The 57184-nt window shown below is 42.5% G+C and carries 59 protein-coding genes and 2 tRNA genes (1 of these 61 cut by a window edge); 21 read left to right on the top strand and 40 right to left on the bottom strand.

Annotation, left to right across the window (positions count from 1 at the left end; all coding sequences use genetic code 11):
• A protein-coding gene (locus tag CWC18_RS00510) for a DEAD/DEAH box helicase (protein ID WP_138674468.1) crosses the window boundary here: on the top strand, positions 1-644 show its 3' portion. The gene continues 643 nt to the left of window position 1, outside the view; 644 of the gene's 1287 nt are visible here — the last part of the coding sequence; its start codon lies off the left edge, out of view; the stop codon is at positions 642-644.
• Between the two features lie 551 nt (positions 645-1195).
• On the opposite strand, the gene CWC18_RS00500 is transcribed toward CWC18_RS00510, so the two are convergent.
• From CWC18_RS00500 to CWC18_RS00480, 5 genes are all read right to left on the bottom strand, one after another.
• Positions 1196-1567, bottom strand: coding sequence for a hypothetical protein (locus CWC18_RS00500; protein ID WP_138591396.1), 372 nt, complete (start codon positions 1565-1567; stop codon positions 1196-1198).
• A 9-nt stretch (positions 1568-1576) separates the two neighbouring features.
• Positions 1577-2074, bottom strand: a complete 498-nt coding sequence (locus CWC18_RS00495) for a hypothetical protein (protein WP_138674467.1) — start codon at positions 2072-2074, stop codon at positions 1577-1579.
• 101 nt (positions 2075-2175) lie between these two features.
• Positions 2176-3552 carry a class II fumarate hydratase gene (locus CWC18_RS00490; RefSeq protein ID WP_138591398.1) on the bottom strand — a complete coding sequence of 459 codons (1377 nt, stop codon included), beginning with the start codon at positions 3550-3552 and terminating at the stop codon, positions 2176-2178.
• 8 nt (positions 3553-3560) lie between these two features.
• Positions 3561-3932 carry a hypothetical protein gene (locus CWC18_RS00485; protein WP_138591399.1) on the bottom strand — a complete coding sequence of 124 codons (372 nt, stop codon included), beginning with the start codon at positions 3930-3932 and terminating at the stop codon, positions 3561-3563.
• Between the two features lie 103 nt (positions 3933-4035).
• A complete protein-coding gene (locus CWC18_RS00480) occupies positions 4036-4215 on the bottom strand; it encodes a hypothetical protein (protein WP_138674466.1) in 180 nt (59 codons plus the stop codon).
• A 174-nt stretch (positions 4216-4389) separates the two neighbouring features.
• Here CWC18_RS00480 and CWC18_RS00475 point away from each other — a divergent pair, with 174 nt between their 5' ends.
• Positions 4390-4983, top strand: a complete 594-nt coding sequence (locus CWC18_RS00475) for a DUF938 domain-containing protein (protein ID WP_138591459.1) — start codon at positions 4390-4392, stop codon at positions 4981-4983.
• Here the strand turns inward: CWC18_RS00475 and CWC18_RS00470 are convergent.
• The 5 genes from CWC18_RS00470 to CWC18_RS21680 all read right to left on the bottom strand — a co-directional run bounded on the left by CWC18_RS00470 (position 4963) and on the right by CWC18_RS21680 (position 9614).
• Positions 4963-6090: a GNAT family N-acetyltransferase gene (locus CWC18_RS00470; RefSeq protein WP_434063440.1), complete on the bottom strand. Its 1128-nt coding sequence runs from the start codon at positions 6088-6090 to the stop codon at positions 4963-4965. The genes CWC18_RS00475 and CWC18_RS00470 overlap by 21 nt on opposite strands.
• Positions 6091-6166: 76 nt before the next feature.
• Complete coding sequence (locus CWC18_RS00465; RefSeq protein WP_138674464.1) at positions 6167-8872, bottom strand: ATP-binding protein; 2706 nt, start codon at positions 8870-8872, stop codon at positions 6167-6169.
• A gap of 220 nt (positions 8873-9092) precedes the next feature.
• Positions 9093-9185: transfer RNA gene (locus CWC18_RS00460), tRNA-Ser, on the bottom strand.
• Between the two features lie 19 nt (positions 9186-9204).
• Positions 9205-9295: transfer RNA gene (locus CWC18_RS00455), tRNA-Ser, on the bottom strand.
• A 187-nt stretch (positions 9296-9482) separates the two neighbouring features.
• Positions 9483-9614 carry a hypothetical protein gene (locus CWC18_RS21680; protein ID WP_283235287.1) on the bottom strand — a complete coding sequence of 44 codons (132 nt, stop codon included), beginning with the start codon at positions 9612-9614 and terminating at the stop codon, positions 9483-9485.
• 292 nt (positions 9615-9906) lie between these two features.
• On the opposite strand from CWC18_RS21680, the gene CWC18_RS00450 reads away from it, so the two are divergent.
• Positions 9907-10785 carry a diacylglycerol/lipid kinase family protein gene (locus tag CWC18_RS00450; RefSeq protein WP_138674463.1) on the top strand — a complete coding sequence of 293 codons (879 nt, stop codon included), beginning with the start codon at positions 9907-9909 and terminating at the stop codon, positions 10783-10785.
• A 38-nt stretch (positions 10786-10823) separates the two neighbouring features.
• Here the strand turns inward: CWC18_RS00450 and CWC18_RS00445 are convergent, their stop codons facing one another.
• A complete protein-coding gene (locus tag CWC18_RS00445) occupies positions 10824-11735 on the bottom strand; it encodes a DMT family transporter (protein WP_138591404.1) in 912 nt (303 codons plus the stop codon).
• A 132-nt stretch (positions 11736-11867) separates the two neighbouring features.
• On the opposite strand from CWC18_RS00445, the gene CWC18_RS00440 reads away from it, so the two are divergent.
• On the top strand, positions 11868-13310 hold the full coding sequence (locus CWC18_RS00440) for a PLP-dependent aminotransferase family protein (protein WP_138674462.1): 1443 nt from the start codon (positions 11868-11870) through the stop codon (positions 13308-13310).
• A 55-nt stretch (positions 13311-13365) separates the two neighbouring features.
• Here CWC18_RS00440 and CWC18_RS00435 read toward each other — a convergent pair whose 3' ends face one another.
• A complete protein-coding gene (locus CWC18_RS00435; RefSeq protein WP_138674461.1) occupies positions 13366-14154 on the bottom strand; it encodes a YggN family protein in 789 nt (262 codons plus the stop codon).
• A 303-nt stretch (positions 14155-14457) separates the two neighbouring features.
• Between CWC18_RS00435 and CWC18_RS00430 the strand changes: the two genes are divergently transcribed.
• Positions 14458-14640, top strand: a complete 183-nt coding sequence (locus CWC18_RS00430) for a PA3496 family putative envelope integrity protein (protein ID WP_138591407.1) — start codon at positions 14458-14460, stop codon at positions 14638-14640.
• A 62-nt stretch (positions 14641-14702) separates the two neighbouring features.
• Here the strand turns inward: CWC18_RS00430 and CWC18_RS00425 are convergent, their stop codons facing one another.
• Both CWC18_RS00425 and CWC18_RS00420 read right to left on the bottom strand, forming a co-directional pair.
• A complete protein-coding gene (locus CWC18_RS00425; RefSeq protein ID WP_138591408.1) occupies positions 14703-15188 on the bottom strand; it encodes a glutathione peroxidase in 486 nt (161 codons plus the stop codon).
• A gap of 52 nt (positions 15189-15240) precedes the next feature.
• Positions 15241-16104, bottom strand: coding sequence for a LysR family transcriptional regulator (locus CWC18_RS00420; protein ID WP_138674460.1), 864 nt, complete (start codon positions 16102-16104; stop codon positions 15241-15243).
• A gap of 169 nt (positions 16105-16273) precedes the next feature.
• Between CWC18_RS00420 and CWC18_RS00415 the strand changes: the two genes are divergently transcribed.
• Positions 16274-17428, top strand: a complete 1155-nt coding sequence (locus tag CWC18_RS00415) for an iron-containing alcohol dehydrogenase (RefSeq protein ID WP_138674459.1) — start codon at positions 16274-16276, stop codon at positions 17426-17428.
• Positions 17429-17625: 197 nt separating this feature from the next.
• Positions 17626-18273: a cytochrome b/b6 domain-containing protein gene (locus CWC18_RS00410; RefSeq protein ID WP_138674458.1), complete on the top strand. Its 648-nt coding sequence runs from the start codon at positions 17626-17628 to the stop codon at positions 18271-18273.
• A gap of 57 nt (positions 18274-18330) precedes the next feature.
• Here CWC18_RS00410 and CWC18_RS00405 read toward each other — a convergent pair whose 3' ends face one another.
• A complete protein-coding gene (locus tag CWC18_RS00405) occupies positions 18331-18780 on the bottom strand; it encodes a c-type cytochrome (protein ID WP_138591412.1) in 450 nt (149 codons plus the stop codon).
• 379 nt (positions 18781-19159) lie between these two features.
• Here CWC18_RS00405 and CWC18_RS00400 point away from each other — a divergent pair, with 379 nt between their 5' ends.
• Positions 19160-22816, top strand: coding sequence for a S8 family serine peptidase (locus CWC18_RS00400; protein WP_171040998.1), 3657 nt, complete (start codon positions 19160-19162; stop codon positions 22814-22816).
• Positions 22817-22914: 98 nt separating this feature from the next.
• On the opposite strand, the gene CWC18_RS00395 is transcribed toward CWC18_RS00400, so the two are convergent.
• Together CWC18_RS00395 and CWC18_RS00390 are read right to left on the bottom strand one after the other, a co-directional pair.
• On the bottom strand, positions 22915-23376 hold the full coding sequence (locus CWC18_RS00395) for a DUF2721 domain-containing protein (protein WP_138591414.1): 462 nt from the start codon (positions 23374-23376) through the stop codon (positions 22915-22917).
• A gap of 23 nt (positions 23377-23399) precedes the next feature.
• Entirely contained in the window at positions 23400-23909 is a 510-nt protein-coding gene (locus tag CWC18_RS00390) for a TlpA family protein disulfide reductase (protein ID WP_138591415.1), read from the bottom strand.
• Between the two features lie 179 nt (positions 23910-24088).
• Here CWC18_RS00390 and CWC18_RS00385 point away from each other — a divergent pair, with 179 nt between their 5' ends.
• Positions 24089-24523 (top strand): YqaA family protein, encoded by a 435-nt coding sequence (locus tag CWC18_RS00385; RefSeq protein ID WP_138674479.1) that lies wholly within the window; start codon positions 24089-24091, stop codon positions 24521-24523.
• 17 nt (positions 24524-24540) lie between these two features.
• Here the strand turns inward: CWC18_RS00385 and folX are convergent, their stop codons facing one another.
• The 8 genes from folX to CWC18_RS00345 all read right to left on the bottom strand — a co-directional run bounded on the left by folX (position 24541) and on the right by CWC18_RS00345 (position 32185).
• A complete protein-coding gene (folX, locus tag CWC18_RS00380; RefSeq protein ID WP_138591416.1) occupies positions 24541-24900 on the bottom strand; it encodes a dihydroneopterin triphosphate 2'-epimerase in 360 nt (119 codons plus the stop codon).
• Between the two features lie 9 nt (positions 24901-24909).
• On the bottom strand, positions 24910-25464 hold the full coding sequence (gene folE, locus CWC18_RS00375; RefSeq protein WP_119860453.1) for a GTP cyclohydrolase I FolE: 555 nt from the start codon (positions 25462-25464) through the stop codon (positions 24910-24912).
• A gap of 14 nt (positions 25465-25478) precedes the next feature.
• Positions 25479-26186 (bottom strand): dihydromonapterin reductase, encoded by a 708-nt coding sequence (folM, locus tag CWC18_RS00370; RefSeq protein ID WP_138591417.1) that lies wholly within the window; start codon positions 26184-26186, stop codon positions 25479-25481.
• A gap of 201 nt (positions 26187-26387) precedes the next feature.
• The gene (locus CWC18_RS00365; RefSeq protein ID WP_138674457.1) at positions 26388-28337 is read right to left on the bottom strand and encodes an alpha/beta hydrolase family protein; all 1950 of its coding nucleotides are present in this window, start codon (positions 28335-28337) and stop codon (positions 26388-26390) included.
• 77 nt (positions 28338-28414) lie between these two features.
• A complete protein-coding gene (gene nadE / locus CWC18_RS00360) occupies positions 28415-29245 on the bottom strand; it encodes an ammonia-dependent NAD(+) synthetase (protein WP_138591419.1) in 831 nt (276 codons plus the stop codon).
• 60 nt (positions 29246-29305) lie between these two features.
• The gene (locus tag CWC18_RS00355) at positions 29306-29932 is read right to left on the bottom strand and encodes a YceH family protein (protein WP_138591420.1); all 627 of its coding nucleotides are present in this window, start codon (positions 29930-29932) and stop codon (positions 29306-29308) included.
• Between the two features lie 15 nt (positions 29933-29947).
• The gene (locus CWC18_RS00350) at positions 29948-31060 is read right to left on the bottom strand and encodes a response regulator (protein ID WP_138674456.1); all 1113 of its coding nucleotides are present in this window, start codon (positions 31058-31060) and stop codon (positions 29948-29950) included.
• Between the two features lie 57 nt (positions 31061-31117).
• Positions 31118-32185: a GAF domain-containing protein gene (locus CWC18_RS00345; RefSeq protein WP_138674455.1), complete on the bottom strand. Its 1068-nt coding sequence runs from the start codon at positions 32183-32185 to the stop codon at positions 31118-31120.
• Between the two features lie 491 nt (positions 32186-32676).
• Between CWC18_RS00345 and CWC18_RS00335 the strand changes: the two genes are divergently transcribed.
• Positions 32677-34986, top strand: a complete 2310-nt coding sequence (locus CWC18_RS00335; protein ID WP_138674453.1) for a penicillin acylase family protein — start codon at positions 32677-32679, stop codon at positions 34984-34986.
• A gap of 28 nt (positions 34987-35014) precedes the next feature.
• Here CWC18_RS00335 and CWC18_RS00330 read toward each other — a convergent pair whose 3' ends face one another.
• Positions 35015-35377: a GGDEF domain-containing protein gene (locus tag CWC18_RS00330; RefSeq protein ID WP_138591424.1), complete on the bottom strand. Its 363-nt coding sequence runs from the start codon at positions 35375-35377 to the stop codon at positions 35015-35017.
• A 373-nt stretch (positions 35378-35750) separates the two neighbouring features.
• On the opposite strand from CWC18_RS00330, the gene CWC18_RS00325 reads away from it, so the two are divergent.
• Positions 35751-35942, top strand: coding sequence for a hypothetical protein (locus CWC18_RS00325; RefSeq protein WP_138674452.1), 192 nt, complete (start codon positions 35751-35753; stop codon positions 35940-35942).
• Here CWC18_RS00325 and CWC18_RS00320 read toward each other — a convergent pair.
• Positions 35939-36811: a DMT family transporter gene (locus CWC18_RS00320; protein ID WP_138674451.1), complete on the bottom strand. Its 873-nt coding sequence runs from the start codon at positions 36809-36811 to the stop codon at positions 35939-35941. The genes CWC18_RS00325 and CWC18_RS00320 overlap by 4 nt on opposite strands.
• 250 nt (positions 36812-37061) lie before the next feature.
• On the opposite strand from CWC18_RS00320, the gene CWC18_RS00315 reads away from it, so the two are divergent.
• Complete coding sequence (locus tag CWC18_RS00315; RefSeq protein ID WP_138591427.1) at positions 37062-37445, top strand: MAPEG family protein; 384 nt, start codon at positions 37062-37064, stop codon at positions 37443-37445.
• A gap of 43 nt (positions 37446-37488) precedes the next feature.
• Here the strand turns inward: CWC18_RS00315 and CWC18_RS00310 are convergent, their stop codons facing one another.
• From CWC18_RS00310 to CWC18_RS00300, 3 genes are all read right to left on the bottom strand, one after another.
• On the bottom strand, positions 37489-38703 hold the full coding sequence (locus tag CWC18_RS00310; protein WP_138674450.1) for a M56 family metallopeptidase: 1215 nt from the start codon (positions 38701-38703) through the stop codon (positions 37489-37491).
• A 1-nt stretch (position 38704) separates the two neighbouring features.
• Positions 38705-39082, bottom strand: a complete 378-nt coding sequence (locus tag CWC18_RS00305; protein ID WP_119860465.1) for a BlaI/MecI/CopY family transcriptional regulator — start codon at positions 39080-39082, stop codon at positions 38705-38707.
• A gap of 61 nt (positions 39083-39143) precedes the next feature.
• Positions 39144-39842, bottom strand: coding sequence for a pseudouridine synthase (locus tag CWC18_RS00300; RefSeq protein WP_138674449.1), 699 nt, complete (start codon positions 39840-39842; stop codon positions 39144-39146).
• Positions 39843-40022: 180 nt separating this feature from the next.
• On the opposite strand from CWC18_RS00300, the gene CWC18_RS21345 reads away from it, so the two are divergent.
• Together CWC18_RS21345 and CWC18_RS00290 are read left to right on the top strand one after the other, a co-directional pair.
• Complete coding sequence (locus CWC18_RS21345; protein ID WP_249348059.1) at positions 40023-40247, top strand: hypothetical protein; 225 nt, start codon at positions 40023-40025, stop codon at positions 40245-40247.
• 164 nt (positions 40248-40411) lie between these two features.
• Complete coding sequence (locus CWC18_RS00290; RefSeq protein WP_138591431.1) at positions 40412-41224, top strand: hypothetical protein; 813 nt, start codon at positions 40412-40414, stop codon at positions 41222-41224.
• Between the two features lie 302 nt (positions 41225-41526).
• Here the strand turns inward: CWC18_RS00290 and CWC18_RS00285 are convergent, their stop codons facing one another.
• A complete protein-coding gene (locus tag CWC18_RS00285) occupies positions 41527-41721 on the bottom strand; it encodes a hypothetical protein (RefSeq protein ID WP_432760749.1) in 195 nt (64 codons plus the stop codon).
• 179 nt (positions 41722-41900) lie between these two features.
• Between CWC18_RS00285 and CWC18_RS00280 the strand changes: the two genes are divergently transcribed.
• The gene (locus tag CWC18_RS00280) at positions 41901-42740 is read left to right on the top strand and encodes a glycosyltransferase (RefSeq protein ID WP_138674448.1); all 840 of its coding nucleotides are present in this window, start codon (positions 41901-41903) and stop codon (positions 42738-42740) included.
• Between the two features lie 27 nt (positions 42741-42767).
• Here CWC18_RS00280 and CWC18_RS00275 read toward each other — a convergent pair whose 3' ends face one another.
• The 9 genes from CWC18_RS00275 to lptM all read right to left on the bottom strand — a co-directional run bounded on the left by CWC18_RS00275 (position 42768) and on the right by lptM (position 51298).
• Positions 42768-43895, bottom strand: a complete 1128-nt coding sequence (locus CWC18_RS00275; RefSeq protein ID WP_138674447.1) for an MBL fold metallo-hydrolase — start codon at positions 43893-43895, stop codon at positions 42768-42770.
• A 61-nt stretch (positions 43896-43956) separates the two neighbouring features.
• Complete coding sequence (locus tag CWC18_RS00270) at positions 43957-44826, bottom strand: dTDP-4-dehydrorhamnose reductase family protein (protein ID WP_138674446.1); 870 nt, start codon at positions 44824-44826, stop codon at positions 43957-43959.
• A 187-nt stretch (positions 44827-45013) separates the two neighbouring features.
• Positions 45014-46495, bottom strand: a complete 1482-nt coding sequence (locus tag CWC18_RS00265; protein ID WP_138674445.1) for a peptide MFS transporter — start codon at positions 46493-46495, stop codon at positions 45014-45016.
• Between the two features lie 100 nt (positions 46496-46595).
• Positions 46596-47303, bottom strand: a complete 708-nt coding sequence (locus CWC18_RS00260) for an HAD-IA family hydrolase (protein ID WP_138674444.1) — start codon at positions 47301-47303, stop codon at positions 46596-46598.
• Positions 47304-47347: 44 nt separating this feature from the next.
• Positions 47348-48283, bottom strand: coding sequence for a tyrosine recombinase XerC (gene xerC, locus CWC18_RS00255; protein WP_138674443.1), 936 nt, complete (start codon positions 48281-48283; stop codon positions 47348-47350).
• Between the two features lie 3 nt (positions 48284-48286).
• On the bottom strand, positions 48287-48922 hold the full coding sequence (locus CWC18_RS00250; protein WP_138674442.1) for a DUF484 family protein: 636 nt from the start codon (positions 48920-48922) through the stop codon (positions 48287-48289).
• A gap of 20 nt (positions 48923-48942) precedes the next feature.
• Positions 48943-49773 carry a diaminopimelate epimerase gene (gene dapF, locus CWC18_RS00245; RefSeq protein WP_138674441.1) on the bottom strand — a complete coding sequence of 277 codons (831 nt, stop codon included), beginning with the start codon at positions 49771-49773 and terminating at the stop codon, positions 48943-48945.
• Positions 49774-49839: 66 nt separating this feature from the next.
• Positions 49840-51093: a diaminopimelate decarboxylase gene (gene lysA / locus CWC18_RS00240; RefSeq protein ID WP_138674440.1), complete on the bottom strand. Its 1254-nt coding sequence runs from the start codon at positions 51091-51093 to the stop codon at positions 49840-49842.
• 1 nt (position 51094) lies between these two features.
• Entirely contained in the window at positions 51095-51298 is a 204-nt protein-coding gene (lptM, locus tag CWC18_RS00235) for an LPS translocon maturation chaperone LptM (protein ID WP_138674439.1), read from the bottom strand.
• A gap of 121 nt (positions 51299-51419) precedes the next feature.
• On the opposite strand from lptM, the gene cyaY reads away from it, so the two are divergent.
• From cyaY to CWC18_RS00205, 6 genes are read left to right on the top strand one after another with little or no spacing between them, the layout of a single operon-like run.
• The gene (gene cyaY, locus CWC18_RS00230; protein ID WP_010366970.1) at positions 51420-51740 is read left to right on the top strand and encodes an iron donor protein CyaY; all 321 of its coding nucleotides are present in this window, start codon (positions 51420-51422) and stop codon (positions 51738-51740) included.
• A complete protein-coding gene (locus tag CWC18_RS00225) occupies positions 51740-52393 on the top strand; it encodes an alpha/beta hydrolase (RefSeq protein WP_138591461.1) in 654 nt (217 codons plus the stop codon). The genes cyaY and CWC18_RS00225 overlap by 1 nt, the downstream gene beginning before the upstream one ends.
• Positions 52394-52409: 16 nt before the next feature.
• Positions 52410-53288, top strand: a complete 879-nt coding sequence (locus CWC18_RS00220) for a DUF2914 domain-containing protein (RefSeq protein WP_138591440.1) — start codon at positions 52410-52412, stop codon at positions 53286-53288.
• Positions 53289-53308: 20 nt separating this feature from the next.
• Positions 53309-54247 carry a hydroxymethylbilane synthase gene (gene hemC, locus CWC18_RS00215; RefSeq protein ID WP_138591441.1) on the top strand — a complete coding sequence of 313 codons (939 nt, stop codon included), beginning with the start codon at positions 53309-53311 and terminating at the stop codon, positions 54245-54247.
• Position 54248: 1 nt separating this feature from the next.
• Entirely contained in the window at positions 54249-56036 is a 1788-nt protein-coding gene (locus tag CWC18_RS00210) for a uroporphyrinogen-III C-methyltransferase (RefSeq protein ID WP_138674438.1), read from the top strand.
• Positions 56033-57139 (top strand): heme biosynthesis HemY N-terminal domain-containing protein, encoded by a 1107-nt coding sequence (locus CWC18_RS00205; protein ID WP_138674437.1) that lies wholly within the window; start codon positions 56033-56035, stop codon positions 57137-57139. Before CWC18_RS00210 ends, CWC18_RS00205 begins: the two co-directional genes overlap by 4 nt.
• The last annotated feature ends 45 nt before the right edge of the window (positions 57140-57184 follow it).

The following is a 57184-nucleotide window of genomic DNA, read 5'->3' as shown; positions in this document are numbered from 1 at the left end:
CCGTTGACATACAAGTACAGAGCCGTGATACCAGTACGGTGATACAGCGCGTATTTACCGTCAACCCTGGGCAAAAAACCGCGTTATTAGCGCATTTAATTGAGCAACATCAATGGCGACAGGCGCTGATTTTTGTTAATGCTAAAAACCACTGTGAGCATTTGGCGCAAAAGCTTGAAAAGCGCGGTATTAGTGCGCAAGTCTTTCACGGTGATAAAGGTCAAGCGGCACGCACACGCACCATGGACGCATTTAAATCAGGTAAAATAGATGTACTGATCGCCACCGATATTGCGGCGCGAGGCATTGATATTGCCAAACTGCCTGTGGTGATTAACTTTAATTTACCCAGAAGCCCAGCCGATTATATGCACCGCATTGGTCGAAGTGGTCGAGCTGGTGAAGTGGGGTTAGCCTTATCTTTGATTGATCATGATGATTATCATCACTTTAAAATCATTGAAAAGAAAAACAAAATTCGTCTTGAACGTGAACAAGTCGCGGGCTTTGAGGCGGATGATGTGAATCCTGAACTGGCGGCAGAAAAGCCGATGGCTAAGCCTGAAGGCACGGGTAAGAAAAAACGCAAGAAGCAAGCTGACCCAGATTATGAGGTATGGACAGGGTGGAAAACACGCTCTTAAAGCAAGTGGCGCGCATTGGTTTTTGCCTCCGTGTCGCCAATGACATCAATGGTAGCGACATGATTGCGCTCACTTTTAGCGCATAATTTTCTGTATATCAGTGCTTTTGATACATGTACTAGAAGCTTGATTGTGATTTTACTTCCGCAGTTTACCTAAGTTATTGCTAAACTTAGCTTGTGAAGGTTAAGGTTAATAAGATAGGGTATTAAGTTCCTTGTGAGAAACTATTAAGATGTCTTTCGAGCCTTATGTGACCGATGTGTTCGCTAACTTGCTATAGAGCACATGCCTGAGGGGTCATGGCTGTGTTTTCAGAGAAATTTGCACTATGATATTTTCTCATTTTTCCGAAGGGGACTAGTGTGTCGTATTATATGTTGGTTCTACTTTTTACCTTTGCTTTATTTGGCATGTCGGCAACTTACTTTGCGCGTTTTATTTATTGTTACTGGATTAAACGAGAAGTGAAGCCAGCCTATATTTGGCGAGCTGGTGGATGCGCCCTACTGATAGTTTTATTATCATTTGTAGGGCAACTTTTTGTATAGCTATTTAATCGTAAACGCTTTGCATTGGTTATTAATACAGAGCGCTTGAATTGGTAAAACTTGCTTACAAACATCAACTTGAGCTTGTTGCTGGTTGACTATTTTTTCTTTTATAGTGACTTGCTCTGCGAGCTTTTCTACCTGCTCTTCATCTACGTTTTTGTTTGAGTACACGAGGTACTGACTAGGCCCACCACATGCGGCTCTTTCTCCCACATTGAGTACTTTACATTGAAAACTGGCACTGCACGAGGTGTCTTCTATGAGCTTAGACAAGCTTTGAGTCGGTGTATTATTAGATGATGTGAGCATTGGTGTACTGATACAACCACCCAGTAATAAAATAGTAATTGAGCAAACAATGCCTCTCATTATGACTCCTTAGTATGTGGCTTGCGCATTACCCTGTATTTTAACACACTTATTTTCAACACATTGTGTACTGGGCTGTGTTAGGTGCTGACAAATACTGACCATGCGGTTTTCAGCATTATATTGGCTTTCTAATACAGTAATAGAATCAGCTAACTTTTTAACGACTTGCAAATCGGCTGCTTGAGTTGAAAATGTCACATAGCTGCTTGGACCACCACAAGCTCGGCTTCCTACAGCGATGACTTGACACTGCATTGTGGAGTCACATCGTTTATCTTTGGTCATGTCTTTTAGTTTTTTTCTGGCCGCACTGAGCGTGTTTTTCGGTTCGTGTGGTACAGCGTCGACAGGGTTGCTGTATTTTGCTTGAGTATCAAGCTTTGCAGGTACTTTGGTATCAACCTTTGCAGGTGTTTGGTTCACATCTGGTGTGGACAGAGAAGCGCTAGGAGCGCATCCAGCGATCATGAATGGTATTATTGCAGAGATAAGAAATTGATGCATAGATGAAACGTCCTGAGTTGTTTTTACCCAGTGTGCCCGTGTTTGAATGAGGATACAAGTCCATTGGCTCAGCTGCCAGCTAAGCCAATGGTTGGCTGGTGTTACAAACCGCCTTGTGTGAGTTTATTTGGGTCGAGTAATTGCGTCAATTCTGCAATTGATAGGTCAGTATGTTCACTGGCAACATCGATGATTGGACGGCCTTCTTTGTATGCGAGTTTGGCGATTTGTGCGGCTTTCTCATAACCGATCACCGGATTAAGTGCTGTAACCAATATTGGGTTTTTGGCGAGTGCTTTTTGAATATTTTGTTCACTGACATTAAAGCTGGCAATGGCTTTATCTGCTAACAATCGGCTGACATTCGATAAGATTTCGATACTTTCTAAAATGTTGTGTGCAATAACCGGCAGCATAACGTTCAGTTCAAAGTTACCCGATTGGCCAGCTACGGTAATGGTGGCATCATTTCCAATGACTTGCGCACTGACCATGGCTGTGGCTTCAGGGATCACAGGGTTTACTTTACCAGGCATAATAGAGGAGCCTGGTTGCAGCGCTTCAAGTTCTATTTCGCCAAGGCCAGCTAGAGGGCCTGAGTTCATCCAGCGTAAATCATTGGCGATTTTCATATTTGCTACGGCCAATGTTTTTAACTGGCCTGACAAAGTAACAATGGCATCTTGCGAGCCTATGGTATAGAAAAAGTTCTGGCTAGCTGAAAAGCGGATCCCCACGTTGCTGCTCAGGAATTGATTAAATAAATTAGCAAATTTTGGATCCGCATTCACACCAGTCCCTACTGCTGTGCCACCCTGTGCAAGTTCAAAGACTTTTTCGACACTGTGTAAGATACTTTGGTATGCACTATCAATCTGGTGCTGCCATCCACTGAGACTTTGTGCAAATGTCACCGGCATAGCGTCCATTAGGTGGGTTCTACCTGTTTTTACATGATGGCCGACGCTTGCTGACTTTTGCTCGATAGTTTGTGATAAATGTTTTAACGCAGGTAGTAAATCGTAAATGACTGCTATAGCACTGCTAACGTGAATGGCTGTTGGAATAACGTCGTTGGAGCTTTGACCCATATTGACGTGATCATTGGGGTGCACTTGCAGACCGCTTTCTTTAGAAGCCAGTGTCGCAATGACTTCGTTTGCATTCATGTTCGAGCTGGTACCTGAGCCGGTTTGGAATACGTCGACAGGAAAATGCTCCAGGTGCTCTCCATCAATAATACGCTGCGCAGCACTAATAATTGCTTTGGCAATATTGGGATCTAAATGACCGAGTTCAGCATTTGCTTCCGCTGCTGCTTGTTTGATGTATGCCAATGAACGAATAAATGCTTCTGGCATCGTTAGTTTACTTACCGTGAAGTTGTTTACCGCTCTTTGTGTTTGCGCTTGATATAACGCAGTTTCAGGTACATCAAGTGTACCCATGCTATCGGAAGCGTGGCGAAAAGTGGTCATTGGGACTCCTATGAATATGGGTTAAAGGCATGGCTAATAACACGGGCTTCATGTTCTATTTTTAGAAAGCGTGCTTTACCATGTGGGATCGATTTATAAAAACGTTTTAATGCCAATAAAGGCTTATATAATTGATCTTGGCATTGCTGGCGCAAGGCATTGTGCACTAATGGGTCTGCAATATTGTGAAGCAATTCATCAAAGGTACGTTTGAGGTAAAGCTCTTGTAATAAAACGCATTTATTGCAGCCATACCATTTTGCAAGTGTGATCCCTGCATCAATAAACTGGGCTACCACCATAGGGGCCTCTAGTTGCGGGCGTTTACAATTTGTAGCGAGTTTTGGGGAGTAAGCGCTGACGGCTTGATGAGGATGCATGGCAAAACCCTTTTAGTGTAACGATAACTATTATCATTACACTAAAAGAGTTTAAGCGCAATAGTTGCGTGTTGATAGGCATACTTTAGTGGCCTTGCTTGGGTTAGTTATATCCCAATATAAATGTGTAAGCGGTATTTTGTGCGTCTTCTTGTTCAGTCGGTGTGAGCATGTCTTGCACTTCTTTGCGATATTCTTCGCTGGTAGTGAATAAGTTATCTTCATGCGTGCCGACTAAGGTGGTGTCAGTTATTGGCATATGGGTAATGGTTGAAATAAACATAGTGTGTGTCCTGTTGGTTTTCTATTAACAATACATAATAGATAAAGCAGTGACTGTGCCAATAATAAATAGTTATATAAAACAAGTTATTATGATTTTTATATGGTGTGAACTTGCAATTTGCGAAACAGATTGCATCAATATAAAGCAGTCGTGGATTAAAAAGGTGCAATGATGATAGTAGATAAACCGTTTTCTCAAGCGTGCGAGAATAATAAAGGCCCAATATTAACGGTGTTAGCACCTTTACTACGGGATTATGATCAAGTATTGGAAATTGGTTCTGGTACGGGTCAGCACGGCGTGTACTTTGCGCAAGCTTTACCTCATGTGCAATGGTTGGCAAGTGATCGTTGTATTAACCATGCGGGAATATTAAGTTGGCAACACGAAGCTCAGTTAGACAATTTACACCCTCCTTTGTCGTTGGACTTAAATGATGCATGGCCGGTAGACGATGTGCCGGTGATCTATAGTGCGAATACATTGCATATTGTGAGTAAAGCATTAGTAGAGCGCTTTTTTTCAGGCGTCAAAAAGCACTTAAGAAAGAATGGTTTATTGGTGATTTATGGACCATTTAATTACGCAGGGCAATTCACCAGTGACAGTAATGCTGCGTTTCATCAGCGTTTATTGCAGCGAGATCCGCTGAGTGGGATCAGGGACAGTGAGTGGATCATTGAATTGGCTCGTGATAGCGAGCTAAGCCTACAGGCCGATCACGCTATGCCAGCAAATAACCGGCTACTCATTTTTAAACGGTAGTTGTGCTTTACATTGCAAGGCATATTGGGCGATATGTATACGCTCCCTGGCTATAAAGTCTGTAATGGCCCTAGCAAACATAGGATCGGCAATTTGGTGTGCTGAATATGTGGTTTTGGGCTCAAACCCTCTTGCTAATTTATGTTCACCTTGCGCGCCAGCATCAAATCGTAGCAATTGATTTTTGATAGCAAAGTCAATGCCTCGGTAATAACACAACTCAAAATGCAGATGTTGGTATTCCGCCAGAGATCCCCAATATCGTCCATAAAGTGTATCGCCGTCGCTCAAGTACAGACTGGCAGCAACGAGGGTTTCAGTATCGTAGGCGATGCATAAATGTATGCTTTTTTGCATGGTGCGCTGTATTTCGTCAAAAAATGCCCAATTGAGATATCCATGGTGACCGGAGCGTTTTAAATAGGTCTGCTGATAGCAGCTAAAAAAACCTTGCATATGTTCTGTTGTGATCTCACCACCACTTAACCAAATAATATTGAGCGAAGTCGCTGCAACTTGGCTGCGTTCTTTTTTGATCATTTTTCGCTTTCGTGCCGTCATGGTTGCTAAAAAATCATCAAAGCACTGAAAGCCTTTATTCTGCCAATGAAATTGCACCGCGTGGCGAATCATCATTGTGTCATTGAAGTGTTCTGCTTGGGTGAGAAAGTTAATATGAGTGCTCGACCATTGCTTATTTAACATTTCTTGTTGTAATACATGTTGGATATAAGCTGAAAGTTCTGTCGTAAGCGTTTTTGTCAGTATGCGTTTGCCAGTGATAGGAGTGAAGGGAACGCCAGATAACCATTTTGGGTAATAGGTCAAACTGTGGGCTTCATAGGCTTCGGCCCAAGACCAATCAAAGACATATTCACCGTATGAGTGAGATTTGATATAGCCTGGTAATATGGCTATCAAGGTGTCTTGTTGATAAACCGCCAAATGATGTGGCTGCCACCCAGTATGTGCGCTGGCACAATGGCTGTTTTCCAATGCCACTAACCACTCGTATTGGCAAAACAAATTCTGTTGTGCAAGTATATTCCACTGGGTACGCCCAATGATGGAAATCTGACTAATAAATTGATAGCTAAGCATAATTATAAGCGATTACGGTCTTTAAATGGCTTCATTTGATATTGGGCACTATCGTACGCGAGATAGCTTTTAAGTCCAAGTATCAACAGTATTGCGCCAAGCATATGGCCAATTTGTTTCGCTCTAGGGGCTTTGCAAGATGTTGGTTAAACCCTACAGCGAGTGCATGAGCTTTATCTTGCGGCATCACATCGGCTGTGAGCGCAATAATGGGTAGCGTGTCAGCATCTTTGTGTTGGCGGATCAATGTTGTTGCTTGATAGCCATCCATTACGGGCATCTGACAATCCATCAACACCAAATCATACTCATCTAACTCTACGGCATTAACAGCTTGTTGGCCGTTTTCTACGATGGTATACGTGATGTGAAATGAATCTAACATTGCTTTAATAACTAGCTTGTTGACTGCATTATCCTCAGCAACCAAAACATGCAGCCGCTTTAGCTTTTCGGTATCCATGTCTCGTTTAGATGCGGTTGGAGCTTGGGCTGTTTGGCATTGAATTTCAAGCGTAAAGCAACTGCCAGTGTGCAATTGACTTTTGAGAGTGAGTGAACCATGCATTAGTTCAGCGAGCTCTTTAGCAATGGCTAGTCCTAGGCCCGTTCCCCCAAATTCACGCGATGTAGAGCTATCACCTTGGCTAAATGCGTTAAAAATAGTGTGAGATTGCGATTCGTCAATGCCAATACCGGTATCCACAATACTCAATCGCAGTTGTACATGTGGTATGGCTTCGTTCACTTCTAACTGGACGGTGACACCACCATGTTGAGTAAATTTTACTGCATTGCTACATAGATTGAGTAGGATCTGTTCAATCCGCATCTCATCGCCTTGCAACCAATATTCGCCGTGTAAATCGTGATTAACTTCCCATGAGATCCCTTTTTTACTGGCTGATGCGGCAAACATAGCATCTAGTCGTTTTAATAACGCATTTAATTCAAAGGTGTGGCAGTCCAGTTGTAAGCGGTTCGACTCAATTTTAGCAATGTCTAATATGTCATTGACGAGATTGAGTAGTGTTTTGGACGCGGTACCAATGCGATTGATATAGGTATGTAGTTGCGTTGTATTTTGATTATCGGCAGCTAACGACGCAAACCCTATTACGGCATTGAGAGGTGTACGTATTTCATGACTCATATTGGCTACAAAGCGACTTTTTGCCTGATTAGCTTTATCCGACGCTTGTTTTGCTTGCGCCAGTGAGCGAGTGCGTTTGGCAACTAATTCATTTAACGCATGGTGTTGGTAGTTAAAGAGTAAAACGATAAAAACAATCAGTGTGGTGATAGTGAGCTGTAAGATAAGCAAAAACAGTGTTTGTAATTTATTTTGATGGGTCGTGTGTCTTTCTTTTACGGCAAGTTTCATTTGCCATTTTTGGCCTGAAATATACAACGGAATTGTCCAACGAGCGCCATGGCTAGTCTTCGTGTGTTCAAAGTTCTTATAAAACGGGCTGGTGTTCTTACCATCATAAAATGAAATATCAAAGCGTTCTACATTGACTTGTTTGAGTACTTCCCCGAGTAACGTGTCGACTTGTATCACCCCAGTGGCATAGCCGAGTAAGGTTTGTGCTTGCAGCCCTGTATCTTGATAAACAGGTGAGGCCAGCAGGTAAGCAGGAGATGGCCGCGTTTCTTGTACTAAAAAGATGATGTGACTGGCTTGTGGCTGTAAGGAGTTCAGTGCGTTGTTTAAAGCCGCCTGCCGTGCTTTTGTGGCGTACACATTGAGCCCAAGTGCGCCTAAATTACTCGGCTGTGGAGAAATATATTTAACCACCACCAATGGATCATCAGGTGCTAGAGGTGCGCCTTTTATACTGACTTGTGAGCCATAAAGGTCGTTTAGTTGTTTATTTAACGTCATGGCTTGAGGCTGTTGAATATAAACATTCCATGAGAGTGCTCTAATAAAAGTATATTCAGCGCGTATGGCGTTACTGATCTCCATAAAGTCATGATGGGTAAAATTAGGGGTTGATTGTAGTTTATTAGCTAGCCCTTGGATGGCAAGCATACTGCGGTTTACATATCGGTAAATAATATGCTCGATGATTTTTACTTCTCGCTCAGCTGCAATGTTGGCATTTTTATTGTTGTTCTGATTGTATAAATAGGTGGTCATTGCCACAGAGCTAAATAAGACAGTACATGCTGCAAACGTACCCAGCGCATTATGGTTGGGTACTGGGTTGTTGAGCCATGGATTGATCAAAATAAGACAGATAGGTGAAAAAATCAGCACGCCGAGTGAATCACCTAACCACCATGCCAGCATGTTTTGCCAATGGTTCGAGAAACTATAATCAGGGTGATAAAAGCTCAGCGATAAAACCCCAATATTAGCAGAGATCAGGTTGACGGTTATCCCTAATATTAAGACGAAATACAGTATATGTTTGCGGCTCATCAGATAGAGGGGGTGCCCTAACCAGTAGCGTAAAATATATCCGCCTACCATTGCTTGAATAACAACACCTCCGCCAATTATTAGTGTTTGGCAGGCTTTTATAAGCGTCAGCGTTTGCAACTGCCACCCATAAGCGGTAGTCCAATTAAACATAAAAGAAGCAAGTAATAGACCTGGAATAAAGCGCCACCCCCAGACATATGTTGCGACTAACGCAGCGCCTGCGGGTACCCAGATAGGCAAGACTTGATCTTGAAATGCAAATACCGCGAGGGCTTTACCTGAAGTAAAGTAGCCAATTACAAATAAGAGGTAACATAGCCAATTTTGCCAGCGATGCTTAAACGTTAAAGTCATACAGTTTACAAAGTGATGATAGCGCTCATGAAGTATAGCTTTGTTCTAAAGGGAAGGCACGGATGCAAGTAGATGTTTTCAGACAATTTTTAACGCAATTGCATGAAAAAAATAGCAATTACAATAAGGCAGAATAAAAAAATTGCCTAATATAAATGAAGTTATACTGAAAAAGTGGCATAAAAAAACCGTTCAATAGGAACGGTTTTTTTATAAGAAATGGCGGAGAAGGAGGGATTCGAACCCTCGATAGGGCTACAAACCCTATACTCCCTTAGCAGGGGAGCGCCTTCAGCCACTCGGCCACCTCTCCAGCGCAAAACTTTAAAATATGGCGGAGAGATAGGGATTTGAACCCTAGAAGGGCTACAAACCCTTGCCGGTTTTCAAGACCGGTGCTTTCGACCACTCAGCCATCTCTCCAGAGCCAACGATAATACTCAGCGAACGTGCTGCTGTAAACCACTTTTGAACTGTTTGGACGAAATTTAAACTGTTTTTGGGGTTTTATTTCAAAAAACAAGAAAAATGTCGTAAATTTATAGGCTTGGAGTAGGTTATTAAGCCGTTATCACGTATTTTCGGATAGCCCTACTGTGCTTTGTATTGGTTACTTGTAACGAGAAACAGCACTTAGCGCATAGAGCTTTCCAATCCGGTTAAAAAAAGCCATCCAATTAAAAGGCGTTTTTGTTGGTGCGGTGGTTTCTGGATTGGTGTACGCAGTTGCAGAATTAAACATGGTCAGTTCCTGTCAAATTAATAGGTGTTTACATAATATGGCTATTTTGCGCGCATTCAGCTTAAATTTAAAGCAATAAAAATTACCTTTTTTGACCTAAAAAAACTAATGGGTTTGGTGTTTTTTTTGTTTTTATAATTGCTCTATCTTGTGTTTTTATGCATCGTTGAAAGTTGTTTGTTTTAGTTTTTATTGTTATTTATTATGTGTTTGGTTGTTTTTTGTTGGCTTTAGTTAGTTGTGTTTTGACTAATTATTCATATAAATTAATTTTATTATTTTTTGGTGTTTTATGTTGGTGGTTGTTAAACCGTGTAGTTCAAAGAGTACCCAATCACATGTGAAGTGGTTAAAAGTACAATTTGCTAAGAAAAATAGTGAGCATGAGTGGTTTTTTACCTCAGGTCGGTTTGCAGAAGATGTGGCTCAGATACGCAGTAAATGCGTTGGGCAAGCGACTGTTGTGGTCATCGGAGGAGACGGTACGTTGCATTTGGTGATTAATGCAACGGTGGGGCAACCATGTAACTTAGCTTTGTTGCCAGCAGGTACAGGTAATGACTTTGCGCGTCAGTTTAAGCTGTCGATGGCACAGTGGCGAGCGTGTGTGTTTACCGGCACGGAACAAGCCATTGATGTGGGTATGGTGAATGGCCGGTATTTTGTAAATATGCTGGGCATAGGTTTTAGTGCGCATGTGGTGAGAACAATGCAAAGTCAGCAAAAGCGGGGACAGTTTAGCTATATTTGGGCTGGGTTATTAAATCTATTTAATTACCGTAATGTGCGCCTTGCAACGTCGAGCGCACCGTCAAGATCAATGATGATGCTGCTTATCGCCAATGGACAATACTTTGCTGCGGGCTTAAAGTGTGCGCCAACGGCGCGGTATCAGAGCGGTGAACTGGTCGGTATGCACTTTTATGGTAAGTCGTTTCTAGCAAGGGTGAAAACATTTACTTATATGCTGTTTGCTCAGCACATGCGTCTATCGAGTGTTATAAAAACCGCAGGGGTGCATTTTATGATACATACCGATGGCTTAGATATTGAGGCCGATGGCGAGATCATAGGTCAAACACCTGCAAAAGTAAGCTGTTGCCCTGATGCAATACGCTTAAAACAGCCTGCTAATTGTCGTGTTGATATGCATGAAGTAAGTGAAAAATAAATGCCGCCATGCGCTGGCGGCATTTGCGCGAGAGCTTATTAAGTTCTCACTGGGGAAGCGGCGAAATGGGCTTTTAGCTTATCAAAAGGTGTTAATACAATGGCATTGCCAAGCAAGACCAAACTGAACCCGACAAAGGTGTTGGCTTGCCATGTAAAACCTTCAAAGTAAGTACTCAAAAGTACAGCGACTAAAGGAAATAGTACAATGATGTAACTGGCTCTTTCTGGGCCAATATTTTTTAGTAAAGAGAAGTAGCTGGCGAACGCGATAACGGTGCCAAATACAGCTAAATAGATCAGTGAGCTCCAATATTGCCAAGACGCATTGATGACGAATGTTTCTCCATTGAGGAGCGCGAAGACAGCGAGTAATACACTACTATATAACATGCCCCAAGCGTTGCCTTGTAATACACCTATGCCTTTATTGGAATTACGAACACTTACCATATTGCCAAATGATGCGATAAGGGTACCCAATAGAGCAAGTCCTAGGCCGACGATTGCACCGTTGCTCAGGTCAAACTGACTTAAATCATGCCAAAAAAGGGCGACAATACCCGCGACTCCGAACAGGGCGCCGCTATAAATTCTTTTTGCGATAGGCTTACCAAAAAATAGCCGTGTATTGATGATATTAAATATGAGCAATAGTGAAAACGCGATAGATGCCATTGCTGAATTTAAATACCCTTGTGCGTAATACAGCATTAAGTAGTTTAAGCCAAAATTACCCATGGCAAGTAAAATGAAAAAACCATGCGTTTTGAGATCAAAGTACATGGGCAGACGTTTAAATAATACATACCCCCACATGCATAGAGCGGCTAGAGAAAATCGTAAGCATAGAGAGACGATCTCATTGACAGTACCTAGCTGAAACTCAATGGCTAACCATGTAGAACCCCAAATTAATACCGTCATGATATAGAGCAGCACGCTTTGCATTGTAATATCCTTGAAGTTTGTAAGTGTATACTAACTTTAAATTGAGTGCGGAATATGTAGCATTGTAGTTATTTATTCTGTATATGCTATATACAGAATAAATGAAAATTGACCTATACAGATGAATGCATTATGAGTTTTGTTATTTCGAAGCAGCACAAATCGTTTTTGTATGAACAAGTGATCGCTCTGATTGATGATATGGTGTGTCAGGGCATGATATGCCCGGGTGATAAACTGCCTTCGTTACGAGCGATGGCGGGTAAGCTTAATGTCAGTATTCCGACTGTGAAGCAAGCTTATCAAGTATTAGAAGCGCAAGGGAAAGTGCGAGCGCAAGAGAAATCGGGCTATTTTTTGCAGGCTGTTAATGCCAGTAACCCAATGCCTAAACGAGTCAAATTACCAAGCCAGCCGATTGTGGTAAACAAACAGCAGCTTATTGAACAAGTATATGATGCCATTCATCAACCGAGTATTATGCCATTTGGCATTGCTAACCCAGTGATGGTTGCCAGCACAGAAAAAATACTGGCTAAGCTGATGCGACGAGCGATGCATAGTATGGGTGAAAATATGCTGAGTTATGGTGCTATGGATGGACTAGATCAATTAAAGAAACAGATAGTACACCGCTATTTGGACTTGGGGTTAGTGGTGAGCACTGAAGAGTTAGTGATCACAAATGGGGCACAAGAAGCATTAGCAATTGCATTGCAGTGTGTTACTGAGGTGGGCGATGTAGTCGCTATTGAATCCCCTTGTTACTTTGGTATTGTCGAGTTAGTAGAAAGCCTAGGGTTGAAAGTGATTGAAATTCCAGTGTGTCCAGATGATGGTGTCTGGCTCTGTGATCTTGGCGAAGCATTACTGAAGCACGATATTAAAGCGTGTGTATTTTCTACAAGTATAAATAACCCGTTAGGCTCGTTTATGCCTGATATACGCCGCAAAGCATTGGTGGAGTTACTAGAGTATCATCAGGTAACGCTCATCGAAGACGACGTGTATGGGGACTTACATTTTACAGAGCGCCGTGGCAAACCTGCTCAGTGTTATACCTCAACAGGTAACGTCATTACTTGCGCCTCTTTTTCGAAAACAGCAGCGCCAAGCTATCGTGTTGGCTGGATGGTCGCGGGCCCTCATAGCGCAAAAGCACGACGCTTGAAGCGTGCATTAAGTTGTTCTAGTTCGTTGATGAATCAATTGGTACTGGCTGATTATGTGGTAAGTGGGGAATATGATCGCCATTTAAAGCTCATGCGCAAACGTTTAATGTTTAATAAAACACAGATGGTCACAGCATTGCGTCGTTATTTTCCGAGCTCCGTTCGGCTGAGTGATCCGCAAGGGGGTTGTGTGATCTGGGTTGATTTAGGCACGGAGTATAGTGGCTCAAAATTGTTTCAATTGGCGATAGCGCACAGGATCAGCATTACACCTGGCGTATTATTCAGTGCAGGTAGGCAATATGAGTCATGTATACGTATGAGCTATGGATTGGTATGGAATAATGATGTGGAGCAAGCGATTGCTCTACTAGGCCAGCTTTTACTCAACGCAAAAAAATAGTCAGTGCTCTACTGACTATTTCGGTTGGGAGATAATTTTTGGTTGTCAGTTAGGCCTAGTTGAGTTGTGTGTTAAATAAGGCATAGCCTGAAAACTCAGGAATATTTTGACGTAATTGCTGTTCTGTTTGCGCAATGGTTTCAAATTGGTCACACAATTGATCTGCTTGTGATTCAATGACTCGAGCCTGCTTTTCTACTTTTTCTTCTATGGCTTGCCCCATATCTTCCATGCGCTGTTCAAAACTACTCATGTCGCCGTTAGAGCTAGTCATTTCTGAGCCAATAGCCATCAGAATACTGCCTATCGACTCCATCATGGCACCTTGGACGGCTGATTCTATGCGGTCTTCGAATTGTTTGTCGAAATTATTGCCAAACTGGTCAAATGTTTGTTTGCCCATGACAAACGCACCGTCTTGATAAAAGGTTTCATTGATTTCAATATGTAGTTCGTCAAGTACAGTGCCAATAGAGTCGAGACTACTTAATTCAAGCGCGTTACTTACTTCATTGAGTGCAACACCAGCAATTTTTACACCTTCTAGCGCAATGTTGGCTACTTTAGGTAATTGCACTCTGAGTGAATCTGCATAGTCGCGCATCGCATCTTGTTGCATTGATGTGAGTGAGATCAATTGGCCATCTCTTAAAACATCACCTGTGTCATTGATTGTCCATTTACTTTGTTGTGCAGTGGTGATCTGTAAGTGGTCTGGCGTGATCATCACATCATTTTTAAATTCCACTTGGCATTCATCAGAATTAAATTGTAATGAGAGATTATTGGTTGCAAATACGCTTGAGCTTGTAACAAGTGCGCCGAGGAGCAGTAATTTTTTCATGACTAAGCCTTTTTATCTTATGGGTTACTATTAAACAATCAAGATGAATGCCAGTTTTATTGTTATTATTTATCAATGGTTTATGTTTTTTGTTTGTGATGGTTAAAATATATAAATAGTAAATAAAACGAAAAATTAGTGAAGTTGACCATTTAAAGGTGTTGATAAAAAGTTTTCATTGAAACGATAAAAAACTCTCATTTCTCTAAATGGGTATTAAGAGCTAAATACTAAGAAGTGAACAGTCGTGCGCCACTTCATGAAAGTAAATGGGCTGTTTTGGCAACGTGATTGGAGCAGATTGTGGGTAAAACGTATTCATATGATGGGCTTGATGATGATTTCACCGATAGTGAGTTCGATGAATTAGAGCGAAATCAGCATGACAAGCAAAAGCGTAAAGTGAAGCGCAAAATTGACGACTATTTAGAGCAAAAACGTTTACGCAAAGATGCAGGCGATAGCGATTTTGATTATTTAGAGTAATAAGGTGCCCTAGTATAGACACCCTCTTTCAAAAGTAAAAAGCGCGTGCAGCCTTTTTACTTTTATGGGTTCGCAAGCACAGCTTCAATGTCTTTGTTTAGCTTATTGGGCTTGGTAATAGGCGCATAGCGTTTGATAGGTTGCCCGGCTCGGTTTATTAGAAATTTACTAAAATTCCATTTGATCCGCTGCCCTAATAGACCAGGTAATTGGGCTTTTAAGTAAGTATATAAGGGATGAGCATGCTCGCCGTTAACATCGATTTTTTCCATCATAGTGAAATCTACCCCATAGTTAATGAGGCAGCCTTGCTGTATTTGTTCTGGGCTACCGGGTTCTTGCTTACCAAATTGATTACAGGGAAAGCCAATGATCACCAGCCCTTGCTCTGCATATTTTTGATGGAGCGCCTGCAGCCCTTCATATTGTGGCGTTAAGCCACACTGACTTGCAGTATTTACAATGAGTACCGCTTTGCCTTGTAAAGACGAGAAGTCGAATGGTTGACCTTGCAATGTGGTGGCAGAAAACTGATAAAAAGTATCCATAAGACATCCTATTTTTATGTTTTTATTATTATGAAACAACTCTAGCACACCCTTAACTAAAGTGTTCGAGTAAAAACCCAATTAATAACCTTACTCTATATGGCATAAGATCTTTGCGCGGATAAACCAACCAAGTGGCATTATCTTGAACTTGAAATTCAGGCAATAAATAAACGAGTTGGCCACTTTTGATAGACTCGGCAACAATATCTTGTGCGAGATGCGCTATTCCTAACCCCTGTTTACACGCACTGAGAATGGCATGGGGATTGTTACTGCGCCAGTTACCTACTACTTTGACTTCTTCAACTTGCTGAGCAATATTAAATCGCCAACGGTTATTGATCGCAATTAAACAATTATGGTTAGCCAATTCATAGGGGTGAATTGGGGGGGAGTGATGTGTGATGTAGTGTGGGCTTGCGACAAGGCTCATAGGGCGATGGCACAACTTTCGAGCGATGAGATTTGAATCTTGTAATCTACCAAGGCGAATGGCTATGTCGACCCCCTCTTCAACCAAATCAATATTACAATTGTTAAAGTCGAATTCAATGCTGACTTCTGGGTAGCGCTGTAAAAACTCAGCCACCACAGGCGCAATACGATTAGCCACAAAATCGCCCGCACCACTGAGGCGAATTAACCCTTTAGGTTGCCTTTGAATACCTTGAATATGGTTGGTTGCATCGATCAACTCTTGCTGAATAACTTTGAGTTTCACCGCATACTCACGGCCACTATCGGTCAGGTTCTGAGCACGAGTGGTACGATGAATTAATATGGTTCCAAGGCGTTGCTCTAATTGCTGGATCTGTCGACTTACATAAGATGTTGATACATCTAATACATTGGCAGCTTTACTGAAACTGCCGTGTTCAACAACTGCCAGAAATACATCAAGACCTTGCCACATATTATTACCTCACTAAAAATAACAATTTAATTATATATGCTTTATTGTTGCTGTGTGGCAAAAGTAATTTGCTGTTTTGTGGCTGTTTGTTTCGTTAGATGACCATTAAACTCATCGTATTAGCAAGGTGGCGTGGGCCACATATAGCGACTCGTGGAGTAAGTAAAATATGTTGAATTTTAGTTTTGTGAACCCGACTCAAATCCATTTTGGTGAGCAGCAGATTTTAGAGATCAAGCACAGTATACCCAAAGGGGCAAAAGTGCTGGTGGTGTATGGTGGGGGAAGTATTAGAAAAAATGGTATCTATGAACAGGTTGTTGCGGCGCTGAGTGATTTTACTTGGGGAGAATTTGCGGGCATTGAGCCCAATCCAAGCTACCAGACATGTATGCGTGCGGTAGAGCTTATCCAGACTCAAAACTATGACTTTATTTTAGCGGTTGGGGGGGGATCAGTGATAGATGGGTGTAAGTTTATTGCCGCGGCTGCTTTGTTTGATGGTGAACCGTGGGATATTCTGGCCGAAGGTGCACAAATTAATAATGCGCTACCAATTGGTGTCGTATTGACTTTACCTGCCACAGGCTCTGAGTCTAATAGTTTCAGCGTTATTTCAAACATTGACACACAAGATAAACTGCCATTTTCGTCTGAATTAGTTCAACCTCAGTTTTCTGTACTTGACCCAAATGTCATGCAGTCACTGCCTAAGCGTCAGCTGACGAATGGCGTTGTTGATGCCTTTGTTCATATCATGGAGCAATATTTGACTTATCCGGTTGATGCAAAAGTACAAGATCGCTTCGCTGAAGGGTTATTATTAACGTTAATTGAAGAAGGGCCTAAAGTTTTAAAGGAAGAAGCCAGTTATCAAACTCGGGCGAATGTTATGTGGTCAGCTACGATGGCATTAAATGGTTTGATTGGTGCTGGGGTGCCACAAGATTGGTCAACACATATGATTGGACATGAGATCACTGCGTTATATGGGCTAGACCACGCACAAACTTTGGCGATTATTTTACCCCGTATGCTGGCAGAGCAACAGAAAGAAAAGCGTGAAAAATTATTACAGTACGCAGAGCGGGTCTTTAATCTAGATACTACAGAGCCTGATAACGCTATTTCAGATGCAATTTCGTTGACTGAGCAGTTTTTTCAGCAGCTTAATATGCTTACACGTTTTAGTGATCATGGTTTGGGTGAAGAGGTTGTACCGCAAGTATGCGCGCAGTTAGAGCGCCATGGCATGGTTGCATTGGGCGAGCAGCAAGCGGTCACTCTAGAGAAAAGTAAACGCATTTTATTAGCCAGTGTGTGATTAGTTAATGAGTGGCCGCAATTCGCTGTTACGATGATTTATGCTAGGCCCCACTAGAGTGGGGCTCTTCGTTTTTTATCCCCCATACTTTAGCTGATAAGGTAAGACTTTCATCGCATATAGTGATGCGTTGCTCTTAAGAGTTTGTCATACTCAAAATTATTCGAATAACCAAATTAAGGCTAGAGAGGGGCGCAATGGTTAAAGTTTGGGATGGGTTTATTAGGGGGTTTCATTGGTTACTTGTGATTGGTATTGCGGTGTTATATATCAGTGGCGATGAAGGGTGGTTAGATTTACACTTTGTGACCGGTTATATGCTATTAGCCTTGATGATCACGCGGATCATATGGGGAGTTTTTGGTAGCAGTACTGCCCGGCTCTCGTCATTATTTCATTCACCGAAAGCGGTTATAAGCGCTTTATTAAAAGACCAACCAGCCACAGGGCACAACCCGGCCGGTAGTGTGATGATATTAGTCTTTTTTACACTGATATTTATTCAGTTATTGAGTGGGTTAATGAGTAGTGATGACATCTTGGTTGAAGGGCCGTTAGTACAGTATGTCTCGTATGCCTGGGTTGAGCTTGCTAACGACTTGCATCGAGATAACATCGACCTTTTGCTTTTGGCAATTGGACTGCACATTTTAGCAATTGTGCTTTACAGAATAAAAGGAAAGAAGTTGGTTAAGACCCTAGTAACAGGGTATAGCCCAAACGCTGCGGATAAACCGCATATGCGCTCTGGAAAATTCGCGTATATGTTATTTATTGTTCTGGCTACGGCGTTCTTATTTTTATGGGGTCAAGAACCTCTCATGACTTTACTGAATATAGGTTAACTCATTAAAAAACGGTGCATATGCACCGTTTATATTGATGAAGTTGGTAAACTTATCTTAATCTTTAAAAGATTTGTGGCAATCTTTACAACCCTTCGCCCAATTTTTAAAAGCGGGTGCGATGACTTTTTTATCACCAGACTGTGCCGCAACCGCTAAAGCTTTTGCGTATTTTGCAAATGACTGTGCTTTTTCATCAAATTTAGCACGCTCACTCCACACTGCCGCTAATGCACTTGTATCACCTTTGTCAGATCCTGTTGTAAACGCTTCCCATGGCATGCTTGATAGACTTGCTGCATTGTTAGCGCGTTGAGCAAACCTTTGTGCATCAAAAGGTACTTTACCTTTAAGCATATCGCCCATGTCGCCAATTTGATAACGAATGAGTTGGAACGCAGCTTTTCTATATTCGATCGCATCTTCTGGTGCTTCAAAGAGTGAGTTTGCTGCTACATTAGCTGAAAGTGCGCTTAATACAGCGCCAATCATGATTAACTTTTTCATATTTTGCCCCTTGTTTGGTATGACTTAATGTTTTACGTAAAAGCGTTAAAAAAGGCAAGTTGTATGCGTTTACCGATAACCTAGACCTTTAAAGTAGTTATTGTTGTTATCTATTTCGCTTTGATGACAGAATCATTTACTTTCTTTTACAATATAATAATCATTTATATCAGTGATTTAAATTTAATTCCTCTCCTGTTGTAAATGTTGGGTTTCTTTTGTTTGCATTTACTGTTGATTGTGTTGGTACTTTCACACTATATTAATGAGCCTATCCATTGGTCGAATAAAATCAACAAATGCGACAAAGTGCAATGTGATATTTAACAACAAAGACGCCAACTGTTAAATCAGTTAACAACAAGTCCTAGGGGAAATGATGTCTAATACAATTAAAATGTCAGTGATAGCTGCATCGGTATGTGGTGCTTTATCTATGAGCGCTGCAAGTGCTTTTGAACATGAACACAATAGCTTTGCTAAATCAAAACATCATGCTTTAAGCCAAGCACAAGAACAAAATTATTACATTGTACGTTTGGAAAGTGGATCATTGGTTCAGGTTGATGGTGCGTTAGACCATTCTTTAACCGGCAATAAATTCAATGTGCAAGCTAAAAGTGTGCAGTCACATAAGCAAGCTTTAGCTGCAGAAAGAACGACTTTCGCGTCAGTTATGGCTCAAGCTATACCAAGTGCTAAGGTTGATCGCTTTTTTGATTCAACAATGAATGCTGTTGTTGTTAAGTCTTCAAAAGATATTTACGCAAAATTAAAGTCGCTACCTGGTGTTACTAAAGTATTCAAAGAAGAGCGCTATTTTCCAGAAATGGATACTTCACTGTCTTTGATCAATGCTCCCACGGCGTGGGAAAAACTGGGCGGTGATCGTGAAGCGGGTAAAGGTGTTCGCGTAGCGGTAATCGACACGGGTATAGTACCAACTAACCCAATGTTTGACGATGCAGGTATGGCCGCTCCGACAGATGCCTTACCTACAGATGATTATTGCCGTACTGTCGATGCGTCTTTTTGTAATAATAAGCTAATTGTTGCACGTTATTCTGCGCCTACCTTTGCACAGCCAGACACGCAAACGTTTAGCCCGCTTGATGTTGGCGGACATGGTACTCACGTAGCGGGTACTGCGGTTGGTTCTACCATCACCACAGAATATAACAATAATTCCGTAGAGATCAGCGGTGTTGCACCTGGCGCGTATTTAATGGCATATAAGGCATTATATACAGGTGGTGGTTCAAACATCATGCTAATTGAAGCCTTAGAGCATGCGTTAGAAGATGGTGCAGATGTTATTAACAACTCGTGGGGTGGTGGTTATGGTACACACCCAGCTAATAGTGCATACGCTGAAGTATTCCAGAGCATCGAAGATGCTGGGGTTGTAGCGGTTGTTTCTGCTGGTAACGGCGGTGCAGGTGCACAAACTATTGGTGGTCCAGCGAATCTAGAAAGTGTCATTTCTGTTGCAAATACCGATCATGGCCGAGTATTTACATCGGGCATGAAGTTAGGTGACAGTGATTACATTGTTCATAAAACGAGTTCAACAACTGCTTTCGATACGGTCATTTCAGCAAAACCAATTCTTGCAGGTGTTGTTGATCCTGACAATATTGAAGGGTGTTCAGCATTCCCAGCTAATTCTTTTGATGGCGGCTTTGCAGTTGTGTCTCGAGGCAGCTGTAATTTCTCAACGAAAGCAACAAATGCAGCGGATGCAGGCGCTAAAGCGTTACTTGTATACAATAACCGTGGCGGTAGCCCAATCACAATGAGTATGGGCGGTGTTGATGCTGTGCCTGCGTTCATGGTTGGTCAAGCTGATGGAGAGATGATCACTGCTGCTGTGTCTGCTGAAGGCTTTGACAGTGAACTGAGCGTTGACGGTGAAGTTCGCGTTATTAACAGTGAAGCAGCAAGAGATGCCGTAACTGGTTCTTCTTCACGTGGTCCAAATGGTGATCCGTCTATTCTGAAACCAAACATTGCCGCACCAGGTACAAATACTTTATCTGCGTATTTGAATACAGCTGATGGTAGTGCAGGTTTTGCTGAGTTAACTGGTACTTCAATGGCCGGACCACATGTTGCTGGTGCTGCTGCATTACTTAAGCAACAGTATCCAACTTGGAGTGCAAAAGAGGTTAAATCAGCACTGGCTAACACCAGTGTCACAGAGGGCTTGAAAAAGACCGATCAAGCGACACCAGCTGATGCCTTTGATGTTGGTGCTGGCCGTTTAGATGTCGCTCAGTCATTAGATGCAAAAGTCACGTTCTCTGAAATGGGATTATCTGAAACTCAGTGTATCGAAAGCTGTGATTACTCAGTCAGCATCCGAAATATGACGGCTGAGTCAATGAATCTAACGTTGAAAGCGGTTGCAATGGGCTCTGGTGCCACTGTTGACTTGAACACGCACAGTCTTGAACTAGCAGCACATGGCGAAGACGGTGACGCGAAAGCGGCATCTGTTACGATGAATATTAAAGCGGTTGATTTAGACGCATGGGAATTTGCACGTTTAGAAGCGTATGATGCTGCTGGTAACCGCGTTGGTCACTTGCCATTAGCGGCATTTGCTTCTTCAACTTCGTTACCTGGCCTTGCCGTATCGACCTCTGGTGCCTCTGATACAGAAGAATTTGACGTCAACTTAGGTTTCACCAACGAAACCATTGACGGATTGGTAACGCTGACATCTGCATTACCACAGTCTTTGAGTATCGTTCCTGATAGCTTCAACGTCTCTTTGACTGGTGGCGAGCAAATCTTAGCGGCTGCAGATGCGGATGCAAACCATGTTGGCTTTACTGGTACACTAGAAAAAGCCTCTGTTTCTGCCTCGGTTGTAGAAGGTTTGGCTGTTGATTTGAAGGCAGATGGAGAATACAGCCCGTCATGTAGCGACAGCTGTGATGACTCTGACTTTAAGTTTAACTTAGCGGCGATTGGTAGCGGGTTTAACTTCAAACTAGCTGGACAAGAGTACAACTACATTACAATTACGACCAATGGTTTGATTGTAGCTGGTAATGGTACTGCTAGCGGCACAGGTGCTAACTCTGAGATTCCTTCAAGCAATGGCCAAAATGGTTTGATTGCACCATTATGGGCTGACTTTGACCTTCAAGGTGATGGCGAAACAAGTGGTGGCGATGTTTACGTAGCGATTAAGCAAGTAGGCGAAGGCGATGATGCAAAAGTATACTGGGTAACAGAGTGGGCTGATGCAGAGCTTTATCAAGACACTTCTGGTGATAAGTTTACGTTCCAAGCTTGGATCCGTTTAAATGGGGAAGAAGAGATCTTCTTTAACTATGTCAAAGTACCAAGAATGCCTGAAAAAGCGACTGTTGGTATTGAGAACGACAATGGTTTAGTGGGTTTCCAAACTTATTATAATGGTGAAGGCGTTGCACCTGTTGCGGGTAAGAGCACACACTTTAATTATGTATCTGGTGGCTCTTTAGGTATGTCTTTTAAAGCTAAATTTACTGCAGATGCGGAAATCAAGGCTGGTGTGGCAGATAGTATTACAATGAATGAAGATACATCATCAGAAGCCATTGACGTATTAGCAAATGACACAGCTCAACATGTAGACTTAATACCTTTGAGTCTTAATAACCGTGATGGGTTACATCAGCGTGCAGTTCAAAGTGTAACACTTTCTACACCTGAAGCAGGTTTCGATTCGGCAACACTGGCTGTCGTATCAGCGCCTGAAAATGGTTCAGTTGAATTTACTGATGGTAAAGCGATTTATACACCAAATGCTGACTTTTACGGAAATGATAGCTTCACTTACACGGCGAAAGTAGCTGGTGAGAGTGCTCATACTTTAGCCCCAACTAAAGTTAATGTAACGGTAACGGATGTTGCTGAACCTGTAACACCTACAGCTCCAGTAACACTGCCTGAATCTAATAGCTCTTCATCAGGTTCTTTAGCGTGGTTAGCGCTACTTGCTGCACCGTTTGCTGCGCTTCGTCGTCGCAAACAGAAGTAACTTGAAATAGTGTATAAAAACGCCAGTCATTGACTGGCGTTTTTTTATGCTTGATTTATGTCTCTTGATGATAGTGTACTGACGATCTTTAATCCCTTTTATTCTAAATCTTTAAAAATCATACCTCTTCGCATACTCCGGGTTGCCAAAAATATTTCAGACAGTAATGCTAAAAAAGCGCCCATCAATAACATCATCGCGGCAATAAAGCAGCTTGAAAGTGTAATACCCACTGGGATGGTATAAAGGTGGGAAGTAAAGAGAAGCATGACTACGGCACAGACCAGTAATGCGCTTAATACACTCATACTAAATGCAATATGAATGCAGCGAGAGCGCTTGAGCAGTGCACGCATCTCAGTACATAGCGATGTTTTCAAGGCATCATCTTGAGAGCTGTTGACCTTGCGGTCGAGCAATCTGGCTCGGTCGGTTATTCTAGCGAGTCGATTTGACAGTACGCCTAATGTCGCGGCAATACCAGTAATAAGAAATACCGGTGCGACAGCCGTTTGTATCACTTTTGCCATGGTTAATATGCTAACAACATCGTTACTCATTACAGCCTCTTAGTTTATTCAGATTACCAAATTACTTGGTCAATAATATTCGCTTGCTCACCAATTAGTGTTTTTACTACGGTGTTATTCTTATCTAACAAAATAAGGCGGGGTATGCCTTTGTTCGCATACTGTTGGTATATCGTTCTATCTGAGTCAGCAACTAACTCAAATGGTAACGCAAAGTCTTGATTGAATTTTTTGAGTGTTTCGCGAGTTTGCTCTCTGCCAATGGCAATAATTTGTATTGTCGGGTCACGGATGATGGAAGAGGCTTTTAATTCATTTAAGGTGCGTAGTGAGTCAGAGCACCAAGTCGCAAATAACAGTACTAACTTCTTCTTATTTGGGTTCAGTGAGATAGGCTTATTATCTATATTAGTCAGGTTTGTGTGCTTGAAGGCTTGCCCGGGGTTAATGTATGTTTCATATCCTTTATCACTTGTCGCTGGGGGGCTTGCTACAGTGCTGCAACCGGTCACTACACCACATAGCAGTGCACCAATAAGTACATGACTCACTGTTTTGATCATTCTTGTTCTCCATGATTATGTTAATTATTCGCTTTTCAGTACGTATAACTTGCTATTTCAGTATAATGTGAGAATGCCTACGGCGTATACAGGTTTGTTGCGTCATGCTTTTTTGTAGAACTCTGTATAAATACACAAGACTTGGGCTCAAATATTTTTTAGGGTAAGGGGGCGGAGTGCTGACATATTTCGGGTTGTTTTTCTCTGCTTTTAGCTCTGCCACGTTGTTACCAGGTAGCTCAGAGGTCGTATTATCTACGTTAGCAATAAACAACCGTGATGTACTATTTCAATGGTGGTTAGTCGCCACAATGGGCAATGTATTGGGAAGTTGTGTCAATTATTGGCTCGGATTGAAAATGATGAGTTATCAGCATACATCATGGTTTCCGATTTCACCGCAACAGGTCATGAAAGCACAGCAGCTATTTGGGCGTTATGGTGTGTGGAGTCTTTTGTTATCATGGGTGCCTATTATAGGGGATCCGCTTACTTTAGTGGCAGGCTTGTGTAAGTTTCGGTTTTGGCTTTTTTTACTCTTAGTGAGTCTGAGCAAGGGGGCTCGATATGCATTTATTATACTGAGCATTATGGGGATTGAGCGGCTGATATAACCTACCGCTCAGTCTTATTATTTTTGCCAATCGAGGGTCAAGGAGACAGAGTCTGCAAACCGTAATGCATGGGGTTTATCTACTCTTACCTTTGCATAAGTGACCGTGGGGTGACTGTGGCACTCCCCTAATATATCGGCGACGAGCTTTTCTAGTAAGAGAAAATGGCCTGTTTCTACAATGCTTATCACCGCTTTTGTTACTGTTTTATAATTCAGCGCATGTTCAACTTCATCACCACTGACACACGCAGTGTCTGCTGGATAGTGGATCTCTATATTCAGCACAACATCTTGCTTTTTTTCTCGTTCTTCAGGGTTAAAGCCAATAAATGTTCGCAGCCTGAGGTTAGTAATATTGATGATCGCATTTTGCATAAACGGTCCTTAGTTTTTGACGAGCTGTAAAAACTCATTGCGTGTTTTAGGGTCTTCTCGGAAGTTGCCAAGCATAACAGAGGTGCGCATTTTGGAGTTTTGTTTTTCTACACCACGCATCATCATACACATATGCTTAGCTTCAACAATGACGCCTACACCTTTTGCCCCCGTGACTTCTTCAACAGCTTTTGCAATTTGATGGGTTAGTTGTTCTTGGATTTGAAATCGACGGGCGTACATATCAACAATGCGGGCAAATTTCGATAAGCCGAGTACTTTGCCATTTGGTATATAGGCAATGTGGCACCGACCGACAAAAGGCAGTAAGTGATGCTCGCACATAGAGTAAAGTTCAATATCTTGGATCAGCACCATATCGTCTGCATCTGAAGTGAATACGGCATTATTGGTGATCTCATCGAGCGTTTCTCGATAGCCCTTTGTGAGGTACTCCATGGCTTTGGCGGCCCGCTTTGGGGTATCTAATAAGCCTTCTCTATTGCTATCTTCACCGACAGCTTCAATGATTTGATGATAACTGCTTTTTAGTTCGTCATGCATAACAAATTCTCTATCTATTTTAGGTGACGTCCGCCGTCAACGGGCAGAGTGCGGCCTGTAATGTAGTTACTATTGAGCAGTAGCTCAACACTATTGACGATTTCTCGACAACCAGGCTCAATAGCCATGAGTGATTTTTTCAATGTTTTTTCTTTATATTCAGACGAATCATGTTCGTTAAAAATAATTAAACTGGGTGCAATGGCATTGACTTTGATACGTGGCGCAAATTTGGCCGCAAATGACTTACTTAAATTATCAAGCGTTGCTTTGCTGGCGGCATACGCAATATGCTTAGCACTGCCTGTTTCTACGACATAATCAGTCAAATGGATTATGTCTGCAATATCATCGTATGCGAGCAAAAGGTCGCTCATTGCCATATTAAGCAAATAAGGCACCTTGGCGTGAATGCGGATCATACTGTCAAATAAGCGACTATGATCAGGGTTTTGCCCTTCACAATCCCAGCTAGAGGCATTGTGGATGATGGCTTTTAAACTGCTGGTATGCATTTTTACTTTGGCGACAAGGGTGTCAACGGCATCTGCGTCATCAAAGTTACTTTCAATACAAATCACACCTTGCTGTTCAAGTTCGTCAATGATGTTATGGCGAGTGCGATACGTCATAATGACGGGTTGTTGATTTTTAACAAAGTGTTGAACGAGTGCCAAACCAATGCGTTGAGCGGCACCTGTGATGAGAATGGGAGCGGTCATCTCAACCATTAACCTATAAATTAAATACATGAATAGTTTAACTATAACTTAATTTTTCAACCTTGTTTTACTTTGTTGATCAGTCAGTTGATGGGTATTGTGAAAATATAGAGGCAGGAGTATGAATTTTTTGCGTTTTATGGCTTTGGTGGTGTCTGTGTGAAGCGTGCACTCATAAGAAGTGACGCTTCACACTATGGACTATTTTGCTTTTAAATGGGTGTCAAAAAAGCTTAAAAATGCCGTGAGTGTGGTATGCCGATGTGCTTGATAGCTTAAATGGTGATTACCTGATTCAAGCTCAATATATTTGACTGCTTTTTTTGCATCGAGTAAGTCATCATACATACGACGACTATGGCTGACAGGAACGACCTTATCATCTTCCCCATGAATTAATAATATAGGCCGTTTTATTGCCGCAATATTATTGATGGGCGAATTGCTTTCTAATTTGTTGTCATCGTCACCAAATTGTTTCTCTACCACCTCTCTATTGGTATAGTAGCGTGCACGTGACACTATGGACTCTAAATCCATAACGCCTGCAAAACTGGCGGCGCATTTGAATGTATCAGGGTGTTTTACGACAGCCATCACGGCAGCATACCCGCCGTAACTTCCTCCACCGACACAAATCTGATCTTTATTCGCAATTTTCTGTTCGATAAGGTAGTGCGCAGCATCTTGTAAATCATTTTGCATCGCCTCTCCCCACGCGCCCATTGCTGCTTGTGCAAATTCATACCCATAACCATATGACCCTCTAAAATTAGGCTGGAACACAGCATAGCCTCGGCTGGCAAAAAGCTCAGACCAATAGTCAAAGTCAGCATAATCTCGAGCCATAGGCCCACCATGCGGTAAAATAATTGTCGGGTATGGCACACTGTTGGAGCGATCACCAGGTGGCAAGGTTAAATATCCTTCGATAGTTAGACCATCACGTGCTTTATAACGATGGCGTTGCTTACCTAAATAGGTCGCATCTTGTATTTCAGGATATTGGGGCGCAAACAAATATAGTGACTGTGCTTTACGCTGCCCCAAATAGTAGGTGCCAGAGTCAGTATTTGAACTAGAGTATAAAACATATGTATCGCCATCTTGGCTTTTATCTATGATCACATTGTGTGCATTTGGCAGTGCACTCGATAAGGCTGTTTGCAGGCTTTTATATTCTTCATCCCAATATATGCGACTCCTCTCGGTATTCGAGTGTGAAAAACCATTCACTTTTCCGGTTATTTGAGAGTACAAAATGGTGCCATCAACATCATAATCCGGATCGGAAAAAATGAGTTCACGATTTTGAGGTTGACTGACTTTGGTTTTGAATAGGGCGTTTTTTCCTTCATGGTTGGCTTTTATATATAACGTGTCGCCATCCTGTCCAAAACCTAATATCGTTACTCGCTCTGGTGAGAAAACATCAAATTGATACAGCGGTTTATTATGTAAACTGTTTTTATCACGGTCATAGAGAATATAGGAAATAGTGGTGTCTTTAAGCTTGTAGCCAATACGTACGTTACCTTGTCTATCAGCTATCCAGTCTGAGATATTACGTCTTGGTCTTAAAATTCGTTCTCTGCGTTTGGTATCCACATTAACTTTGAAAACACTGGGTCTATTCACTGTATCGAAATCAACAGCCACTAGAATATGCTTAGGGTCATTTGGCAGCATACTAATCACATTATCTTGAAATTGCGCCGCATTTTTGACATTGCGATTGCGGATAGGCAGTAAGTTTTCTAGCTTTTTAGTGCCATTAAGATCAAATTTAAAGAGCTGCGTCGAGTGATACTTTAGTAACCGCTGCCTTTGTGTGTAACCTGCAGCAACAATTAAGGTGTTGTTATTGGCCCAGTCGTACCAATTTAAAGTAACTTCTTTATTGTCTGACTTTAAAACAGGCAGTGTTTCTTGGGTTTTTAAATTGGTTATATTTAAGACTAGGGTACCTTGATAGTTTTGTACAAAGGCTAAGTGAGTACCGTTGGGTGATAAATCAACCTGACTCACCAATGGTAAACTTGTATAAGCTTCTATTGGTGCTTGTGATAATTCAGATGTTTTTGGGTGTTCAGCAGCCTGCGCATTTGGTGCTGATGAAATAAACAGAAGTGTGAATATGAAGCGCAACATGTTCCCTCTTTTGCTCGCTAAAACAGATAAAGAGGGAGGTTGTCATGATTATTGGTCCATCACAAGTTTTTTATCGTTTAATCATAAATGGTGGGGATGGGCTGACGCTTGTGCTGCGTGCGCAAATAAATGTCTATGAGTGTTTTGTTTACCAAATCTGAAACTGTTTTACCTTCTAAAAAGTCATCGATTTCGTCATAGCTCAGACCCAGTGCTTCTTCATCGGTTAAGCCTGGACGATCGCATTCAAGATCCGCTGTAGGCGCTTTATTAACTAGCGTGTCAGGTGCGTGTAAATGTGCTGCAAGTGCTCTGACTTGACGTTTTGACAAGCCAAATAAAGGGGCTAAATCACATGCACCATCCCCAAATTTGGTATAAAAGCCTGTAATATTCTCGGCGCTGTGATCTGTACCAACAACTAACCCTTTGGTTAATCCCGCTATTTCATATTGTGCAACCATACGTTGGCGAGCTTTGACATTGCCTTTAATAAAATCAATAGTGGACTTAGACGGTAATGTAAGTTCAGATGCCGTCATTGCGAGCATTGCTTGCTCGTGCATTGCATCAGCCGCAGGTTTAATATTAACTGTGACGCGTTTACTTGGTTGAATAAATGTTAAGGCTTGCTGTGCTTCATCTTCATCGGCTTGCACGCCATAGGGTAAGCGCATAGCAATAAATTGATACTGAGTGTCGCTGTGCTGTTGATTGAGTTCATCTATGGCCAGTTGACACAGGCGACCACAGGTTGATGAGTCTACCCCGCCACTGATCCCTAACACTAAGGTGACACAATGCGCGTCGATTAAACGTTGTTTAATAAAGTTCACGCGGCGAGTGACTTCAAAAGCAGCGTCTATTTCGGGTTGGACTTTCATTTCAGCCAGAATCGTTTGGCGCATAGCGATTTCCTCAATTACCAATTATTGCAAAGTGTTATTATGTTTTTATCTGGCGAGAAATTAAAGCCCTAAATGTTGTTTAATTGCTGCCAGCTCTTGTTTCAACTGGGTTATCTCGTCAACCAAAGAATCTAATTCTGAATTTGATAGCTGCGGTGTTGCTTGTTCTCTCTTTGACGCTGCTGGAGGAGCTTGATCTGCGAGTAAATGCTGGTAACGGCTTTCTCGTTTACCTGGTTCTCGTTCCAGTTTACACACCCACTCCTGCTCTAACATGTCTGCTAACGTGTTTTCTACGTCGCTGACAGTAGTGAAGTTTGTGAGTCGTGCAGAGCGTGTACGCAGCTCCCCTGGTGTTTGCGGGCCACGAAGAAATAAAATACACAATATCGCGCGTTGCTGTTCACTTAATTGTAAACTGCTAAACTCGGTATTACAGAAGCGGTGGCTGTACTTATTTACGCGTCCAGATAACCCTTCGTCGAGGAGGACAACGCGCTTTTTTTCTAATTGCGTTAATGTATCTAAGACTTCGGACTCGCTGAGTGTGAGTACGGGTTCCCTGTTAGATTTTTGGTTACATGCATTTGTTAATGCATTAAGTGACAGGGGGTAATGTTCGGGTGTTGTAGTCTGCTTTTCAAGTAGGCATCCGATGACCCGTTGTTCATTTGGCGTGAATTCCATATCGTTGTTCCTATCTTATTGTTTTATCAACTTTACGCTATCAGTGGTTGTTTTACTAACATCTTGTGTCCATTTTCTTAGTGCGGCTTCAAGGTCATTAAATTCTATCGGTTTACTTAAATAATCATCCATGCCTGCTGCTAAGCATTTTTCACGATCGCCTTGCATGGCATTAGCTGTTAAGGCGACAATCGCAGTAGATTGGTGTTGCTTGCCAGCGATACCTTGGCGGATCTGCCCTGTTGTTTGGTAACCATCTAATTCTGGCATTTGGCAATCCATTAGTATTACATCATATCGCTTTGGTTGCTGCTTCAGGTGTTCAATAGCAAAGCGACCATTATCGATACAAGTGGGGGTAATATCGAGGCGTTTCAATAGTGCTAGAGCGACCACTTGGTTTACCTTGTTATCTTCAACTAAAAGAATCGAGGCATTAATTGTCCCTTTTTGTTGCGGCGAATCGGGTGTTTGCTGCTTGCTTAATGTGCAGAGCTTAAGGGCATTAGCCGGTGTGAGTGGTCTCAAGAAAACAAGGTCGGGGTTAAGGTGTGCGAGCTTCTTGTTATTGCCAAGGCGATTACTGATCAATGCAAAACAGCTGCCTGGCTGTTTTAGGATATTTTTTAATTGGGTGATTTGGGTATCAGAAGCATCGACAATAATTGATTCGGCAATAATAATTGCGGGTGATTTTAGCCGGGTATCTTGCAGTAACGAGAGAGCCGCAGGTAAACTTTCAAAGTGTTCACTGGGTATTCGCCAAGCATCAAGTAAGTGATGGGCTACTAATTCATGTGGTTGATGCGGATCGGTTTTCGCAAATTGCGTTTTCATATTTCGGCTATCGATAAATAACTCAGTGCGTTGTTCGAGCGCTTTTGGGGCAAAGTTACTGACACTGTCACTGAGTATTTGAACTAAATTACATTCGATGAACTCGATATCAAGCTTACCCGCCTCAATTTTTGATAAGTCGAGAATATCATTAATGATAGTGAACAATGAGCCTGCTGAGCCTTGGGCAAGCCCTAAGTGGTGGTGTTGCGACTGGTTCAACTCTGTGTTGAGTACGATATCTAACATGCCTAAAATACCGTTCATGGGCGTGCGAATTTCATGACTCATGCTTGCGAGAAAGTCCGCTTTGATTTTCGCCGACTGTTCTGCAACATTTTTGGCTAATCAAGCTTGTTGTTTTGCTTTTTGTTGTTCTTGGCTGGCAAATAAACTGCCTAACATGGCGGATATTGCACGGATAAAGCGCCCGTCACTATGTCCCCAATCAGGGTTAGGTAAGGCATATTCGGCGCACAATAAGCCAATGATTTGACCTTTGTAGGTAATAGCACAGCCTAGTAATGCATTCACTTCAAAAGGCCCTAAATAATGCTCACTTAACCCTAAAGTACATTCATGACTGTGGGCGAACTTTGCTTTGAGTAGTTGATTTTTTTGCACTTGCGAAAATAACTCTGCAAGGTTGCTTTTTCGCCACGGTGGGAAGTGTTTTAGATTGTCTTGGCGAGTATTACTGAAGCAGCTTGGGATCAGCAAAGTACTTTCTGCGTTAAATACCCATATACTTGCTCGCGATGCATCAAGCCCTTGGCTAATGGCATCAGCCACCACATTCTGCGCGCTATCAATATGATTGTTTAATACTGCATCATGGCTGCTAAGCTGCGCTAATAGTTCATTGTTTCTGGCTATTTTGTCATGCTCAATTTCCATGTGTTTTCGGGTTTGAATATTTTGTACTGACCCAAAAATTTCGTAAGTCCAGTTTTTATAACGATTGGCTTTGCCTTTCATCAATATCCAGCGTTCATGGCCTTGCGCAGTCAAAATGATGAGCTCTTCCTCAAAGCGGGTGCCATGTTTAATCGCCTGCTCAATGACATGCTGAAAGTTTCGCCGATGTTTACCTTCTTTGAAAAATTCGGTCGAACTCATCCACGTTGCCTGATAATGGTCAGACACTTCAAATATGTGTTTGGTGACGTCTGACCAACTAATATCTCGGGTTTTTATATCAACTGACCATGCACCAACCTCAGTAAGGCTGCCCATACTGGTTAAGGTTTGGGCGTTATCATGTAATTGCTTTATGAGTTTATTAAAGAAGATAAATGCGTCAATGAACAGTAAAATAATGGTGAGTAACGCGAGACGAAATGGCCAAACTGCAGCAACTTCTGGCTCCCAACCAAATCGAAGTACCGCATACAGTTGCCATTTTCCTGAGGCCACCGACACACTAAATGAAAGAGGGTGTAACTCTAAAATATGCTTATCGCCATAAAAAACTCTCCTAACTCTCCGAGTCCATTTTTCCCTCGTATCGCAATACGATAATGATTGTCTAGTTTTTCCAGGTTGACTGATTTGAACAGCTTTTTCATATCGATGACGACGGAGAGTAGCCCCCAAAAGGAGTCATCGGCATTGTAGACTGGTACCAGCGCGCTCAGCGCCTCGCCGCCTTGAATGAGTGTGAGGGGCTCTGCTAGCACAATAAAATGATTGGTTATTGCACTGGCAAAAGTAGTTTATTCATCATAATTAGAAATGAGTTAAATAGAATAAAAACGTAACATAGCTTTAAGGCGTTTATGAGGTGGTATTTATCACACAATTTGGGCAGGCGATTAACGCTATGAATATTACAATTGCTTGGACATATCAACTTCATATTTATATGGTTATGATAATGATTCACACAAAGTTATAAGGACAAAGAGATGCTCACTTGGTTCAAACGGATCCTTGCTGGATTGGTTTTATTAGTGCTAGCGACAACCGCAGCTCTTTATGGCGTGCTGTCGTTGAGCTTACCGTCACTCGATGGCACTGGTACCAGTAACGGGATCAACGCAGCGACGACGGTGGAGCGAGATGCATTAGGACAAGCTGTAATTACGGCGCAATCTCGAGAAGATGCGGCTTATGGTTTAGGGTTTGCTCATGGTCAGGATAGATTCTTTCAGATGGATCTATTACGTCGTAATGCGGCAGGAGAGCTCAGTGAGTTGTTTGGATCTGCGGCAATAGAATTAGATAAAACCATGCGGTTCCATCAATTACGTAAGCGGAGTGAATATATTGTCGCGCATTTACCGTATGACCAACAACAAGTGCTCGCAGCCTACACACAGGGCGTTAACGAAGGGCGGGTACAGGCAGGCTTTCAGAGTTTTGAATATTTACTCAGTGGAGGACCTGTAAAAGCGTGGCGCAGTGAAGACAGTATATTGGTCATTTTTAGTATGTACCTTGATTTACAGTCTGCGAACTTTGAACGTGATAAAGCACTCATTTATTTAGAGCATACTTTTGGTAAAGCGATGCGTGAGTTTGTATTGCAGCCCAGTATTCATCAAGCTGCGCTGGATGGCTCCGTGTTACCAACACGACAAGTGCCAATACCGCAATTAGATATTTCACTCGCGCGTGCCGCGCGTGCAGACATCCATGATATTGGCTCGATAAATTTATATGGCAGTAATAACTGGGCGGTAACCGGGGCGTTAACTCGCTCTGGTAAAGCCATGCTCTCTGATGACATGCATTTAGGGCTGGCTGTGCCTTCTATTTGGTATCGTGCGCAATTAAACTATCACTCTAAAAATACACCCGTCACCGTAACGGGTGTGTCGCTACCCGGTGCGCCTGCGATTGTGGTGGGCACGAATGATCATATTGCCTGGGGGTTTACTAATGGGTATTTAGATACAGCAGATTGGATTGAATTGTCAGCCAGTGATAAAACTTGGCAAGAAGAAGAGCGTATTCAATTACCCGATAATGAAGTACACACGTATTCGTTGCTAATGAGTAAATATGGCCCAGTACAGCAGTTCAATGAGACAGCTTATGCACTCAGTTGGGTCGCACATCAGCCATATGCGGTGAATTTAAAGCTATTAGCAATGGAAACCGCATTGACGGTCGATGATGCCCTGACACTAGCGCCCAAAGTGGGTATTCCGGTACAAAATCTGATGGTTGTAGATAAACACGGTAATGCTGCATGGCGTCTTATGGGTGCAATTCCGGCCAGAAATAATCCGGCTGATATTGCGATAGAGGCAACTAGCTATTCTCCCCAGTGGCAATACAACGACACTGCTAGACCCGCGTTGAAAAATCCTAAAAATGGTAAATTGTGGACCGCTAATGCTCGTGTAGTCTCTGCGCAGGCACATACGCGTTATGGTGATGGTGGTTATGCCTTAGGCGCTAGAGCGGTACAGATACGCGATAGGTTACTTGCCAAAGACAGGTTTAATGAAAATGATTTTAACCAGTTACAGCATGACAACGAAGCGGTGTTTTTAGCCCCATGGCATCAGCATTTAACCGCTTTATTGAGTCAAAATGATGCTTCTAAAGCACGATTCGCAAACGATTTACAGCATCTCGCCCAATGGCAAGCATGTGCGTGTGCAGACTCAGTTGGCTATACCTTAGTGAAGCGCTTTCGTACCAGTTTAATGAACAGTGCATTTGCACCGGTTGAAGCAAAAATGAAAGAGGCAGGTGCTGGTCTACGCTATATAAAACGCTATCTAGAGCCTGCATTATGGCAGTTGCTGGAACAAAAGCCGCAGAGCTGGTTAAATCAGCATGAGAGTTGGCAAGCATTGCAACTTAACGCCTATGAAGTCGCTAAGCAAAAGTTGGCAGCAGAGTTTGGGCCAAATATGACGAGCTGGCAATGGGGAGACGTGAATGCGTTACACATTAAACACCCATTTAGCACACAATTACCGATACTAAGCCAGTTTTTAGATATGCCAACCACGAAGGCGTTTGGTGATACTTATATGCCGGCGGTACAAGGTCGTCATTTTGGGGCTTCGCAGCGGTTTATAGCACAACCGGGGGCGTTGGGTAATGCGATTATGACCGTCGCGGGTGGGCAAAGTGGGCATCCGTTGTCACCGTTTTATCGTGCAGGGTTTGATGGGTATGCAAAAGGGAATGCAACGCCGTTATTGCCTGGTCGCCTCGTACATGCATTAACGATTAAACCTAATCAACCAGAGTAGTGAATAGCATACAGTGATGAAACGGCTGTTACCTGATTACGGCCGTTTTTTGACTGGTGTAGAGCGCGTTGTCGGCATGATGTAAAGCCGTATCAAAATTGCTGCTGGTGGGCCACAGTGTGACGCCAAAACTCAGGGTAACTGGGTGGTCGAAATGTTCGAAGATCTCAAAAGTAATAGCACTGCGTAGCTTCTCAATTCGATGCAAAGCGGCTTTTTGCGAACAATTTTGCATGACGAGTAAATACTCTTCGCCGTTCCAACGTGCGCAAATATCTACAGGACGGGTATGTTTATCTATGAGGAGTGCGACACGTTTTAGCACTTCATCACCGTGTGCATGTCCGTAATTATTAGTTTGCGTGATTATCAACACAGATACAAAACACATGAGTGCCTGAAAGCTAAGGGGGGCCTGAATTTGTCATAAATACCCACTTTCATGGTGACCATACCTGTGGTCATGAAGCTTTTTCGCTCGTTGTGAGCCATGTTATTGCTCATGATAATGTACATAAACGCTTAGTCAAAAAGTACGGTGTAGCGTCCGCGTATTCACCTCGAGTGAGCTTTGATCAGACAGTAACTCTGTACTTTAATAATGAGCAGGCACATATTGCGTATTTTGCCCATGCGCATACGGATGATGATGCGGTGGCTGAGTTGATGGGTTGTTACGTGCACTTCGCGATATTTCAGCTGAAATTAACGACAAAACAGTGCTTATTCCTAGCTATGGAATGGTATCTAATAAGGGGGAGTGAGTGCAATATATTGTGCGAATCGATAAAGCACGTACGCTGATATTAAAGGCGATGGCACAAAGAGCTACGCAGCAAGAAGTACTGCGATTAGACCCGTTAGCCGAACTCAATTTGCCTTACACTAACTGGTTACCGAGAGAGCGGGTTATTCAGTTGTTTTACCGCTCATTGGCAAAAAAGAATGTAGGCTAGGTGAGCATCACCAAGCCAGCGGCTAAAGCGATCAGTATTAACCCTAACCCATCGCGACGTTTAACGGGTTGTTTCAGCCAAAAAGTTGCAATGAGCATGGTGAAAAAGACCTCAATCTGACCCAGTGTTTTGACATAAGCAACGTGCTGTAAACTCATAGCGCTAAACCAGCCGATAGAGCCAATACAGCTGGCGAGGCTGATCAAACTGACCTTACGACGATGTTGCCATAAAACCGAATAGCTTTGTGGCTCTTTGATCAGTAAATAAAGAGCTAACAACAGGGTTTGAATACTGATCACTAGGAGCAAAACCCATGCTGCGCTATGGGGAAATGGCAACTGACTGGTTAACGCGGCTTCTCGCACCCATAAAGAGGTTAAGGCAAAGGCGCTACCACAGCTTAAACCAAGCAAGGCGGTGGGAAAATTAAAGTTTTTGACGGTAAAACCGCTGAGAATAAGCACAGCGACACCGCCAATGATGACACCGAGCCAGCCAAAGTACGATAATGCAGACCCAAAGAACAACATACCGAAAATAGCCGCAACGAGCGCTTCACTTTTGGCCAGCCCTGCACCTATCGCATAGTTATTTTGCTTAAAAAGTATCACCATCAGCGCGGTAGCAACAATTTGTGTGATACTGGCTGATCCTATAAAAATCATAAAAGTGCCACTGAACTGTATCTGTTCTGTGGGATAAAATTGATATAAACCGACTAAATATAACGCCGCAATTGGGCTCGCTAGCATAAAACGAGAGAGGGTAACTGTTGCGATTGAGGCATGGTTGCTGAACTGACTTTGTAAGGCATTACGCCACGCTTGTGCAAAAGCAGCCAAAAATGTGAATGCGATCCATGCCATGCTATTAGTCTCTTTGTTTGATGAGTTCAAGATCACACATTATCAACTATGAAGAGAATATACGAATGGTTTATAGCTGAAATATCTCGTTGATGCGACACCCTATTGCAGGGTAGGTATATAGCACGCTTTTTATACTGTTAGGCGATGCAATACAATTCACTATAGGTTATGAAATAGGCGGCTTTTTTGTGCGTGCAATGGTATGTTAGCGTGGTTCATTATTTCTTATAAACACAAAGGAGCTAGCATGACAACGTTATTGATCTGCGCACTCGTTGCGGTATTGTTACCTTACTTGGCTAAGTTGCCCGTGGCCATCGAAATGAATAAATTGGGGGGGTACGATAACCGTCACCCGCGTGCTCAACAAGCAAAGCTAGAAGGGTTTGGTGCGCGTGCCCTGGCAGCACACCAAAATAGTTTTGAATCACTCATTGTTTTTTCAGTGGCTCTGGCCGTTGTGTTAGGCTCAAATAATGTGAATGCGGTGACAGAGTATTTAGCCATCACTCATATTATTGCACGTATTTTATACTGTGTTTTTTACTATATGAATATAGATAAACTCAGATCGTTGGTGTGGTTAGTGGGCATTGGCTCCGCAGTGGGTATGATTGGTGTAAGCATCTAAATTAAAAGGGTAAATAGAGCAACTAAGTGTTGCTCTATATATATCAGTGTGACGATACATCAATCCGTTCAAACTGATCCTGTTGTGGTGTGCTTGTCGCGTTATCATTAATTTTAAAATCTAACTGAACGCGATGTATTTCATCTGGGTTGTTTGAAGGGGTGTATTGCCATTGTCGCAATGCCGTAATCGCATTGTGCTCGAATGTACTTTTTGGTTTAGCGTCAATGACTTTGATGTTGTTAGTATGACCTCGCTCATCAATGGTATAGGCCAGTTGTACATACCCTGACACGCCATCATTTGCCGCTTCAATGGGGTATTTTGGCTCAATTCGCATGATAGGTTTTACTGAGTGATCTGCTTTTACTTTTTCTGACGGACTGTCTTTAGTGATTGCTAAGGCACTTAATGATGCCAGCGCACAGGTGATCAACAGGGTTTGCGCAACCGTTGAAGGTCGAGCTGTGTTTTTTATATGGTTAAGTCTCTGTAGCATGGTGTTTTTATCTCCATAGTAAGCGTATGCAAAATGTCGTTTGTTATGGTGTTCAACACAGTTAATCAGTGTTTTGGCATAATGCACTTGTTGATGATGCGGTTTATTTTCTAGGACACGTTCGTCGCAAGCGAGCTCTTGGACACGTCGAAAGCTCTGATACCCAAGCCAAATCAGTGGATTGAACCAGGTTATTGTACACAGTGAAAAGAACCCAAGATTCCATAGGTTATCGTGGCGTTTTATGTGCGTATATTCATGTTCTAGCATTAATGAAAGAGACTGCGCATCAAAGCGCTGAATATAATTCGCCGGCATTACAATGTTGTACTTTATGAGGCCAACAATCATTGGACTGTTTATTTGTGTGCTGACGTAAACTGGGTACCCACGGTACGTCGCACCTGTTAATTCTAAGGCGAGGTTAGTATGAAAACGCTTATGCTGCCAAAACATAGCAAGTAACAGACTGCATGCGCCCGCTATATATACGACTGTCCAACTTAACAACCACGTATCAGTCACTGGGAGTTGAGTTGGGGTGACGGTTACGTAGTGCATGGCGTTATTTGATAAGGGCTTCAATTCACTGGGTACACTTAGCAGTAACAGGGTGCTTGGTATGAGCCACCACATTTTATATAGCAACTGAGCGCCAATTTTACTCGAAAGTGAGCGTTCGCAAATTAAGAGTACAACAACACTCATGCTCAGCAGCAACTGTATTTTAATTACCCAATCAAGTAGCTCGTTTAACATATTACTTTCCTTGCTTGTCTTCCCACTCTTTTATGACGTTTTTTAACTCATCAATATCGGTTTGTGAGAGGGGGTGTGTTTTGGCAAACCCACTGACTAACGGTGCGATACGGCCTTGGAATAGTCGTTGAATAAAGCTTCGGCTTTCTTTTTGGGTATAATCATCTCGTTCAATGGTGGGCGTGTAGATGTATTCCCGGCCTTGCTTTTCAAAAGTAACCGCCTGCTTTTTAACGAGTCGACTCACCAGAGTTTTAATGGTTTTTTCGTGCCATTGCGTGTCGTCGCTTAAGCGCTTAATAATGTCACTGGCTTTAGCTGGGTAACCTTGCCAAAGTGCTTCCATCACCGAGAATTCGGCCTTAGATAATTCAATCATTTTTTGCCTACAAGTGTAATCAATGTGTTTAGATTACGCTTGTAGTTCAAAAGATCAAGGTTTATTTTTGTACAATGCTAAGTTCTGATTGAGAAATGCGTTGGTAAGCACCTTCAGTTAAGTTATTTGGTTGTAGGGTAAAGCCCGCTATTTTGACTCTAAATAAATCAATCACGCGATAGCCACAGTAATGGCTCATTTTGCGTATTTGGCGATTTAGTCCTTGTTGTAGGGTTATTTTGAAGCGCGTGGGTGTTAATAATTCAACATCACACGGCAGGGTTATTTGCCCATTAATAGGCACGCCATTTGCCATTTTTTGACAAAAAGATGGGTCAATAGGTCGGTCAACTTCTACCCAATATTCCTTTTTTTGATGATGCTCAGGGTGCAACATATATTGGCATAAGGCACCGTCATTGGTAAGTAGTAATAACCCTCGAGAATCTTTATCTAACCGACCAATGGGATAAACACGTGGTGCGCCAGGGAGGCAATGAATAAGGCTAGTTGGATCGTCGATATTAAGTTTGCAGTCAACGCCAACAGGTTTGTGATAAGCGTAGAGTACCTTCTCGGGCAAGGTCGTGATCGCTTTGCCTTGCACGATAACGATGTCTTGTGCGGTAACATGATCAATGTGATTTGCTAATTTACCGTTGACGGTGACTTCTCCCGCATCAATTAACCGTGATGCCTGACGGCGCGAGCACACGCCTGCATGGCCTAAAAATTTAGCTAAGCGTATTGGTTTAGGCATGATGGTTCCTTCGTTGTGTTTAAAACAGTGTGATAACAGAAATATTATACCTGAGAGTGGATCAGATTGAATTGAGTTAATCATGAGCAAAAAATTGTATGAACTTGTAATGTATAGCTATTTAAATTATTGATTTTAATGTTTATTTATTTTGGGTTTCGATAGCGCAACAGGATTTTTGTGAAAAAAGCGATAGTTACGCTCGCGATTGGCGATAACCCAATGTATCAAGCTGTAATCTTAAGTTTTAAGCATTATGCTGACAAAGTTGGAGATGAAGTTGATTTGATTGTTTCATTGGTTGATCAAACAATGCTGAGGTTTGTGAGGGCTCCATTAGAAGTTAGGCACATTCTCTCACTTTCTAATGTGGTTGAATTTTGTGCAGTGATTGTTCCGAATTAGGCGTAATGCTTATTCGGTTAATAAGCGGCAAAAAATTTAGTTATAGCCTTGTTATTTAAAGATTTATTCTATTCTCGATCATGTTATAATTCTCAGTTATAAGGGGTTTTAGTTATTTTATAAGTGTTGTATTACGAAATACGGACAAAGGAGAGGGGGTTAAGGTGATCGAAAAAGGATTTGTATATGTTTTATATGGTAAACAATTACGGCATTACAATGAAGCAATAGGCAGTATTTCTACACTCCTATTACATAACCCTAATGCCAAAGTCATTGTGTTAGCTGAAATGCCTGATTTTTTTAGTGAAACGGAACAAGTCACAATAGTAAAATTAGATGATGCTTTGAAGTCTCAATGGTTAAGTAAATCAGATTACCATTTTCGGCTGAAGTTAAGTGGGTTACGCTATTTGTTGGAAAATTACGTTAAAGTAGCGATTTTCTTGGATTCTGATACGTTAGTAAAAAAGAACATTATGCATTACTTTAATGAGATTTCGAGTAAGCAAAGTGTTTTACATAAGTTAGAGGGGCACTTAAGTAAAAAACGTTTTTCGCGTCAATACAAAAATGCTTTAGACCGGACCTTTAGCCATCCCGAATATGGAGATTACCATATTTCAAAATCAGACCCTATGTATAACTCTGGATTTATTGGTGTAGACCAATCCCATTTAGATATTTTTGATACTGCGCTATGGTTAATGGAAGAAATTAGCCAAGTTATTACATTTCATACGGCTGAGCAATTTGCATTAGGTTTATTATTAATGCAAAAAGGAAACATATTGACAGTTGGTGATGGTGATGTATATCACTACTGGCATAAAAAACCAAGATTATTTATTCATGAAGAGCTCAAACGAGAGGTTGAAAATAACTCTGTACAAAAACTATTGGAGTCTCCTTTTTTATCTAAAGGAATTAGGGCGAGAAGACCTTTTTTAAGGTGGCTTCAAGATAAAGTGCACTAGATTACACGAATTAAATGAAGGTTTATTGAATGTTTGGTATTAATTAAAGGTTTTGAGTGTTTTCTCTAGATACACTACCGTACTATGTGAAATTGCATAATACGGTGGTGATTTCTATGTTGATTGTTAATGTACACTTAAAGCAGATCGCTATAGCGAACACTTTCCCCAATTTTAAGTATTTTTAACGCCATATCTGGTTTTATATCGTCGAATACCTTTTTCTCACTCTCGGCGTTGCTTTCATTTGTAATAGCCCGCTATTACTGCATAAAAGCGCCTTGATATTGAGCGAAATATCATCATTGGATTGTACGTAAGTCTGTGATCGCTTTGCCTCGCACGCGCACTACACCTTGTGCAGTGACATGATCGATGTGATCTGCTAATTTATCGATTACGGTTACTTTTCCCGTATAAATTAATCTTGATGCTTGGCGGCGAGAGCACACACCTGCATGGCCTAAAAATTTAGCTAAGCGAATTGGTTTAGGCATGATGTTTCTTTCGTTGTGTTTAATGCTGTGTGATAACGGCTATATTATACCTGAGAGTGGATCAGGTTGAATTGAGTTAGTCGTGAGCAAAAAAATGTATGAACTTGTAATACGGGGTTGTTTAACTTATTGATTTGAATAATTATGAGTCACCTTTTTGATAACATAACAGGATTTTTGTGAAAAAAGCGATATTTACGCTCGCGATTGGCGATAACCCAATGTATCAAGCTGCAATCTTAAGTTTTAAGCATTATGCTGACAAAGTTGGAGCCGATTTGATTGTTTCCGACGAGTTACATTATCCAATTAATATTCATGACCCTCACTATGGTGCAAATCCGGCGTGGGCTGAAAAGCTGCGAATCGGCGAGTTACTCAAGGAGTATGACAGAGTATTATATTTAGACGCTGATATTTTAATTTCACCAAGTGCACAGGATATATTTAAACAATACACGGATCCTATGGTGATATATATGCTTAATGAAGGTGCTATATGCGATCGTCAATTTGAACGTCAGTTGATCGAAAATAAGTTGGGTCTTTTAAATTGGCCAATGCAGTGTGAGGGCGTCATTTATTATAATGTAGGGGTTATGTTAGTATCACAAGGATGCAAACTATTCGACTATGCTGATTTAGCTGGATTGCAATCAGTGTGTAATCATATTCGTTTCTATGAACAGACGTTTTTTAATTATCAAATATTTAAAAATGATCTGAAACATAAAGAGTTAGCCACAACTTATAATCGTATGGATATGTTTGGTAAAGAGGGCTATTTAGAGGCTGACTTTATTCATTATGCAGGTAAGGGCTACGCAAAAAATAGCCGACGCCGTGATATTCAGTTCTTAAAAGATTTCGCGACGCTTTATGATAATATTTTGCCAAGAGATAAAATGGAAGCGCTAAAAGCACACGCATGGCATGACTACTTAAACGTGGTATGTAAAAAGTATCCGTTGCCAAATTTTTTGATAAAACAATGCTGTCGTTGGTTTGTGCCCCATTAACTGTGAGACACAGTTTAAAACTAGGTGCTAGTTAAGCAGCTCGCTATAGCGAACACTTTCCCCAATTTTAAGTATTTTTAACGCCATATCTGGTTTTATATCGTCGAATGCCTTTTGTAGGCGACGCAGTGGTTCATTGACATGTTCATAGCCTAATAACCACGTCCCGTAACCCCAAGGTATAAATACTTTACACGCTAAATCTTGTGCCGCTTTTACCGCATCTTCGGGCGCGAAATGAATGCTACGATAGGTATAATCATAAGCAACAATCGGCATTAAACAGACATCAAAGCCGTTAAATTTGGCGTTCATATCTTTATAAATGGGACTATATCCGGTATCGCCAGCGAAAAAGATAGTATGTGCGCCATCATCAAATAGCCACGCGCCCCACAATGTTTCGTTCCAGTCATTTAAGCCACGACGAGAGAAGTGATGGGCAGGTAAAAAATGAACATTAGTTTTGCCAATGGTGGTTTGAGTATACCAGTCCATTTCTGTGATTGGACCTTGCGTGTAGTCAACGTGATCGCTGACTGACAGCGGCAGCAATAACTCTGTGCCTTGTGCAAGGGTATTAAGAGTCTCGACACTTAGATGGTCATAATGATTGTGTGAAATGACTGCGCCATCGACAAACTGTAAGTCATCACTCTGAAATGGAGCAGGGCCTAAACGTGCCATTTCGTCGTTGATTTTTCGGGCTAACCAGCCAACGGCACCATCAAATTCGCCAAAGACAGGATCTGTTAAAAACGCATCATCATGGCGCTGTTGTACTAGGAAGCTGGCATGTCCTAACCACGTGAGTGTTTGGCGTGCTTGCTCATCGATACGGGGTGTAGCGTAGAGTAAATCTTGATAATTAAAACCAGCACTTTTACTGAATCCCGTAAATGAACCAACATTGATAAAACTGGGTTCCACTGGCTTAATTTCCTCTTCTTTGAGGAATTCAATGTCATCATAAGGATGATGCGGACCCTTACCTCGGAAGGTGCTGGGGTATTGGTTGGTAAATTCCCCTTGAGGGTTTTTATTAAATACAGGGTTATTTAATGTATTAACGGGTGCTTGCTGACACCCTGTTAAAGTCATTGTGATAATGCTGAAAAATAGAGTGCTATAAGCGGTAGCATGAGTTGTTCGCATGGTCATCCTTATAAAAAGTGCCCCTGTTTTGGACCACTATAATCTACTCAAAAATAAAATATTATTGGCTACTAAGAATATGTTTAATCGCAATACTAAAGTCTCGTTGATGGCTAATACCGAGCTTAGTGAGGCGGGTGTCTTTGAGCGCACAGTTATATGGTCTTTGTGCTGTTTGACTGGGGGTGGGCTGTGGTGTTAACAACGAGCGTGGATAATTACGGTGTTCGGCAATGATACAGGCCATGTCATATTTACTCATGGCTTGGTGATTAGAAATATGAAATATGCCACCTAAACTTTCAGGCTGTTTAAGCAAGTCTTTGAGTGTTAGAGCTATGTCTTCTACATGAGTGGGGTAGCGAATAGCCCAGTGATCATGTTCTGAAGGAATAGTTTCATTAATTTGTTCTGCAATGACAGTGACGGCGGACTCTGCCAAATGGGTGACATCGCCATATAATACAGGTACGCGGATCACGGAGTGCAACTCACTGCATACTAATACGGCTTGCTCAGCTTGTTGTTTACTTTGCCCATAAAAATTCATTGGATTAGTTGCTGAATTCTCAATATAGGGGGCTTGTGTACCATCGAATACATAGTCGGTACTGATAAAAATAAGGCGAATTTTCCGGGTTTTACATTGCTGCGCTAGAAACTGTGTTGCTTGTACATTCAGAGCCAACGTTTGCTCAGGAGACTGCTCACAGACATCGGGTTTTCTTTCTGCTGCCGCGTGAATCAGTATGTCAGGCTGATGCGTGTCTAAAAATTGATAAATAGCTTCTTGGTCATTGAGATCAAGCTTTGAAATACTGTCGCTTGCGCGGCTGAAACCTGTACCAATGACTTCAAAAGTTGGCTTGAGTGTATTGACAAGCGCTCTACCTAGCATACCTGTTGCACCTGTTATCATTACTTTCTTCATTTGGTTTCCTTATATCGAGTCCATGTGGTCTTTACACATTTGCCAGACATTAATATCTGACAGATTGGAGTCTGAACCCGCCCAGTGTAACGAAAGTTTTAAAACACATTAAGCGGTGTCAGATGTGGTTTAAGTAGGCACTTGATGTAATAAAGGGTGAGGGGCATTTCTGCCCCCACACATTAAGTTACGCTAACTTTTGCTGCCCTTCCCACACTTTAGATTTGATGCTCAGCAAGGCAATAATAATACCTACCCCGATACAGAAAAGACTGATTTGTAGATAAAGGTGTGGCATTTCATCCACTTTGTTCGGGTCGAAGTTGCCAGCCAATAGCCCTGAAATAATATTACCAATCGAATAAGTTAAAACAAAGACGCCCATCATTTGGCCTGCGAAACGTTTAGGTGAGAGTTTACTTACGGCACTGAGTGCGACAGGGCTTAAACATAGTTCACCTACTGTGTGTAAGAAGTAAGTGGTGATAAGCCAATAAGGTGCGACTTTTAGACCTTGTGCTGCATACTGTGATGCCATAAACATGACTAAAAACCCGCTGGCCATAATGATTAAACCAACCGCACATTTTAAATTATAGGAAGGCGAAATCATACGTTTTGATAAGTTGATCCAAAGCGCGGCAAAGAAAGGCGATAAGATGATGATAAAGAGTGCATTGGCTGATTGGAACCATGCGGTTGGTATTGAAAAGGTGCCAATCATACGGTCCGTATAATCGCGGGCAAAGAGGTTCAATGACGACCCAGCTTGTTCAAAACCAGACCAAAAGCAAGCTGATGCAATACACACTAAAAACAGTGCCCACATCTTTTTCTGCTCATCTTCGTTCAAGTTGCCTTTAAAGTAAATCAGGCCATAGTAAACAAAAAATACTAAGGTAAAGACCACTGCGACATATTTTGCTAGTTGCACGGGTTCAAGCACTATCACGCCAAAATACGTTAACGTTGTCACGCCGGCAATCACACCAAGCGTTGCAATGATAGCCAGCCAAGCTTGTTTGGCATGGTTTGGGGCAAGTGGGTTGGCAGGTTTTTCGCCTACAGTGACAATATTGCTGAGCGTACGTTGGTACTGGATTAAGCCGATTGCCATGCCTACGGCCGCAGCGCCAAATGCATAATGCCAGCCCACATGCTCCATAAAATAGCCACAGACATAATAGCCAATCACAGAACCTAAGTTGATCCCCATATAGTAAATGGCATAACCACTGTCTCGGCGCTCATCATCAGACTTGTATAGCTGCCCGACCATAGCGCTGATATTTGGTTTGAGTAACCCAGTCCCGAGGGCAACAAAAATAAGCCCAATAAAGAAGGAGTGCGTCGACGGAATGGCCAAAATGATATGGCCGATCATGATAATGACACCGCCATACCAGACTGCTTTTTGACCACCGAGCAAACGGTCGGCTATCCAACCACCGGGTAGCCCTAGAAAGTATACCGCGCCGGTGTACAAACCGTAAATTGCGGCGGCAGAAGCGACAGTAAAGCCTAGGCCTTGCTCTTGTAAACTTGCGGTCATAAAGAGCACGAGTAAAGCACGCATACCGTAGTAGCTCATGCGCTCCCACATTTCAGTAAAAAAGAGGGTTGAGAGGCCTTTTGGGTGGCCAAAAAAGCCGGTATCTTGTGCAGACATAGGTGAAGTCCCGTTGTTATCGTTATCATTATTTGGAACCATTAGTACGTTAAATGCGCAACAAATGCAACTAAAGGCGTTATTTAAACCTAAAAAGTTGTTATTCAACTAATTGATATAATTCATAAATATTTTTTATTTCCACATGGGGCAACCCTTTGTAGGCGTATTGGCATGACTGATTATTTAGCCACACGCTGTGGCACCCTGCATTATTTGCACCTTGAACATCACTGTCTAAGCTATCACCAATATGCAAGATTTCAGATTTATCAACACTTAATATCATGGCCGCTTTATCGAAGAGTGCACTATGGGGTTTGGCTGCTCCGTCAGGCCCTGCTTTTAGCACTACATCAAACTCACCTGCTAGATTAAATTTTTCGACCTCAACGTTGCCGTTAGTGATGGCGATAAGGCGGTATTTTTTACGCAGTGTATGCAAGAGTTCAAGTACGGGTTGCTCTACGGTGATATTACTTCTGGCATGACTAAATGCGGTATACGCTTCTTGTGCATACTGCTCAGCTTGTGGCGCTGTGAATCCTAATTGTGCCATACCATAGTGCAGAGCCACGCGACGCAACTGGGTCACATCATCGATGAGTGTCGGATGCTGTTTAGCTGTTTCATTACGACAATGCGACCAAAAATTAGGGCCTTGTGCCGTCCATTGCTCGATATTGGCTAAATAAGATAGCTGTGCTTGTACAGCTGCTTTAATAATTGGATGATTGTTATATAGGGTGTCGTCGAGATCAAAACTGAGTACGCTGATACTACTAAGGGCTTTATTGAATCGCATGATGGTATTTTAAAAAGGGGGAATGACTTTATTATACTGAAAGTCTTTTAATTCGGATCGCTATTTTGCTTTTTTGAACGGGGGTGTGCTTGGTCATAGACTTTCGCTAAATGTTGAAAGTCCACATGGGTATAAACTTGTGTGGCAGATAAACTCGTGTGCCCGAGCATCTCTTGCACAGCGCGTAGATCACCGCTTGATTCTAGTAGGTGGCTGGCAAAAGAATGGCGTAATTTATGGGGATGAATAGGAGTGCTAACACCTTGTTTGATACCCCACTCTTTCATTCTTTCGCGCACATGACGAATAGAGATCCGTTGTTTTCGCTTGCTGACAAATACGGCTTGCTCTTCCGGCAAGGCCATTTGTTCTCGAATTATTAGCCATTGTGACAGTGCATCGAGTGCTTTATTACCAACGGGGATCACGCGTTCTTTATTGCCTTTACCTATAACGCGAATTTCGCCTTCACGAATATCACCTAAATTGACATTCACCAGTTCGCTTATTCGTAAACCACTTGAATACATCAGTTCCATCATGGCTTTATCGCGCAGTGCTAAGGCGTCATCCTCTTGAATATTGAGCAGTTGCCCCATTTGATCAACATCTAAGTTCTTTGGGAGTGGGCGTTGAAATTTAGGACCCTTTATCCCCTCACCAGGGTTGGCAATAGTAGCGTGTTGAATATGCTTTACTTTCAGAAATTTATATAGGCTGCGAATACAACTTAATTTTAGGTTGATGGTGCGAGGATTATACTGTTTGGCTCGTAAATGCATGCTGTAGCGACGTATTTGCTCAGCAGATACCTGTAGCCAATGAGGGCTATAGGGTTGAAAGTAATGGGCTGCTTGGCGCAATTGAGTACTGTACTGGGTTAGGGTATGTGGTGAATACTGTCGTTCATGCTTCAAATAAGCCATAAAATCATCAATAGGCGCTAACCATGCTTCAGGCAATTCAGTCGCAGCTTCAGACATGCTTTACGCCAGATCAGTCAAGCGAAGTTCGAGCGATGTAATAAACTCGTCGATGAACAAATTGTCATTGTCTGAACTGAAGTGAGCGGCTTCGTCGCTGGCAAATGCTAAAATGGCTTCTGGCTGTTGTACACTACCAATCAAATAGAGTGCCACGGAGCGTGCGTAAGGAACATGGTCCTTATGCCAAAGTAATGTGTGCTCTTGTGCTGAGAGACGGCCGAGATAACTGCTGCGTTGTGATAAACGAGAGTGAATCATGGTACTTAAGTTTTCTCGATACGGCAGTAATTCACAGGCAATAACATGAGGGCTTTGACAGAGTGTATCGGCAAGTTGTTGAGCGAGCTCAGAGAAACTATTGCAGCGCCAAAGCTGACGTTGGCATTCGCTGAACAAGCGAAAGACCCGTTCATTATCTAATGCTAAACGTGCTGTTGTGGCCAGCTGTGTTTTTAGCTGGGTGTTTTGCTCTCTCAGCAGGCGCTGTTGTTGTAATGCTAGATTAGGCAAGCCTTGACTTTGTGCGTGTAACTCAAGCTCTAGCAATACATATTGATGATGAGTAAAAAAATCAGGGTGGCGTGTTAAATAGTCACATATCTGTTGTTCATCAATAGGTAATTGCTGTTTGCTCATCGTGTTATCTCATTGGTTATTCACAGTGCGATTTGGCCGTCAAAAACATGTTCTGCTGGGCCAGTCATTTTTACAGCATGGCCTTCACCTTGCCAGCGAACCTGCAAACTGCCACCGGGTAAGTCAACTTGAACGGTATTGGCGAGTTTCTTTTGCGCAATGCCAATTGCAACGGCCGCACAGGCGCCACTACCACAGGCTAGCGTCTCTTGTGCACCGCGCTCCCATACGCGCAGCTTGATGTGCTCTTCATTGATAATTTGCATAAATCCAATGTTAGCACGTTCTGGAAAGCGTTCATGGTGCTCAAGTAGTGGGCCAAGGGTGTCTACATCCGCTGTGTTGATATCATCGACTTCAATCACACAGTGCGGGTTACCCATAGAAACTACGCCACAAAAAACAGTCTGGTCATCAGCACGCATAATGTAGGTCAGTTCTGGCTTAGTGGCTTTAAACGGAATACTGCTTGGCGCAAAGTGCGGGTTGCCCATATTAACGGTGACTTGACCATCTTTTTCTATGTATAACGTAATATTACCCGACTTAGTTGAGACTGATATTTTGTGTTTATTAGTCAGGCCTTTCATTCTCACAAAGCGGGCAAAACATCGTGCACCATTGCCACATTGCTCAACTTCAGAGCCGTCAGCATTGAAAATTCGGTAGTGAAAGTCTAACTCAGGCGAATAGGGCGCTTCAACCAACAACAATTGATCAAAACCCACCCCAAAATGTCGATTGGCGAGTTTCTTAATTTGATCGCGAGATAAAAATACGTTTTGAGTGACGTTATCAACCACCATAAAGTCATTACCCAAGCCGTGCATTTTTGAAAAATTTACAAACATAATGTCTTAAAACTACTCCTGCTAAGGCTGCCTTGCCATGATTTTTCTGTCATTGCGATATACAAATTATGGTAGTAATTGCTCACCTTGCCACAATGATTGCAATGTCTCTCTTTGTCTTACCACATAGCATTGGTCGCCATCTACCATGAGTTCAGCAGCACGAGGGCGTGAATTATAGTTAGAGCTCATTGTAAAGCCATATGCACCGGCACTTCGCTGAGCGAGTAAATCCCCCGCTTGAATGGCAAGCGGCCGATTTTTTCCTAAAAAGTCGCCCGTCTCACAGACTGGACCCACCACATCATAGTTATGTGTTGGTGTATCATCACTGCGCGGAGAGACTGCAATAATATTTTGCCATGCTTGGTAAAGAGAGGGGCGGAGCATGTCGTTCATGCCGGCATCAACAATGGCAAAGTGTTTTTCTTGGCTAGGCTTTAAATACTCGACTTGCGTTACCAAAATCCCAGCGTTGGCGGCAATCGCACGACCAGGCTCAAACACCAGTTCTAAACGGGGGTAGTTCGTTAGTTTTGCTTTTACTTCAGCAGCATAAGCACTAGGATGAGGCGGCTTTTCACTGTCATATGGCACACCCAACCCACCACCAATATCTAAGTGATGTAACTCGATACCTGCGGATTTTAGCTGTTCAATCAAAGCCAGTACTTTATCTAGCGCAGCGAGAAATGGTTCAACGTCGGTCAATTGTGAGCCGATATGAAAGTCTACACCCACTACATCTAACGCTGGCAATGCGTACGCAAGCTGATAGACATCAAAGGCTTGTTTAATATCAATACCAAACTTATTTTCTTTTAAACCCGTAGAGATATAGGGGTGTGTGTTGGCGTCTATATCAGGGTTAACGCGAATTGAGATGCGCGCTGTTTTATTCACTCTATGGGCAACTTGGCTGATCCGCTTGAGTTCGGCAACCGATTCAACATTGAAGCACTTTATATTATGCGCCAACGCAAATTCAATTTCGTCTGAGGTTTTGGCAACCCCAGAGAACACCACTTTGCTAGTATCACCACCGGCTTCGATAACTCTTGCTAATTCGCCTTTTGAGACAATATCAAAGCCAGCGCCAAGCTTTGCCAACACATTGAGTACGGCAATGTTAGAGTTCGCTTTTACTGCGTAACACACCAGATGTGGATGTCCGTCAGCGGCATCAGTAAATGCATGATAATGACGTTCAAATGTTTTTCTTGAATAGACATAACAGGGCGTACCGTATTGTTTGGCAATATCGGAGACGGCAACCTCTTCAGCAAACAGCTGTTGATCTTTATAATGGAAAAAGTCCATGCTATTGCTCCTTGTCACGCATTGGCTCAACATTTTTCAAGTTGTTGGGCTGTGCTAATTGATTTTTGGCCTCGGGGGTATTGATATCGGGGTTAGGTTGGTGTTCAGGGAGATATAACACACCACTTTGCCCGCACCCAGTTAAGGTCAGAACGCTTAATAAGACTAAAATAAACATGCTTGCTTGAGAGAGTATCGCTTTCATTAGATTAATGATGTCAGTGCCTTTATAATCGCAGAGTAACAGAATTCGTAAAAAAAGCAGCTATTGCGACTAGGTATTTTAGCTGCATCGTAAATAAATTGTGCTGAAAAAGGAAAGTGCTATGACAGATCACGAGTACCATGAACTAGCAGAAGCTTTAATGTTTACCATTGAAGATCAAATTGATGATTGTGACGCTGACTTAGATTATGAGTCTGCGTCAGGCATTTTAGAGATTTTGTTTGCCGATAAAAGTAAAATTATTATCAACAAGCAAGCGCCTCTTCATCAGGTTTGGGTAGCAACGAAGTTTAATGGGCACCATTTTGAATTACATGGTGATAAGTGGATTGATAATCGCTCTGGCGCTGAGTTTTGGCAATTTATGTGTGATGCAGCGACGCGTCAGGCGGGCACTGAAATTAAATGGAAGCACGATTAATGTTACCTTTTGTAGAATATGCAGCTCGTGGTGAGCATAAAGCCAGTATTATTTGGTTACATGGTCTGGGTGATTCGGGTGACGGATTTTTACCGATTGCACCAGAGTTAAAGTTACCGGATGAATTGGGCGTCAGATTCGTTTTCCCACACGCGCCTGAACAACCGGTCACCATAAATGGTGGTATGGTTATGCGTTCTTGGTACGACATTAAATCAATGGATGCACAGAGCCGCGCTGATGAGCAAGGTGTGAGAGAATCTGCTGAGAAAGTTCAGCAGCTCATTGATGCTGAAATCGCAAAAGGGATAGCGCCTGAAAAAATTATTTTAGCCGGTTTTTCGCAAGGTGGTGTTATCTCTTTACATTTAGCACCACGATTACCGGTAAAATTAGCCGGTGTTATGGCGTTATCGACTTATATGTGTGCGCCTGTTAAGTTAGCTACTGAGGCCGTACAACATAAATTAAATATTTTTATGGCCCATGGTAATCAAGATCCGGTAGTACCCATGGCGTTAGGCCGTTTGGCTTACGACACATTACGTGAGCAAGGGTATGATATTAGTTGGCAGGATTACCCGATGGCGCATCAAGTATGCCATGAAGAGTTAACGGCGATCCGTCAATGGTTAATCGCCACATTATCTTAATTGAGGAACTGCAGCAATGACACAACGGATAGTCATCAAAACGGCCGTGACTAAAACGGCACCTACCGTTCAAACGGTAAGTTATCAATGGCATTGGCGGCGTATTTTTGCGGTCTCGAGCGTTGTGTTGTTGTCTGTGGCAGGTGTTACATATGGTTTAACAAATGCTGTAAATGCCGATGAAATACAGACTGAAGCGCTCGCTGATACGCACAGCGATATGCCCGTTGTAACAGAGCCCGCAGATGAAGGTGTGTCACCTGAGGGGCTAACATTACAGTCAAACTTAAACAGGGGTAATGAACTGGTGACGGGGGCGGTTGAAAGCCAACACAGAGATAGCACCGTTGCCTCAAGTGTATCGGTGCCAGCTTCAGAAGATGTTGTCAACGTTGAACCTGTTAAAAACATTGAAGATTCGCCAGTTGTGGTCAATGAAGACACTGAGCAAGAGGATGTTCAAGATGCGAAGCAGGACATAATCCCCGGTGTGAGTGAAACGGTTTTCTCAGAATCAGCACAAGTCGCAAATGTCGCACTGGGTGCAAAAATAGATACCAATGTGGTCAGTCGTGCGGTGTTGACTACAGGCATTGAACAGCGCGAGCCGGTTGACGTTTTAAAAGACAATTTGAAGCGTACTCAGTTTTCAGAAAAGCTGTACTTTTTTACCGAAATTAAAAACCTACAAGGCAAAATAATTCATCATTTATGGTTTCATCAAGACCAGTTAATGGCTGAAATTCCTTTGACGGTTGGGGCAGTCAGATATCGCACATATTCGAGTAAAAATATTATGCCAAGTCAGACTGGGCAATGGCGTGTTGAAGTTGTTACTCAGCAAGGGCAGTTATTAGCCCAAAAATCTTTTCGTATTATTCCAGATGCTCAATAAGAGCAGAGTTAAGGCAAATCATGATTGAACAAACAAATATCCTGCGTATTGCAACCAGAAAAAGTGCATTGGCTATGTGGCAAGCTGAGTTTGTCAAAGCACGGTTAGAGCATTTTCATCCTAGCTTAACTGTTGAGTTGGTGCCCATGTCTACGCAAGGCGATATTATTTTAGATACCCCTTTGGCAAAAATTGGTGGCAAAGGCTTGTTTGTTAAAGAACTTGAGCAAGCTATGATGGATGGACGTGCAGATATTGCAGTGCACTCTATGAAAGATGTTCCGGTTGATTTTCCTGAAGGTTTAGCATTGCATACCATTTGTGAGCGTGAAGACCCACGAGATGCCTTTGTGTCTAATCAATACAACACATTAGATGAGCTCCCTCAGGGTGCTGTTGTTGGCACCTCAAGCTTACGCCGCCAGTGCCAAATTCGCGCATTACGCCCAGACTTACAAATAAAAGATCTTCGAGGTAATGTGAATACCCGTTTGGCAAAACTTGATAACGGTGAGTACGATGCCATTATTTTGGCCGCTGCAGGGTTATTACGACTGGCCATGCCGGAGCGTATTGCTGCCTATATTGAACCTGAAATGTCTTTACCTGCGAATGGCCAAGGTGCTGTTGGCATTGAGTGCCGCATCGATGATGTGCGTGTACAAGCGTTACTCACACCGTTAGAGCACACAGCAACTCGTATTCGTGTCAATGCAGAACGTGCCATGAACCGCCGCCTAGAAGGGGGGTGTCAGGTGCCTATTGGCGCATATGCAGAGGTTGAGGGCGATACGGTGCATTTACGCGGGTTGGTGGGTGCGGTTGATGGCAGTGAAATTTTGCATGCCCAATCGAGTGGACCTGTAGAGCAGGCAGAACAAATCGGTATTGCGTTAGCTGAACAATTATTAGCGCAAGGCGCTGATAAGATTTTAGCTGAGGTATATAGAGACGCTTAATATGGCTATTGCGATTACTCGACCTGAAGGAAAAGGCGAGCAGCTAGCCGAGCTGCTGATAGCTCAACAAATAGATATTGTAAAAACGCCCGTCCTTGAGCTGGAAATGTTGCCGGTCAATAACACTCAGTTGTCGCCGATAGATGATGCGGATGTGATCATCTTTATATCGCAAGATGCTGTGAAAGGGTTAGCTACACACTTACCCCAATTACCGTCAACCGCAACCTTGGTTGCTGTTGGCGAGCAAACCGCAAAGGTCATCGATAAAGTCTATGCTCGCGAGGCCCAAACGCCCGTGCAGCAAGATTCTGAAGGAGTGTTAGCGCTTCCTCAATTACAGTCTATCGCTGATAAACAGGTTGTAATAGTGAAAGGCGAAGGGGGTCGCACATTATTGGCAAAAACCCTAAAAGCGCGTGGTGCATTATTAAATCAATGCCTTGTTTATAGACGAACCCCAGTGTTGGCACCATCAGATACCTGGTTAGACCACTGGCGAGAAGCCAAGATTGACGGTATAGTCATAACCAGTAACGCGGCAATCAACGCTATATTTAATACCACCAATAAAGTGTTGTTGGCTTGGCTGAATCAATGTCATTTTTACTTGGTGAGTCAGCGTAGTGCCGATCATTTGATGCTACAACATCAGGTAGCATCTTCCCATATTACAGTTGCTTCAGGGCCGAATGATGAGGCCATTTTTAAGTGTATTATGCCTGAACAAACACAGCAAGGTAGCCAAATGAGTGAACTACAGAATCAGCAAAACGAAACACATGCGGTAGAAAGTAAACCTGTAAAACAGAAAATCAGTAAAGTGGGTGTATTGGCTTTATTGGTTGCTTTAGCTGGTGGTACCGCAACAGCCGGCTTAATTATTCATGGTCAGCAGATCAGCGATAAAACCTACCTTGCGCTTGCGCAACTACAACAGCAAAATAGCCAACTTAGTGAACAATTAAGTACCACTCGTGAGCAGCTAGTTCAATTGCAAAATCAGCAAAAGCAAGTTGATATGCAAATAGAGTCTCGTTTAGCAGCGCAGGCTCAGCAATTTGATACGCAGTTGCAGGCGGCGTTGAGCTCAGCCCAACAACAAGTCAGTGGTGCACTCAGCAGTGAGGTGCTGTACTTACAAAGGATGGCACAATTTAAGGCCTCAGCGGAACAAGACTTTCAGGGCAGCATTGCGGTACTGCAAAGATTAAGTGAGGTATTGCAGCATGAGCCAAACACCACTGGCGTATTGAGCGCAATCGCCCAAGATATTGCATTGTTGAATGCACAGATCAAGCCGCACCTGGAATCTAGATATTTACAGTTACATGGTTTACTCGCACAAGTACCTGAGCTTGAGCTGCAAACTGTGCGCTTACCAGAGCAAACAGCAGCGCCTACGGCACAATTGTCTAGTGATGTCAGTGACTGGCAAGCCAATTTATTACGCACATGGAAAAATTTGGTAGACGACTTTATAACGATTCGTCATCGTGAAGTTGCTGTGATTGACCCACTACTTGATAAACAAGAGCAGCAATTATTGAAAGCGCAGCTACGAAGTCACTTGTCACAAGCTCAGAGTGCTTTGATGGACAAGCAAGCCAGTGTCTTTTTTAGTGCTTTATCGAGTGCTCAACAAACGTTAACAAGCTATTTTAAAATGGATTCTGCAGCAGTACAGGCCATGCATGACGAATTAGTACTGATGCAAGGCCAATCATTGGCGTTTAATCAAACTGTTCAGTTACGCTCAGCTAAAGCGGTACATGGGTGGTTAAAATGATCCGAGTGATATTAATAATTATCGCCATTGCGATTGCCATGGCAGCAGGGCATTTATTAATTGACGAAAAGGGTTATGTGCTCATAGCGTATAACGATGTGACCATTGAAGCCACGATAGTTGCAATGGCCATTATGTTTTTCATGCTAACGATTGGCCTATGGCTTGTCGTAAAGGCGATCAAGTTTTTCTGGCGACTTTATCGTAAATCAACGGGGCACTTTGGTCATAAGCGTGCAATGAAAGCCTCTCAGGCTTGGCAGCAGGCGCTATGGGCGACTCTTAATGATGATAACGAGCAAGTACAAATGGCGTTTAAGAAGCAGGATGCGCCTAGTCAGTGGCAAGATTATCAATATGCGTTGCTGGCGAAGTCCGCTTTACAGCAAGGCAAGCAGGCAACTGCGGTACAGCACCTAAGCGCCATGTCAGAAGAAGCACAAAGTAAAGTGCCTAAACTCTGGCTACAGGCTGACAAAGGTGCGCAAGCTTTGGTGTTACTGGAAACGCCGATGCAGCAGAAAAAACCACAATCAACCGAGATAACGACCTACCTTGAGGGCCTATTGGTAGCGCAAAAATATGTTGAATTGATAAAAACATTGAACGACAAACACAAGCAAGTGACTTGGTCTGCGGAGTATTGGCAGCGTTTCTTTACGCGTTTTTTTATGCAAAACCAACCTGATGGGCAAGCGTATTATGAGCAGCTACCTAAAGCACTGAAAGTGTATGCGCAGCAGCCTTATTTACAATCAATGGCGGCGAGTGGGCAAATTAAACAGGTACAGCCTGCATTACTAAAATGGTTAAAAAAAGGGCTGTATCACGATGTATCAGCAGTGATAAGTGCTGCGACTGAAGGTGATTTACAATTAACCCGTGCGATACAGGCCCAGCTGAAAAAACAGCCAGACAATGCGGACTTATTAGCGTGTTTAGCATGTATGGCGCATGTGGATGAGGACTTTGAACTGGCGGCTAAAATTTTTGATAACATAAATAAAAGCGATTGGCATACTGGTTGGACAAGTATAGCGTTACGCAGCTACGAACAGACCCAGCAGTATCAAAAGGCCTATGAATTGGCGACTCTCAAATAAATACTTAGAAAAAGCCAGCGAATACGCTTAATGCCGATCAGATAA

The organism is Pseudoalteromonas aurantia, from assembly GCF_005886875.1.
Taxonomy (GTDB): domain Bacteria; phylum Pseudomonadota; class Gammaproteobacteria; order Enterobacterales; family Alteromonadaceae; genus Pseudoalteromonas; species Pseudoalteromonas aurantia_A.
This window is presented reverse-complemented; position numbering and strand designations above follow the sequence as displayed.

Coding starts and splice junctions, on each gene's coding strand:
- CWC18_RS00395 (WP_138591414.1), bottom strand. CDS start 23,376: ATGAGTAACGATGTTGTTAGCATATTAACCATGGCAAAAGTGATACAA.
- CWC18_RS00305 (WP_119860465.1), bottom strand. CDS start 39,082: ATGATTGAATTATCTAAGGCCGAATTCTCGGTGATGGAAGCACTTTGG.
- CWC18_RS00405 (WP_138591412.1), bottom strand. CDS start 18,780: ATGAAAAAGTTAATCATGATTGGCGCTGTATTAAGCGCACTTTCAGCT.
- CWC18_RS00390 (WP_138591415.1), bottom strand. CDS start 23,909: ATGATCAAAACAGTGAGTCATGTACTTATTGGTGCACTGCTATGTGGT.
- CWC18_RS00490 (WP_138591398.1), bottom strand. CDS start 3,552: ATGACCACTTTTCGCCACGCTTCCGATAGCATGGGTACACTTGATGTA.
- CWC18_RS00210 (WP_138674438.1), top strand. CDS start 54,249: ATGGCTATTGCGATTACTCGACCTGAAGGAAAAGGCGAGCAGCTAGCC.
- CWC18_RS00275 (WP_138674447.1), bottom strand. CDS start 43,895: ATGCGAACAACTCATGCTACCGCTTATAGCACTCTATTTTTCAGCATT.
- CWC18_RS00310 (WP_138674450.1), bottom strand. CDS start 38,703: ATGTTAAACGAGCTACTTGATTGGGTAATTAAAATACAGTTGCTGCTG.
- CWC18_RS00330 (WP_138591424.1), bottom strand. CDS start 35,377: ATGTGTTTTGTATCTGTGTTGATAATCACGCAAACTAATAATTACGGA.
- CWC18_RS21680 (WP_283235287.1), bottom strand. CDS start 9,614: ATGTTTAATTCTGCAACTGCGTACACCAATCCAGAAACCACCGCACCA.
- CWC18_RS00500 (WP_138591396.1), bottom strand. CDS start 1,567: ATGAGAGGCATTGTTTGCTCAATTACTATTTTATTACTGGGTGGTTGT.
- CWC18_RS00365 (WP_138674457.1), bottom strand. CDS start 28,337: ATGTTGCGCTTCATATTCACACTTCTGTTTATTTCATCAGCACCAAAT.
- lptM (WP_138674439.1), bottom strand. CDS start 51,298: ATGAAAGCGATACTCTCTCAAGCAAGCATGTTTATTTTAGTCTTATTA.
- CWC18_RS00410 (WP_138674458.1), top strand. CDS start 17,626: ATGGTTAAAGTTTGGGATGGGTTTATTAGGGGGTTTCATTGGTTACTT.
- CWC18_RS00445 (WP_138591404.1), bottom strand. CDS start 11,735: ATGCAAAGCGTGCTGCTCTATATCATGACGGTATTAATTTGGGGTTCT.
- CWC18_RS00285 (WP_432760749.1), bottom strand. CDS start 41,721: ATGCCTAAACCAATTCGCTTAGCTAAATTTTTAGGCCATGCAGGTGTG.
- CWC18_RS00220 (WP_138591440.1), top strand. CDS start 52,410: ATGACACAACGGATAGTCATCAAAACGGCCGTGACTAAAACGGCACCT.
- CWC18_RS00420 (WP_138674460.1), bottom strand. CDS start 16,104: ATGTGGCAAGGTCTTGATGTATTTCTGGCAGTTGTTGAACACGGCAGT.
- CWC18_RS00225 (WP_138591461.1), top strand. CDS start 51,740: ATGTTACCTTTTGTAGAATATGCAGCTCGTGGTGAGCATAAAGCCAGT.
- CWC18_RS00495 (WP_138674467.1), bottom strand. CDS start 2,074: ATGCATCAATTTCTTATCTCTGCAATAATACCATTCATGATCGCTGGA.
- CWC18_RS00205 (WP_138674437.1), top strand. CDS start 56,033: ATGATCCGAGTGATATTAATAATTATCGCCATTGCGATTGCCATGGCA.
- CWC18_RS00320 (WP_138674451.1), bottom strand. CDS start 36,811: ATGGCATGGATCGCATTCACATTTTTGGCTGCTTTTGCACAAGCGTGG.
- CWC18_RS00265 (WP_138674445.1), bottom strand. CDS start 46,495: ATGTCTGCACAAGATACCGGCTTTTTTGGCCACCCAAAAGGCCTCTCA.
- CWC18_RS00440 (WP_138674462.1), top strand. CDS start 11,868: ATGAGTTTTGTTATTTCGAAGCAGCACAAATCGTTTTTGTATGAACAA.
- folE (WP_119860453.1), bottom strand. CDS start 25,464: ATGCATGACGAACTAAAAAGCAGTTATCATCAAATCATTGAAGCTGTC.
- CWC18_RS00350 (WP_138674456.1), bottom strand. CDS start 31,060: ATGAGTCATGAAATTCGCACGCCCATGAACGGTATTTTAGGCATGTTA.
- folM (WP_138591417.1), bottom strand. CDS start 26,186: ATGACCGCTCCCATTCTCATCACAGGTGCCGCTCAACGCATTGGTTTG.
- CWC18_RS00315 (WP_138591427.1), top strand. CDS start 37,062: ATGACAACGTTATTGATCTGCGCACTCGTTGCGGTATTGTTACCTTAC.
- CWC18_RS00300 (WP_138674449.1), bottom strand. CDS start 39,842: ATGCCTAAACCAATACGCTTAGCTAAATTTTTAGGCCATGCAGGCGTG.
- nadE (WP_138591419.1), bottom strand. CDS start 29,245: ATGCGCCAAACGATTCTGGCTGAAATGAAAGTCCAACCCGAAATAGAC.
- CWC18_RS00250 (WP_138674442.1), bottom strand. CDS start 48,922: ATGAGCAAACAGCAATTACCTATTGATGAACAACAGATATGTGACTAT.
- CWC18_RS00475 (WP_138591459.1), top strand. CDS start 4,390: ATGATAGTAGATAAACCGTTTTCTCAAGCGTGCGAGAATAATAAAGGC.
- cyaY (WP_010366970.1), top strand. CDS start 51,420: ATGACAGATCACGAGTACCATGAACTAGCAGAAGCTTTAATGTTTACC.
- folX (WP_138591416.1), bottom strand. CDS start 24,900: ATGCAAAATGCGATCATCAATATTACTAACCTCAGGCTGCGAACATTT.
- CWC18_RS00485 (WP_138591399.1), bottom strand. CDS start 3,932: ATGCATCCTCATCAAGCCGTCAGCGCTTACTCCCCAAAACTCGCTACA.
- CWC18_RS00480 (WP_138674466.1), bottom strand. CDS start 4,215: ATGTTTATTTCAACCATTACCCATATGCCAATAACTGACACCACCTTA.
- CWC18_RS00335 (WP_138674453.1), top strand. CDS start 32,677: ATGCTCACTTGGTTCAAACGGATCCTTGCTGGATTGGTTTTATTAGTG.
- dapF (WP_138674441.1), bottom strand. CDS start 49,773: ATGTTTGTAAATTTTTCAAAAATGCACGGCTTGGGTAATGACTTTATG.
- CWC18_RS00435 (WP_138674461.1), bottom strand. CDS start 14,154: ATGAAAAAATTACTGCTCCTCGGCGCACTTGTTACAAGCTCAAGCGTA.
- CWC18_RS00415 (WP_138674459.1), top strand. CDS start 16,274: ATGTTGAATTTTAGTTTTGTGAACCCGACTCAAATCCATTTTGGTGAG.
- xerC (WP_138674443.1), bottom strand. CDS start 48,283: ATGTCTGAAGCTGCGACTGAATTGCCTGAAGCATGGTTAGCGCCTATT.
- CWC18_RS00400 (WP_171040998.1), top strand. CDS start 19,160: ATGTCTAATACAATTAAAATGTCAGTGATAGCTGCATCGGTATGTGGT.
- CWC18_RS00270 (WP_138674446.1), bottom strand. CDS start 44,826: ATGAAGAAAGTAATGATAACAGGTGCAACAGGTATGCTAGGTAGAGCG.
- hemC (WP_138591441.1), top strand. CDS start 53,309: ATGATTGAACAAACAAATATCCTGCGTATTGCAACCAGAAAAAGTGCA.
- CWC18_RS00355 (WP_138591420.1), bottom strand. CDS start 29,932: ATGGAATTCACGCCAAATGAACAACGGGTCATCGGATGCCTACTTGAA.
- CWC18_RS00450 (WP_138674463.1), top strand. CDS start 9,907: ATGTTGGTGGTTGTTAAACCGTGTAGTTCAAAGAGTACCCAATCACAT.
- CWC18_RS00465 (WP_138674464.1), bottom strand. CDS start 8,872: ATGACTTTAACGTTTAAGCATCGCTGGCAAAATTGGCTATGTTACCTC.
- CWC18_RS00425 (WP_138591408.1), bottom strand. CDS start 15,188: ATGGATACTTTTTATCAGTTTTCTGCCACCACATTGCAAGGTCAACCA.
- lysA (WP_138674440.1), bottom strand. CDS start 51,093: ATGGACTTTTTCCATTATAAAGATCAACAGCTGTTTGCTGAAGAGGTT.